The sequence below is a fragment of the Streptomyces polygonati genome, assembly GCF_042650325.1.
In the GTDB taxonomy this organism is placed as follows: Bacteria; Actinomycetota; Actinomycetes; order Streptomycetales; family Streptomycetaceae; genus Actinacidiphila; species Actinacidiphila polygonati.
Window position 1 is genome coordinate 1 of record NZ_JBHSBB010000016.1, and the last position, 57,671, is coordinate 57,671.

Sequence of the window (57,671 nt, forward strand, 5' to 3'; positions counted from 1 at the left end):
ATGGTCCGCTTGGCGCAGCCGGTGTCGGTCTGCCAGGTGGGCTTGGCGTCGTAGGCCGAGCAGCCCGAACCGGTGCCCTCGGTGCTGGAGGTGTGCCAGACCGACTCGGTCCAGCCGCGGGAGGTGCCGCTGGAGCGGGTCAGCGCGGTGCCGCCGACCGAGGTGACGTACTTGGAGGCCGCCGGGTACTCGGGACCGTAGCCCTCGTCGCCGGCGCTGACGGTGATGGCGACGCCCGGGTGGTTGAAGTACGAGGAGTCGGCGGAGGTGTCGCTGGAGTCCTCGTCGCCGCCGTAGCTGTTGGAGACGTACTTCGCGCCCAGGCTGACGGCCTCGTTCACCGCGGTGCCCAGGTCGTCCATGCTCGCGGAGGAGGCCTCGACGAGCAGGATGTGGCACTGCGGGCAGACCGCGCTGACCATGTCCAGGTCGAGCGAGATCTCACCGGCCCAGCCGGAGTCCGGGCTCGGCAGCGAGGTGGTCGAGCCGGTCTGGCTGACCTTCTTGAAGCAGCCGTTGGCCGTGGTGCAGGCCGGCAGTCCGTACTGGCTGCGGTACGTGGACAGGTCGGCCGCGGCGTTGGGGTCGTCCTGGGCGTCCACCAGGGCCACCGTGGCGCCCGCGCCGGCGCCGGACGGCAGCGCGTAGGCGCTCTGCAGGTCGGTGGGGCCGTAGCCGGACGGGGTGGCGTTCGGGCTGATCCCGAGGTGGTGCGCGACATCGGTGCGGGCGAGCGCCAGGCAGGACATGAAGCCCGGCTTGGCGGCGGCGCACAGGCGCTGGGTCGGTACCGCGGAAGCGGCGGGGGCGGCCGAACCACCGGCGGCGGTGGCCGCCTTCGTGGTGGTGTGGGCGGCGGCCTGCTGCGAGGCGTGGCCGGCCGCGGGCGCGGCGGCGACGGAAGGTGCCGCGGTGGCCACCAGGCCACCGGTCACCAGGGCGCCGGTCGCGACGATCGCGAGCATGGCGCGGCGGGCGGCCGTTCTGATCCGGCCGGGACTCATCGACTGCAAGGTAACTGCCCTCCATGGGGGGATCGGCTCCCGAGGGCGTCCGCACCGGCGGTCGAATATGTCAGGATCATGACAACCGATCAAGGTCGTATGACCCGTGACAACCGATCACGGTGGTACGGCATCGCCTGGGACTTCTCGTGGCGCACGTGCACTGGTGATCTGGCTGTCAACGACTGCCAACTGCTGCTAACTGCCACCCCGTTGAGTGGTGACCGGACTGAAGGTAGTGAGCCGCGGCCCATGGGACCACCGGGTCTTGGTAAAGGATTGCCCTTGGGTTGGCCATAGTTCTCCGCGCGTAGAGCCAACGGGCCTGTGGCGCGATCCACCGCTCACCGCGGCGCCTCGCCTTCCGCCGTTCGACGTCCGCCGTATACCTTGATGCGCCATGGAGACCGAGGAGGGCCCGGTCGGCGATCTCGTCGCACTGGGCCTGGCGCGTTACGAGGCACGGGTCTACCTCGCTCTGGTGCGCCGCGAGTCGTATACGGCGGCGGAAGTGGCCCGCGAGGCCGACGTCCCCCGGCAGCGGGTCTACGACGTGCTCGACGCGCTGGTCCGCCGCCGGCTCGCCACCGCTCACCCCGGCCGGGTCGCGACCTTCTCCGCGATCGCCCCGGAACTCGCGGTGGCCCGGCTGATGACCCTCCAGCGCGAGGAGCTGGAGCGCCTGGACCGGGTCTCGTCCGCGCTCACCGCCGCCCTGGTCCCGGTCTGGGCCGACGGCCGCACCCAGACCGTCCCGCTGGACTACGTGGAGATCCTGCGCGACCCGAAGTCCATCGCCGAGGCCTTCACCGACATCCAGGCGCAGGCCCGCAGCGAGCTGCTCAGTTTCTGCAAACCGCCCTTCGTCGCCGGGGCGCTGAACACCCCCGGCATCAAGGCGGTACGCCGGCTGCGCCGGGCCGGCGGCTCGGTCCGGGCGATCTACACCCATGAGGCGCTGGACGACCTCGACGTCCTGGAGAACGTGCGCAGATTCGGCGCCGCGGGGGAGGAGAGCCGCTTCGCCGCCCGGCTGCCGCTGAAACTGGTGGTCGCCGACGCGTCCCTGGTGCTGTGCGACATGCCCGACCCGGTGGCGGGCACCGGTGCCACCACCGCGCTCTACATCGAGCATCCGGCGCTCGCCGCCTGCCTGCGGCTGGCCTTCCTCACCGTGTGGGACAGCGCCGAGACGGTCCCGGCGGCCGGTCCCTGACGGCACCTCGGGAAGGCCGTGCCGCGCGGCGGGGCCGGCCCGGCCGGGACCGGGCGGCAATGTCCCGGACACACACGGGCGGTGTGCTTTGCGTCACCCGCACCCGCCTGGCCCACTCCCGCGAGGGCTGTTCCGACACCCGCAAGTAGTCGGCGGCGCGCGACATTACGCCTGCTGGACGGTGCTGGACGCTCCGCGCCGAACCACCCGGTCCGGACGAATCGGGCGTTACAGTGACCGCGTGGCCGTGTTCCTGCTCGCGGTGGGTGCCGCCTGCTGCCTCGGACTGGGATTCGTGCTGCAGCAGCGCGCGGCGGCCCGCGCGCCCATCTCCGACTTCCTGTCCTTCCGGCTGCTGCTGGACCTGGTCCGGATGCCGGACTGGCTGGTCGGCCTCTTCCTGATGATCTGCGGCCAGGCGCTGGGCGCGGTCGCGCTCGCCTACGGCGAGGTCACCCTGGTCGAGCCGCTGACCGCCACCAATCTGCTGTTCGCGATGGCCCTGTCCCGCTGGCTCACCCGGCAGCCGCTCAGCTGGAGCGGCTGGAGCGGGGTCGGGCTGCTGGCGCTCGGCGTGACCGCCTTCATCGTCGCGGGCCGGCCGCACAGCGGCCCCAACGAGGCCGGACCACTGCGGCACTGGCTGGTCTTCGGCATCGTCGCCGGGCTGGCCGTCCTGCTCACCCTCCAGGCCCGAAGACTCAGGCCGTCCGCGAAAGCGGCCCTGGTGGCACTGGCCGCCGGGCTGATCTACGGCCTCCAGGACGCGCTCACCCGGGTCTGCGGCGAGATCGTCCAGGACGAGGGCACGGCGAACCTCTTCACCCACTGGCAGCCCTACGGCGTCGGCGTCATCGGGCTGACCGGCATCCTGCTGGTGCAGAGCGCCTTCGAGATGGCCCCGCTGCGGATGTCGCTGCCCTCGCTCACCGCGGCCCAGCCGCTGGCCGGCATCGCCTGCGGCATCGGTTTCCTGGGCGACCGCATCCGGCTCACCACGGGCGCGCTGACCTGGCAGGCGCTCGGTCTGGCCGCCATCGTGTTCGGCGTCGTCCTGCTCGGCCGCCATCCGGCGATGCCGGCCGGGGTGCCGGTGTCGGAGACGGTGGGGGCGTCGGAGGCCGACTGACAGCGCCGGGCAGCCGGGGCCCGTGCGGGAGCTGTCGTACGGTCCGGACCCCCGGCGCTGTCAGCCGGCCCCGGGCGACCAGGTGAAACGCGGCTCCCGGCGCTCCAGGAACGCCGCGGTGCCCTCGGCGGTGTCGCCGCTGCTCCCGGCCTGCGCCGCCCAGTAGGCCAGCCGGGCCGCGTCCGGCGGTCCGGCGGCGAACTCCTTGGCGGCGGCCTGGGTGAGCTGCGAGCGGGCCGCGAGCAGGGCGGTGTAGTCGCGGACCCGCCGCTCCAGCGCGTCGGGCGCCAGCAGCTCGTCCACCAGGCCGGTGCGCAGCGCCCGCTCGTCGTCGATCAGCTCGGCCGAGAACAGCAGGTGCTTGGCGGTCGAAGGACCGGTCAGCCCGGTCAGCCGGCGGGTGGCGGCCGCCGGGTAGACGATGCCCAGCCGGGCCGGCGTCACCCCGAAGCGCGCGCCCCGCGCCGCGAACCGCAGATCGCAGGCGACCGCGAGCTGGCAGCCGCCGCCCACACAGAAGCCGCGCACCACCGCCAGGGTCGGCTTCGGGAAGGCGGCCAGCGCCTCTTCGGCCGCGGCCGCCGCTTCCTGGGTGTCCCGGGCGCCCCGCGGCGCCGCCAGGTCGTTGATGTCGGCGCCCGCGCAGAAGGTCTCTCCCGCGCCGGTCAGCACCAGCGTCCGTACCCGCGGATCGGCGGCCAGCGGCGCCAGCAGCCGGGGCAGCGCTGCCCACATGCCCAGCGTCATGGCGTTGCGCCGGGCGGGATTGCTGATGGTGACGGTCGCGGTGCCGTCCTGGACGGCGACCAGCAGCCCGGGGCCGGCATCAGAGCCGGGATCGGGGTCTGGCGGGGGCATGGTGACTCCTTGGGCCGCTGTGCCGTCCCGCCCCACGGGTCCGGCCCCCGGGGACGGGTCGGGCCGTGATCCTATCCGGACCGCGCGGCGCCGGAATCGGTCACCACGGCGGCGGAAACGGTCGGCGGCGGTCGAATCTCGCGGAAAGGTGCGGACTTACGGTTTCCCGCACGTGCACCCGCGGCGGACGCAGACACTCCTACCCGTGAGGCGGAAGCTGCCGGACTGCCGGCAGGGGACGCGGGGAAACAGCGAGGTGAAAGCGATGGTGGGTGCGGTCATGGAGGTCCGCGGGAGCGTTCCGCCAGATCAGGCTCCGGCTGCGAGACCGTACGAGGGGGTGTTCCGGTTCACGGCCCCGGCGATCGACGCGTCCGTACCTCAGATCCGGCACTCCGTACGCGAACTCATCGCCGATCTGGGTGTGCCCTTGGACGCGGATCTGCGGTACGGACTGCTGCTGATCGTCTCCGAACTCGTCACCAACGCCGTCAAGCACGCCGCGGTCCTGTCACCGCGGATCTCGGTGGAGCTCACGGTCGGCGAGCGCTGGATCAGGGTCGCCGTCGAGGACAACCACCCTTACCGGCCCAAGGCGCTGGCGGCGGACCACGCCCGTACCGGCGGACGCGGGCTGCTGCTGGTCAAGAGCGTCACCGACGAGGCCGGCGGCTCCTGCGACAGCACGCCGACCGCGAGCGGCGGCAAGGTGATCTGGGCGACCCTGCCGCTGCGCGCGGCCGAAGCGGACTGACCGCCGCAGCGGACCGTCCGGCGGGGCGGCCTCACCAGCCGCCCGTACCGCCGGTCACCTCGCGCACCGTGGGCAGCGCCGCGTCCAGCACGGTCTGGAACCAGGCCGAGAACGGACCGTCCGAGCGCAGCCGGGCCAGTGCCTGCGGGCCGACCAGGGCCGTCTCGTCGATCTCCGCCGGGTCCGGCCGCAGCTCGCCGCGCACCAGACCGACGAAGAGGTGGTTGTACTCCTGCTCCACGAGCCCGGACGCCGGGTCCGGGTGGTTGTAGCGGACCGTGCCCGCCTCGCGCATCAGCGCCGGGGCGATGCCGAGTTCCTCGGCGGTGCGGCGGGCCGCGGCCACGAAGGGCTGCTCACCGGGGTACGGGTGCCCGCAGCAGGTGTTGGACCACACACCGGGGGAGTGGTATTTGCCCAGCGCCCTGCGCTGGAGCAGCAGCCGGCCCTCGTCGTCGAACAGGAAGACCGAGAACGCGCGGTGCAGCCGGCCGGGCGCCAGATGCGCCGACAGCTTCTCCGCCGTGCCGATGGTCACGCCGTTCTCGTCGACGAGTTCCAGCATGATCGGTTCCGCTACCCCGTTCGGGGACGGCGGCACGGAGACAGCGCCGGGTCGGCCGGTGGCAGGAGTGGTGGGCATGTCCATCCTTCGCGTTCGACGACAAGACCTTAGTCTGCCTCACCCCGGGGGCTGCTCCCGCGCCCGCACCGCCCGGCCCCTCGGCGCTCGGGGGCACGGCGGGTGCGGTGGGGGTGCGGTGCGGAGCGCGGCCCGCCGGGCGGCGCTCCACCAGCGGCCCGGCTCAGTGGCAGAGCCGGGCCTCGTGCTCCGCGTGGCCGACCGGCTCCAGCTGGAAGGTGCAGTGTTCGACGTCGAAGTGGGTGCCGAGGCAGCCCTGAAGATCATGCAGTATTTTCTCGTAGCCCACCGCCTCCAGTACGTCCTGGCTGACCACGACATGCGCCGACAGCACCGGCAGCCCCGAGGTGATCGTCCAGACATGCAGGTCGTGCAGGCCCTCCACCCCTTTGAGCTCCTCGATGTGCCGGCGTACCTGGCCCATGTCGACGCCCTTGGGCGCCGCCTCCAGCAGGATGTCCACCGCCTCGCGCAGCAGCCGCCAGGTGCGCGGCACGATCAGCGCCCCGATGAGCAGCGACGCCACCGCGTCCGCCTGCCGCCACCCGGTGGTCAGGAAGATCACCGCGGCCACCACCACCGCGAGCGAGCCGAAGGCGTCCGCCATCACCTCCAGGAAGGCGGCGCGGACGTTCAGGCTCTCCCGCTGGCCGCGCAGCAGGATGACCAGGGACACCGAATTGGCCACCAGGCCGATCAGGCCGAAGACGACGGTGGCCTGGCCGTGGATCGTGTGCGGGGTGATCAGCCGCCGCACGCCCTCGTAGAAGATGAACCCCCCGACGCCGAAGAGCAGCACCGCGTTCCCCACCGCGGCCAGGATCTCGGCGCGGGCGTAGCCGAAGGTGCGGCGTTCGCTCGGCGGCCGGGCGGCGAAGTGGATGGCGACCAGGGCCATGGCCAGGCCGGCCGCGTCGGTGGCGATGTGGCCGGCGTCCGCGAGCAGCGCCAGCGAGCCGGTCACCAGGCTTCCGGCCACCTCGGTGGCCAGCACCAGCAGGGTGATGGCGAGCGCGATCCGCAGCCTGCCGCGGTACGCCGCTCCCGCCGTCCCGGCCGGGTGTGTGGCGCCGGCCGGTCCGTGGCCGTGGCTGTGCCCTGCCCCCATGGACGCGGTCTCCTTCCGCTCGGTCCGCCCCGGTCCCGGCGTCCCGGTCCGTAGTCCTTCTGTCCGGCCGGCTCGTCCGTACCGCTCCGGCCGGGTCCGTCCTGTCCCGGGCCCGGCCGCTCGTTTCCGGCCACGACCGGCCCGACCCGACCCCGACTCGGCTCCGGCCCGACCGTGCCCCGACCCGCCCCGATCTGCTGCGGTCCGCCCTGTCGGGTACGTTCCCGCCGCCGCGGCCCCATTTCGGTGGGTCCGGCCTCGGTGTCTCCGGCTCCCGTGCGGCCGGTCGCCGCGGCGGCCAGTCAACACCGGTCACGCATCGTGGGCAAGCCGGTACTGGAGACCGTTGTCATGTGCGGTGACCTGCGGTGATAAGGCACGCCGAGGGGGTAGTCGGGCGGTGTGGGCCTCACCCGTACGAGGGAGCGGGCGAGGCGGGCTGCGGTCTGTCGCGTCCTGTCGACGATCAGACGATCGCATCGGATGTGCGACGTCCCGGCGAACGCGCGATGAACTGGGGTCATCGGGTATCCGATAGCCTCGCGATCGTGCCTGGCCCGGCGGCGCCGCCGGACCGTCCAGGCTACGCCTCCGCACGCCTCGAGGGAGTGGGTTCCGCTGCCGACCGCAATCCTGACCGGCCCCGCCACCGGGGCGCCGTCGCCGTTGGCGGACGACCTGCGGGCGCTCGGGTTCCAGGTGGTCGAGGCGGCGACCGCGACGCAGGCCGCCGCGCGGCTCGCCGCCGTACCCGCCGCCGACCGGGTGGCCGTGGTGGACCCGCGCTTCCTCGGCCACCGGCACGCGCTGCGCCTGGCGCTGACCGACCCCCGCTTCGACGCCGCCGCTATCCCGGGCGCGCTGTCCGTCCAGCCGCCGGCCCGCCCCGCGCTGGCCGACGCCCTGGAGTCGGCCGCGCGCCACCCGGCCGGGCGGACGTCGCTTTCCGGCCATGAGCCGCCGGCCGCGACGGCCGCCCCGAAGCGGGAAAGCGCCCTCCCGAACGGCACCGTCGCCGGCGCCCTGCTCTCGCACACCGGCCCCGGCGCCGCGCCCGCACTCGCCGCCGACACCCTCCCCGACCGGCTCGCCGCCGCCCTGGACACCGGCGCCGCCGCCCCGCACCGCCCCGAGCTGGGCGTCCTCGTCGCCGCCGTACCCGCGGACGAGGCAGGACGGGCGGCGGTCGTCGCGGCGATCGGCGCGGTGGACGAGGAGGCCGTCCGGCTGCGCAGCGCGGTGAAGTCCCGGGACGGCTTCTTCACCACCCACTTCATCAGCCCGTACTCGCGCTATCTGGCCCGCTGGTGCGCCCGCCGCGGCCTGACGCCCAATCAGGTGACCACCGCCTCACTGGTGGTGGCGCTGATCGCCGCCGCGAGCGCGGCCACCGGCACCCGCGCCGGCTACATCGCGGCCGGTGCGCTGCTGCTCGCCTCCTTCGTACTGGACTGCGCCGACGGGCAGTTGGCCCGCTACGCGCTCAAGTACTCCACCCTCGGCGCCTGGCTGGACGCCACCTTCGACCGGGTCAAGGAGTACGCCTTCTACGCCGGGCTCGCGCTCGGCGCCTCCCGCCACGGCGACGACGTATGGGCGCTGGCGCTGGGCGCGATGACGCTGCAGACCTGCCGCCATGTGGTGGACTTCGCCTTCAACGAGGCCAACCACGACGCCGAGGCCAACACCAGCCCCACCGCGGCCCTTTCCGGGCGGCTGGACAGCGTGGGCTGGACGGTGTGGGTGCGCCGGATGATCGTGCTGCCGATCGGCGAACGCTGGGCGCTGATCGCGGTGCTCACCGCGGCCGGCACACCGCGGACCACCTTCGTCGTCCTGCTCGTCGGCTGCGGGCTGGCCGCCTGCTACACCACCGCCGGCCGGGTGCTGCGGTCCCTGACCAGGAAGGCGCGCCGCACCGACCGCGCCGCGCTGGCGCTGGCCGACCTGGCGGACAGCGGCTTCCTGGCGGAAGCGGTGGCCCGCGCCGCCGCCCCCGCGGCCCGGCGGCTGCCCGCCTTCGCGCCGCCCGCGCTCGCCCTGGCCGGCGCCGCCGCGGTGACCGCCACCGCCGCGCTCGCCCCGGACGGCAGCGGCTGGCCGGTGCTCGCCGCCGCCTGCTACGTCGTCACCTCGGGGCTCGCGGTGGCCCGTCCGCTCAAGGGCGCCCTGGACTGGCTGGTGCCGCCGGCCTTCCGGGCGGCCGAATACGGAACGGTCCTCGCGCTCGCGGCCGCAAACATGAACGGATCATTGCCGTTCGCTTACGGGCTGGTGGCAGCGGTCGCCTACCATCATTACGACACGGTGTACCGCATCCGCGGCGGCGCCGGGACCCCGCCGCGGGCCTTGGTGCGCGCCGCGGGCGGGCACGAGGGCCGGGTGCTGCTGGTGACGGTCCTCGCGGCCGCCCTCGGGCACCGCTCGGGTTTCCAGGTCGCGCTGACGGTGCTCGCCGCCGTGCTGGCGCTGCTGGTCCTCAGCGAGAGCATCCGCTTCTGGGTGTCCTCCGGGGCTCCCGCCGTACACGACGAAACAGGAGAACCCGCATGATCGGCCTCGTGCTGGCGGCCGGCGCCGGACGGCGTCTGCGCCCCTACACCGACACCCTGCCCAAGGCACTGGTGCCGGTCGGCCCGGAGGGCGCCGAGGACAGCCTCACCGTGCTGGACCTGACCCTGGGGAACTTCGCCGCGATCGGACTGACCGAGGTCGCGGTCGTCGTCGGATACCGCAAGGAGGCCGTCTACGAGCGGAAGGCCGCGCTGGAGGCCAGGTACGGCATCACCCTCACCCTGATCGACAACCCCAAGGCGGAGGAGTGGAACAACGCCTACTCCCTGTGGTGCGCCCGCGAGGTGATCCGGCAGGGGGCGATCCTGGCCAACGGCGACACCGTGCACCCGGTCTCCGTCGAGCGCACCCTGCTGGCCGCCCGCGGTCAGGGGCGCCGGATCATCCTGGCCCTCGACACGGTGAAGAAGCTCGCCGACGAGGAGATGAAGGTCGTCACCGCGCCCGGCGAGGGTGTGCGGCGGATCACCAAACTGATGGACCCGGCCGAGGCGGCCGGCGAGTACATCGGCGTCACCCTCATCGAGGCCGAGGCCGCCACCGCGCTCGCCGACGCGCTGCGGACGACCTACGAGCGCGACCCCCAGCTCTACTACGAGGACGGCTACCAGGAGCTGATCGACCGCGGCTTCACCATCGACGCGGTCCCGATCGGCGAGGTCCCCTGGGTCGAGATCGACAACCAGGCCGATCTCGCCAAGGGCCGGGAGATCGCGTGCCAGTACTGACCCGGCTGATTCCCTCGCCGGTCGTCGTCGACATCAAGGGCGGGGCGCTCGCCGATCTGTCGAAGGTGCTGGCGGACCGGCGGATCTCCGCCTCGGGCAAGCTGGCCATCGCGGTCAGCGAGGGCTCCGGCGCCAGGCTGCGCGAGCGGCTGGCCCCCGAGCTGCCGGGCGCCGACTGGTATCCGGTGCCCGGCGGCACCATCGACGCGGCCGTCGAGCTGGCCGACGCGATGCGCGGCAAGCGCTACGACGCGGTGGTCGGCCTGGGCGGCGGCAAGATCATCGACGTCACCAAGTACGCCGCCGCGCGGGTCGGCCTGCCGATGATCGCGGTGGCCACCAATCTGTCGCACGACGGCATCTGCTCGCCGGTGTCCACCCTCGACAACGACAACGGCCGGGGCTCGTACGGCGTCCCCACCCCGCTGGCGCTGGTCATCGACCTCGATGTGATCCGGGAGGCACCGGCCCGCTACGTCCGGGCCGGCATCGGCGACGCCGTCTCCAATCTGTCGGCCATCGCCGACTGGGAGCTGTCCCGCCGCGAGACCGGCGAGCCGGTCGACGGGCTGGCCGCCGCCATGGCGCGCAGCGCCGGCGAGTCGGTGCTGCGCCACCCCGGCGGCATCGGTGACGACGACTTCCTGGTCACCTTGTCCGAAGGCCTGGTGCTGTCGGGCATCGCCATGTCGATCAGCGGCGACACCCGCCCCTCCTCCGGCGCCTGCCACGAGATCAGCCACGCGCTGGACCTGCTCTTCCCGCGGCGCGCCGCGGCGCACGGCGAGCAGGTCGGGCTCGGCGCCGCCTTCGCGATGCACCTGCGGGGCGCCGGGGAGGAGTCCGGGCTGATCGCCGACACGCTGCGCCGCCACGGGCTGCCCGTACTGCCGGCCGAGATCGGCTTCACCGAGACGGAGTTCGTCGAGGCGGTGGTCTACGCGCCGCAGACCCGCCCCGGGCGCTACACGATTCTGGAACACCTGGACCTGCCCGCCACCGACATCAGGGACGCATACGCCGACTATGCCAAAGCCATCAGTAGCTGAACTGCGCCCGGTCGTGCACCCCGGTGGCATCAAGGACCGGAAGAACGGCGAGCACTGGGCCGGGCGCCTGTACATGCGGGAGATCTCGCTGCGCTGCACCCGGGCGCTGATCGACTCGCCGCTGAGCCCCAACCAGTACACGTATCTGATGATCGTGGCCGGCATGGCGGCCGGCGCCGCGCTGCTGATCCCGGGGCTGGCCGGCGGCATCCTCGGTGCCCTGCTGATCCAGCTCTATCTGCTGCTGGACTGCGTGGACGGCGAGCTGGCCCGCTGGCGGAAGCAGACCTCCACCGTGGGGGTCTATCTGGACCGGGTCGGGCACTACCTGTCCGAGGCGACTCTGCTGGTCGGCTTCGGCGTCCGGGCCGCCGACGTGTTCCACCACGACAGCGCGTCCATCCGCTGGCAGTGGGCGTTCCTGGGCACGCTGGCCGCGCTGGGCGCGATCCTGATCAAGGCCGAGACGGACCTGGTGGACGTGGCCAGGACCCGCCGCGGGCTGCCCGCCGCCGAGGAGAGCGCGAATGTGCCGCGCTCGTCCGGGGTGGCGCTGGCCCGCCGGGCCGCGTCCGCGCTGAAGTTCCACCGGCTGGTCGGCGGCGTCGAGGCGTCGCTGCTGATCCTGGCGGCCGCGGTCGCCGACTACTACCACGGCGATCTGCTGTTCAGCAGGATCGCGGTGGCGGTGCTGGCCGGCGTCGCCGTCGTGCAGACGGTGCTGCATCTGGTCAGCATCCTGGCGTCGAGCAGACTGAAATGAGGGCCGGGGTGAACGTACCGCTGAAACTCGGCGCGGTGATCATCACCATGGGCACCCGGCCCGCCGAGCTCCAGGATCTGCTGGACTCGGTGGCCAAGCAGCAGGGCCCCGATGTCGAGGTCGCGGTGGTGGGCAACGGCTCGCCGCTGCCGCCGCTGTCCGGGGACGTCCGCACCGTGGAGCTGCCGGAGAACCTCGGCATCCCCGGCGGCCGCAATGTCGGCGTCGGACTGTTCGGTCCTGGCGGCTCCCAGGTGGAGGCGGTGATGTTCCTGGACGACGACGGCCTGCTGCCCTCGGAGGAGACCGCTGAGCACGTCAGGGCCGCCTTCGAGGCCGACCCGAGGCTCGGCATCATCAGCTTCCGGATCGTCGACCCCGCGACCGGGACCACCCAGCGCCGCCACGTGCCGCGGCTGGGCGATTCCGACCCGCTGCGCAGCTCGCGGGTCACCTCCTTCCTCGGCGGCGCCTGCGCGGTGCGTACCAGGGTCTTCCGGCAGGTGGGCCCGCTGCCGGACGCGTTCTTCTACGCGCATGAGGAGACGGATCTGGCCTGGCGGGCTCTTGACGCCGGCTGGCACATCGAGTATCGGGCCGACCTCGTACTGCACCATCCGGCCACGTCACCGGCCCGGCACGCCGTCTACCACCGCCTGGTGGCCCGTAACCGGGTGTGGCTGGCCCGTCGCAATCTGCCATGGCTCCTTGTTCCGGTCTATCTCGGCGTATGGTTCGCACTTACGCTGGTGCGCCGGCCGTCCGGCAAGGCGCTGCGCGCCTGGCTCGGCGGATTCTGGGAGGGCCTGACGACTCCCTGCGGGAAACGTCACCCGATGCGCTGGCGTACCGTCTGGCGGTTGACCCGGCTGGGCCGACCCCCGATCATCTGAAAAGCTCGGACCTGAGAGCATCAGGCGCAGCCGGGGAATCCCCCTACCCGGCGCGCACCTTGAGGACGAAAGTGTCAACTGTGAGCGAGACAACGCACAATGGTGCGGTCGCCGTCGGTGCCCCACCAGCACCCTCGGCCGATGACGGCCTCAGCCCCGCCGAACTTGCGGCCAAGTACGGCCTTTCCGTCAGTGGCGCCCGTCCTGGGCTGGCGGAGTACACGCGGCAGTTGTGGGGCCGCCGACATTTCATCAATGAGTTCGCCAAGGCGCGGACCGCCGCCCAGTACACCCAGGCACGGCTGGGCCAGCTGTGGCAGGTGATGACCCCGCTGCTCAACGCGGCCGTCTACTACCTGATCTTCGGTCTGCTGATCGGCACCAGCAAGGGCATCGACAACTTCATCGCCTTCCTGGTCACCGGCGTTTTCATCTTCACCTTCACCCAGTCCTCGGTGATGAGCGGGGTGCGGGCGATCGCGGGCAACCTGGGCCTGATCCGGGCGCTGCACTTCCCGCGCGCCTCGATGCCGATCGCTTTGACGCTGATGCAGCTCCAGCAGCTGCTGATGTCGATGTTCGTGCTGTTCACGATCGTGCTGATGACCGGTGAGACGCCGGACATGTCGTGGTTCCTGGTCATCCCCGCGCTGCTCACCCAGTGGGTGTTCAACACCGGCCTGGCGCTGATCGTGGCCCGGCTCGGCAGCAAGATGACCGACCTGGCCCAGCTGATGCCGTTCCTGCTGCGCACCTGGATGTACATGTCCGGCGTGATGTACAGCATCGACAAGCTCACCGCGAGCGCGCCGGGCTATGTGCGGATACTGCTCGACATCAATCCGGCCGCGGTCTACATCGACCTGATGCGCTTCGCGCTGATCGACAGCGTCACCAGCTCGCAGATGCCGCCGCACGTATGGGCGAGTGCGGTGGGCTGGGCGCTGGTGGTCGGTGTCGGCGGCTACATCTACTTCTGGAAGGCTGAAGAGCAGTATGGCCGTGGCTGAGCAGCAGACCCTGGTAAGCACACCGGCCTCCGGGTCCCGGGTGCCCACTGTGATCGTGGACGACGTCCACATCGTCTACACGGTGTACGGCGCGGGCACCGGCCGGGGCACCGCGACCGCCGCGCTGTACCGGCTGCTGTCCCGCAAGGGCTCGCCCAACGTCCGCCGGGTGCACGCGGTGCGCGGTGTCAGCTTCACCGCCTACCGCGGCGAGGCGATCGGCATCATCGGCTCCAACGGTTCGGGCAAGTCCACCATCCTGCGGGCGATCGCCGGGCTGCTGCCGACGGAGAGCGGCAAGATCTACACCGACGGCCAGCCGTCGCTGCTGGGCGTGAACGCGGCGCTGATGAACGACCTGACCGGTGCCACCAACGTGCTGCTCGGCGGTCTCGCCATGGGCATGTCGCAGGAGGAGGTGCGCCACCGCTTCAAGGGCATCGTGGACTTCTCCGGGATCAACGAGAAGGGCGACTTCATCTCGCTGCCGATGCGGACCTACTCCTCCGGTATGGCGGCCCGGCTGCGCTTCTCCATCGCGGCGGCCAAGAACCACGACGTGCTGATGATCGACGAGGCACTGGCCACCGGCGACCGCGCCTTCCAGCGGCGGTCGGAGGAGCGCATCCGCGAGCTGCGCAAGGAGGCCGGCACGGTCTTCCTGGTCAGCCACAACAACAACTCCATCCGGGACACCTGCGACCGGGCGATCTGGCTGGAGAAGGGCGAGCTGCTGATGGACGGCCCGGCCGACGACGTGATCAAGGCCTACGAGGCGCACAGCGGCAAGTGACCGAACTGCAACAATTCCAGGGCATGATGGGCGACCCCCGCCGGATGATCCGGCGGGGGTCGTGTGTTGTGCGTTGTCGTGACCGGTCCGACCGGTCCGACCGGTCACGGACCTGTCCTACCGGTCACGCCCCCCGCGTACGCCGGGGGATGGCCCGACGTAAGCTGTACCGGTGCTGGGAGCCTGCTGATGATCGATACCGGGTGTGCGGGATGCCTGGTGCGGCGTGTCCGAAATGGGAAGATTCGACGGGGCGGTGTAGAACGGGGTATGTGGCGGCCATGATGATCGGGACCATCCTGCTCCGGGGCACGTTCGCCGCCTGTGTGCCGGGAACCCCGCGGTGACCGGGGACGACTCGTCCCGGGCCGTCCTGGACAAGGCGGCGCGCGAGAATTTCCCGGTGGCACCGGCGTTCCTGCCGCGCGCCTGGCGACGCGACCTGATGGCCGTCTACGGCTTCGCCCGGCTGGTCGACGACATCGGTGACGGCGACCTCGCGGGCGGCGGCCGCTACGACGCGCTGCGGCTGGGGCTCGACCCGGCCGTGGCCGGCGACCGGCTCGCCATGCTCGACGCTTTCGAGACCGATCTGGGGCGGGTCTTCGACGGCGCCCCCAGTCACCCGCTGCTGGCCGCGCTCCAGCCCACGGTGCGGCGCCACGGCCTCACGCCCGAGCCCTTCCTCGGCCTGATCGCGGCCAACCGCCAGGACCAGCGGATCCGCCGCTACGGCACCTACGACGACCTGCTCGCGTACTGCGAACTGTCCGCCAATCCGGTGGGCCGGCTCGTGCTGTCCATCACCGGCACCTCGACGCCGGAGCGGGTCCGCCTCTCGGACGCGGTGTGCACCGCGCTGCAGATCGTCGAGCACCTCCAGGACGTGGCCGAGGATCTCGGCCGGGACCGGGTCTACCTGCCGGCGGAGGACATGAAACGCTTCGCGGTGGACGAGGACGATCTCGCCGCACCCAGCGCCGGCCCGCAGGTCCGCGAGCTGATCGCGTTCGAGGCCGAACGCGCTCGTGAGCTGCTGGCCGAGGGCACTCCCCTGGTGGGCAGCGTTCATGGCAGGCTTCGGCTGCTGCTCGCCGGCTTCGTCGGTGGCGGTCGCGCCGCGCTGAAGGCGGTGCAGAACGCCGGCTACGACGTGCTGGCGGTATCGCCCAAGGCCACCAAGCCCGGCCTGCTCCGCGAGGTGGGTTCGACATTGCGAAGAGAGGGGTGAGCCGGACCGTGAACGGTTCCGCCCAGACGTCCGGACAGGTACTTGCGGCATACAGGTACTGTGAGACCGTGACCGGCCACGAGGCTCGTAACTTCGCCTATGGAATCCGACTGCTGCCCACCGCCAAGCGGCAGGCCATGTCGGCTCTCTACGCGTTCTCCCGGCGGGTCGACGACATCGGCGACGGCGACCTCGACCCCGCGGAGAAGGTCAGCCGGCTCGACACCACCCGCGCCACCCTCGCCCGGGTCCGCGAGGGCGCGGTGGCCGAGGACGACATCGACCCGGTGGCGGTCGCCCTCGCCGACGCCGCGCGCAGATTCCCGCTTCCGCTCGCAGGTCTGGACGAACTCATCGACGGAGTTCAGATGGACGTTCGGGGGGAGACATACGAAACGTGGGATGATCTGGCCATTTACTGCCGCTGTGTGGCCGGTGCCATCGGAAGGCTCTCGCTGGGCGTTTTCGGCACCGTGGATGGGCACGATCCTGCACGTGCCGCCGAATACGCCGACACTCTCGGCCTCGCCCTGCAACTCACCAATATCCTCCGCGACGTCCGCGAGGACGCCGCCAACGGGCGGACATACCTGCCCGCACGGGACCTCGCCAAGTTCGGGTGCGCGGAAGGCTTCCATACCGACACGCCGCCGTCCGGCTCGGACTTCACCGGACTGGTGGAGTTCGAAGTACGCCGTGCCCGGGCGCTGTTCGCCACCGGCTACCGGCTGCTGCCGATGCTGGACCGGCGCAGCGGTGCCTGCGTCGCCGCCATGGCCGGCATCTACCGCCGGCTGCTGGAGCGGATCGCCGCCGACCCCGAGGCCGTACTGCGCGGCCGGGTCTCGCTGCCCGGACGCGAGAAGGCGTACGTCGCCATGCGCGGTCTCAGCGGACTCGACGCCCGGCGTACCGCACGCCTGCCGCGGAGGGACGCGTGAGATCCACCCGCGAGGAGGCGGGCCCAGCCGCATCCAGCGCACACCACCAGGCAACCCCGGCTCCCCGCACGGCGTCACCTTCGGTGCCGGTTCACCGCGCCCATCGCGGTACCGCGCTGGGGGAGGGCGCATGAGCAGCACACACACCGGCGACGGCACGCGCACCGCGGCCGGCTCCGACACGGGCCCCGGCCCACGGACCGCGGTGGTCGTCGGCGGCGGGCTGGCCGGCACCACCGCCGCGCTCGCGCTGGCCGACGCCGGCGTCCGCGTCACCCTCACCGAGGCCCGGCCCCGGCTCGGCGGGCTCGCCTTCTCCTTCCAGCGGGGCGAACTCACCGTCGACAACGGCCAGCACGTCTTCCTGCGCTGCTGCACCGCCTACCAGTGGTTCGTCGACCGCATCGCCGCCCGCGACCTGATCACCCTGCAGGACCGGCTCGACGTACCCGTGCGCGACGCGGACACCGGACGGCTCGGCCGGATCAGCCGGGCCGGACTGCCGGTGCCGCTGCACCTGGCCGCGAGCCTGGCCCGCTACCCGCACCTCTCGCTGCGCGAACGCGCCTCGGTCGGGAGGGCCGCGCTCGCCCTGCGCGGCCTGGACCTGGCCGATCCGGCGCTGGACCGCACCGACTTCGGCAGCTGGCTGGCCGCGCACGGCCAGTCGCCGCGGACCGTCGAGGCCCTGTGGGACCTGGTCGGTGTCGCCACCCTCAACGCGACCGCGGGGGAGTCCTCGCTCGGGCTGGCCGCCAAGGTCTTCAAGACCGGGCTGCTGTCCGAGCCGGGCGCCGCCGACATCGGCTGGGCCGCGGCCCCGCTGGGCGAGCTGCACGACGGGCGGGCCCGTACCGCGCTGGACGCGGCCGGTGTGCGCACCCTGACGCGCACCCGCGCCACCGCGCTGGAGCCGGTACCGGGCGACCGCTGGCAGGTCCTGGTGGAGACCGGACCCGGCCGCGGCGAGCAACTCGAAGCCGACACCGTGGTGTTGGCGGTCCCGCAGCGTGAGACCCATGGGCTGCTGCCGGCCGGCGCGCTGGAAGATCCGGAAAAGCTGTTGCGCATCGGCACCGCGCCGATCCTCAATGTCCATGTGGTCTACGACAGAAGGGTGCTGGAGCAGCCGTTCCTCGCGGCTCTCGGCAGCCCGGTCCAGTGGGTCTTCGACCGCACCGAGACCTCCGGACTCGCCGGCGGCGGCCAGTATCTGGCGCTGTCCCAGTCCGCGGCGCAGGACGAGATCGACCTGCCGGTCGCCGAGCTGCGCGACCGCTACCTGCCCGAGCTGGAAAGACTGCTGCCCGCCGCCCACGGCGCCGGCGTCCGCGACTTCTTCGTCACCCGGGAGCGCACCGCGACCTTCGCACCGGCGCCCGGGGTGGGCGCCCTGCGCCCCGGTCCCGCCACCCGCGCCCCCGGTCTGTTCCTGGCCGGGGCATGGACCGCCACCGGCTGGCCCGCGACCATGGAGAGCGCGGTACGCAGCGGCCTGTACGCCTCCCGAGAAGCTTTGTCCGCCCTCGGGCTGCCATTCGACAACGGCGTCCTGGAGGCGGCATGAGTGCTATTGGTGCAACAAGAGGAGAGAACGTGACCGCTGACAGCGTCATCGGGCTGCTGGAGAACGGCCGCATCCTGACCACTCCGGTGCTCCGCGCGGCCGTGGCACGCCTCGCCCCCCCGATGGACACCGTCGCCTCGTACCACTTCGGCTGGATCGACAGCACCGGCCGGCCCGCGGACGGCGACGGCGGCAAGGCCGTACGCCCCGCGCTGGCCCTGCTGTCGGCGCAGGCGGCCGGCGCGCCCGCGGAGACCGGGGTCCCCGGCGCCGTCGCGGTGGAACTCGTGCACAACTTCTCACTGCTGCACGACGACCTGATGGACGGCGACGAGCAGCGCCGGCACCGCGACACGGTGTGGAAGGTGCACGGCCCGGCCCAGGCGATCCTGGTCGGCGACGCGCTGTTCGCGCTGGCGAACGAGGTGCTGCTGGAGCAGGGCACCGCCGACGCCGGCCGGGCCACCCGTCGGCTGACCACCGCCACCCGCAAACTGATCGACGGTCAGGCCCAGGACATCTCCTTCGAGCACCGCGAGCGGGTCACCGTCGAGGAGTGCCTGGAGATGGAGGGCAACAAGACCGGCGCCCTGCTGGCCTGCGCCTCCTCCATCGGCGCGGTGCTGGGCGGCGCGTCCGAGGCGGACGCCGACGCGCTGGAGGAGTACGGCTACCATCTGGGCCTCGCCTTCCAGGCGATCGACGATCTGCTCGGCATCTGGGGCGATCCGGCGACCACCGGAAAGCAGACCTGGAGCGATCTGAGGCAGCGTAAGAAGTCCCTTCCGGTGGTGGCCGCGCTCGCCGCCGGCGGCCCCGCGTCGGAGCGGCTGGGTGAACTCCTGGCAGCCGACGCAAAAAATCCGGAAAACGATGCCTTCAGCGAGGAAGAGTTCGCCCTGCGCGCAGCGTTGATCGAAGAGTCCGGTGGCCGGGAATGGACCTCGCAAGAGGCCAGAAGGCAGTACGCGACCGCGATCGCAGCACTTGACAAGATGGACATGCCCGAACAAATCCAACACAAGCTCGTGGGACTGGCGGATTTTGTGGTGGTTCGCGAAAAATAAAGAGCAATCAGTGGAGCGTTTGACGTCGCCAGTCCCTTTCATGTGACGGCCGACGGCCGCCCCCAACACCGCAGACGTCTCAACTGCAAAGGGGAAGCCATGACAGCGACGACCGATGGCAGTCCAGGTTCGCCAACCCACCGGACACCCTCGGCCAGCAGCACCTCGGAACCGGACCCTGTTCCACCCGGTGCCACCGAGGCGGCGGCCCGGCGTGCCGTCGGGCACGCCACCGACCACCTTCTGGCCCGGCAGCACGCCGACGGATGGTGGAAGGGCGACCTCGAGACCAACGTGACCATGGACGCCGAGGACTTGCTGCTGCGGGAGTTCCTCGGCATCCGTGACGACAAGATCCTCGCGGCGTCCGCGCGCTGGATCCGCTCGCAGCAGCGCGAGGACGGCGCCTGGGCCACCTTCCACGGCGGCCCCGGCGATCTGTCGGCCACCGTCGAGGCGTATGTCGCGCTGCGGCTGGCCGGCGACGACCCGGACGAGGCGCACATGTCGCTGGCCGCCAAATGGTCCAGGGGCGAGGGCGGAGTGGCCGGCAGCCGGGTCTTCACCCGGATCTGGCTGGCCCTGTTCGGCTGGTGGAGCTGGGACGACCTCCCGGAACTGCCGCCCGAGCTGATCTACCTGCCCAAGTGGATGCCGCTGAACATCTACTCGTTCGGCTGCTGGGCCCGGCAGACCATCGTGCCGCTGACCGTCGTCGGCGCGCACCGACCGGTCCGCCCGGCGCCCTTCGGCATCGACGAGCTGCACATCAACCCCGAGCAGCCGTCCCCCAAACGGCGCAAGGCGCCCATCACCAGCTGGGACGGCGTCTTCCAGCGCCTGGACCAGGTGCTGCACGTCTACCGGCGCGTCACCCCACGCTCGGTGCGCCGCTCGGCGATGAACGCCTGCGCCCGCTGGATCATCGAGCGCCAGGAGGCCGACGGCTGCTGGGGCGGCATCCAGCCGCCCGCGGTCTACTCGGTGATCGCCCTGCATCTGCTCGGCTACGATCTGGACCACCCGGTGGTCAGGGCCGGCCTGGACTCGCTGGATCGTTTCGCCGTCTGGCCCGAGGAAGGGGTCCGGATGATCGAGGCGTGCCAGTCCCCGGTGTGGGACACCTGTCTGGCGGCCATCGCGCTCGCCGACGCCGGGCTGCCCGCCGACCACCCGGCGCTGCTGAAGTCGGCCGACTGGATGCTCGGCGAACAGATCAACCGGCCCGGCGACTGGTCCGTGAAGCGCCCGCAACTGGCCCCGGGGGGCTGGGCCTTCGAGTTCCACAACGACAACTACCCGGACATCGACGACACCGCCGAGGTGGTCCTCGCGCTGCGCCGCGTCGCCCACCCCGACCAGCCCCGGCTGGACGCCGCGGTGGAACGCGCGGTGCGCTGGAACGTCGGCATGCAGTCCAGGAACGGCGCCTGGGGCGCCTTCGACGCCGACAACACCAGCCCCTTCCCCAACAAGCTTCCCTTCTGCGACTTCGGCGAGGTCATCGACCCGCCGTCCGCGGACGTCACGGCCCATGTGGTGGAGATGATGGCCGCGCTCGGCCTGGAGCACGACCCGCACGCCCGGCGCGGCATCGAGTGGCTGCTCGCCGAACAGGAGGACAACGGCGCCTGGTTCGGCCGCTGGGGGGTCAACTACATCTACGGCACCGGGTCCGCGGTGCCCGCGCTGGCCGCCGCCGGGCTGCCCGCCTCGCACCCGGCGATCCGCCGCGCCGTCAGCTGGCTGCGCTCGGTGCAGAACGCCGACGGCGGCTGGGGCGAGGACCTGCGCTCCTACTCCGACCAGGAGTGGGCGGGCCGAGGCCACTCCACCCCGTCCCAGACCGCCTGGGCGCTGCTGGCGCTGCTCGCGGCCGGCGAACGCGACAGCGCGGCCGTCGAACGCGGGGTGCGCTGGCTCACCGACACCCAGCTGGAGGACGGCTCCTGGGACGAGCCGTACTTCACCGGGACCGGCTTCCCCCGGGACTTCTCCATCAACTACCACCTGTACCGGATGGTCTTCCCGCTGACCGCGCTCGGCCGCTATGTGCGCGACGAGCCGTTCGGCGCCGGCCACCCCGGATCCGCCGCGGTCGCCGCGGCCGGCGGCAGCACCGGAAAGGGGGCCTAGTTCGTGGGCCGTACCCAGCCGCCCCTGCTGGTGGTGTGCGCTCTGCGCATCGAGAAGTTCGCGCTGCGCAGGGGCACGGCCAAGGTCGCCGACCCGGTCACCGTGCTCCGTACCGGCATGGGACCCAAAGCCGCGGACCGGGCCGTACGGCAGGCGCTGCACGACCCGGCCCTGCGCGACGCGGCCGTACTGACCACCGGCTTCTGCGCGGGGCTCGCCCCGGGCATGCGGCCGGGCGATGTGGTCGTCTCCGACGACGGGCACGAGAGCGCGGCGCTCGCCGCCGCGCTCAAGTCCGCGGGCCACACCGTGCACAGCGGCACCCTGGCGGAATCCGACCATGTCGTGCGGGGCGCCGAGCGCACCGCACTGGCGGCGAGTGGTGCCATCGCCGTGGACATGGAGTCGGCGGCCATGCGGCGCGCCGCCCTCGCCGAGGGCGTGCACCGCATCGCGGCGGCCCGCGTCGTCGTTGACACACCCGAGTTCGAACTCGTCCGTGTCGGTACGCTGCGCACCGGATTCATCGCCTTCCGGGTGCTGAGAGATCTTGTTCCTGCCTTTCATGATTGGCACCGCACTACCGCGCTCCCCTGGAGGTGAGCTAGATGGCTATGCCGCTCCGTCAGTCCGTCCGTGTCGCGTCGTACCTCTTCGAACAGAAAATGGTCAGGCGACGCGAAAAGTTCCCGTTGATCGTCGAACTCGAACCGCTCTTCGCCTGCAACCTCAAATGCGAGGGCTGCGGCAAGATCCAGCACCCGGCCGGGGTGCTCAAGCAGCGCATGCCGGTGGCACAGGCCGTCGGCGCGGTGCTGGAGTCGGGTGCGCCGATGGTCTCCATCGCGGGCGGCGAGCCGCTGATGCACCCCCAGATCGATGAGATCGTGCGCCAGCTCGTCAAGCGCAAGAAGTATGTCTTCCTGTGCACCAACGCCCTGCTCATGCGCAAGAAGATGGACAAATTCACCCCGTCTCCGTATTTCGCGTTCACCGTGCATATCGACGGGATGCGGGAGCGGCACGATGAATCGGTGGCGAAGGAGGGCACCTTCGACGAGGCGGTCGAGGCGATCAAGGAAGCCAAGCGCCGCGGATTCCGGGTGACCACCAACTCCACCTTCTTCAACACCGACACTCCGCAGACGATCATTGAGGTGATGAACTACCTCAATGACGAGCTGCAGGTCGACGAGATGATGCTGTCGCCCGCCTACGCCTATGAGAAGGCGCCCGACCAGGACCACTTCCTGGGCGTGACGCAGACCCGTGAGCTGTTCAAGAAGGCGTTCGGCGGCGGCAACCGGGCCAAGTGGCGGCTCAACCACACCCCGCTCTTCCTGGACTTCCTGGAGGGCAAGGCCGACTTCCAGTGCACGGCCTGGGCGATCCCCAACTACTCGCTGTTCGGCTGGCAGCGCCCGTGCTATCTGATGGCCGACGGGTACGTGCCGACGTACGACGAGCTGATCGAGAAGACCGAGTGGGACAAGTACGGCCGCGGCAAGGACGAGCGGTGCGACAACTGCATGGCGCACTGCGGCTACGAGCCCACCGCCGTGCTGGCCACCATGACCTCGCTGAAGGAGTCCATCCGCGCCGTCCGGGAGACCGTCGCGTCCAACCGCGCCAAGTGACCTTCCGCTGAGATACGAGGAGTGATCACGGACGAGTGATCGCGGTCGAGCCACCGGTGCGGCGTACGCGCCGCCGCCGGTGGCTCGTCGGCGTACCGTGGCCGGCCGGGGACAGGCGGTCGGCGATAGAAAGCAATCCCGGCAGGGGAACGAGGTCCATAGATGTCGTTGCTGGAGAACATCACAAGCCCACGCGATCTGAAGGCGCTGCCCGACGGCCGGCTCGACGAACTGGCCGCCGACATCCGCGGCTTCCTGATCCAGGCCGTGGCCAGGACCGGCGGGCACCTGGGACCGAACCTGGGCGTGGTGGAGCTGACGATCGCCCTCCACCGGGTCTTCGACTCGCCAGCCGACCGGATCCTGTGGGACACCGGCCACCAGTCCTACGTCCACAAGCTGCTCACCGGCCGGCAGGACTTCTCCGGGCTCCGCAGCAAGGGCGGTCTGTCCGGCTACCCCTCGCGGGCCGAGTCCGAGCACGACGTGATCGAGAACAGCCACGCCTCCACCGTGCTGGGCTGGGCCGACGGCCTGGCCAAGGCCAATGAGGTGCTCGGCCGCGACGACCACGTGGTGGCCGTGATCGGCGACGGCGCGCTCACCGGCGGCATGGCCTGGGAGGCGCTGAACAACATCGCCGCCGGGGACCGCCCGCTGATCATCGTCGTCAACGACAACGAACGCTCCTACGGCCCCACCATCGGGGGCATGGCCAACCACCTGGCCACCCTGCGCACCACCGACGGCTACGAACGCTTCCTGTCCTGGGGCAAGCAGGTCCTCCAGCAGACCCCGGTCATCGGCCAGCCGCTCTACGAGTCCCTGCACGGCGCCAAGAAGGGCTTCAAGGACGCCTTCGCGCCGCAGGGCATGTTCGAGGACCTGGGCCTGAAATACCTCGGCCCGATCGACGGCCACGACATCGCCGCGGTGGAGTCCGCGCTGCGCCGCGCCCGCCGCTTCAGCGGCCCGGTCCTGGTGCACTGCCTGACCGAGAAGGGCCGCGGTTTCGCCGCCGCCGAGCAGGACGAAGCCGACCGCTTCCACACGGTGGGCGCCATGGACCCGCTGACCTGCCTCCCGCTGGCCCCCGCCCAGGGCCCCTCCTGGACGTCGGTCTTCGGCCAGGAGATGGTACGGATCGGCGACGAGCGGCCCGACGTGGTGGCGATCACCGCCGCCATGCTCCAGCCCGTCGGCCTGGAAGGCTTCGCCAAGGCCTATCCGCACCGGGTCTTCGACGTCGGTATCGCCGAGCAGCACGCCGCCACCTCGGCGGCGGGCCTGGCCACCGGTGGTCTGCACCCGGTGGTGGCGGTCTACGCGACCTTCCTCAACCGGGCCTTCGACCAGGTGCTGATGGATGTCGCCCTGCACAAGTGCGGCGTCACCTTCGTACTGGACCGGGCCGGGGTGACCGGTGTGGACGGCGCCTCGCACAACGGCATGTGGGACATGTCGGTGCTCCAGGTCGTCCCCGGGCTGCGGATCGCGGCCCCGCGCGACGCCGATCAGCTGCGGGCCCAGCTGCGCGAAGCACTCGACGTGTCCGACGCGCCCACCGTCGTCCGCTTCCCGAAGGAGACCGCGGGCGAGCCGCTGCCCGCGCTGGACCGGATCGGCGGTATGGACCTGCTGCGGCGGCCCGCCGACGGCGCCGCCCAGGACGTCCTGCTGGTCTCGGTCGGCGCGCTGGGCGCCGTCTGCCTGGCGGCGGCCGATCTGCTGGCCGGCCGCGGCATCGGCGTCACCGTGGTCGACCCGCGCTGGGTCAAGCCGGTGGACCCCGCGCTGCCCGAACTCGCCGCCGGCCACCGGCTGGTGGCCGTCGTGGAGGACAACGGCCGCTCGGGCGGCGTCGGTTCGGCTGTCGCCCAGGCGCTGCGGGACGCCGAAGTGGACGTGCCGCTGCGCGACTTCGGGATCCCGCAGCGGTTCCTGGCCCACGCCAAGCGGGGCGAGATCCTCGCCGAGATCGGACTGACCCCGGAGGCGGTCGCCGACCGGATCGGCGCGACGCTGGCGCGCGGCGCGGCCGTCGCCGTACCCACCGCCGCCGTACCCACCGCCGTGTCCGTCCCCCCGCCCGGCGCTCCCGCCCCGGCGGCCCCCGGCGGCCCGGCGCCGGCCCCCGCGCATACTTCGGTACGGATCCAGCCACGCAAGGAGCAGGTGAGCGATGACATCGTCTGACGCGACGCCCGAGGGCGGCGCCGCCTCGGTACCCGGCGAGCAGCCCAAGGGCTTCGATCTGGCGACGCTGCTCGCCGAACGGAGCGGTGAGCGCTACGACCTGCACACCAAGTACCTGAACCACCAACTGCCGCGGATGCTGCACACCATAGGGTTCGACAAGTACTACGAGCGGGCCGAGGGCGCCCACTTCTGGGACGCCGACGGCAACGACTACCTCGACATGCTGGCCGGATTCGGCGTGATGGGGCTGGGCCGGCACCACCCGGTGGTCCGCAAGGCGCTGCACGACGTCCTGGACGCCGGGCTGCCCGACCTCACCCGCTTCGACTGCCAGCCGCTGCCCGGACTGCTCGCCGAGAAGCTGCTGGCGTACACCCCCCACCTGGACCGGGTGTTCTTCGGCAACAGCGGCACCGAAGCGGTCGAGACCGCGCTGAAGTTCGCCCGTTACGCCACCGGCAAGCCCCGGGTGCTGTACTGCACGCACGCCTTCCACGGCCTGACCACCGGCTCGCTGTCGGTCAACGGCGAGGGCGGCTTCCGCGACGGCTTCGCCCCGCTGCTGCCCGACACCGCGGTCGAGATGGGTGATCTGGACGCGCTGGCCCGGGAGTTGAAGCGCGGCGACGTGGCGGCGCTGATCGTGGAGCCGATCCAGGGCAAGGGCGTCTACATCGCCCCGCCCGGCTATCTGCGCGCCGCCCAGGAGTTGCTGCGCAAGCACAAGGCGCTGCTGATCGCCGACGAGGTGCAGACCGGCCTCGGCCGTACCGGCGACTTCTTCGCCTACCAGCACGACGAGGGCGTCGAACCCGACCTGGTGTGCGTCGCCAAGGCGCTGTCCGGCGGTTATGTACCGGTCGGCGCCACCCTCGGCAAGGACTGGATCTTCAAGAAGGTCTACTCCTCGATGGACCGGGTGCTGGTGCACTCCGCCAGCTTCGGCACCAACGCGCAGGCGATGGCGGCGGGTCTGGCCACCCTCTCGGTGATGGAGGACGAGAAGGTGGTGGAGAACGCCCGGCGCAACGGCGACCTGCTGCGCGAGCGGCTGGCCGCCCTCACCGACCGCTATGAACTCCTCAAGGAGGTGCGCGGCCGGGGCCTGATGATCGGCATTGAGTTCGGCCGCCCCAAGTCCCTGGGCCTGCGCAGCCGCTGGACGATGCTGCAGACGGCCCGCAAGGGCCTGTTCGCCCAGATGGTGGTGGTCCCGCTGCTCCAGCGGCACCACATCCTCGCGCAGGTCTCCGGGGACCACCTGGAGGTCATCAAGCTGATCCCGCCGCTGATCATCGACGAGGCGGACGTGGACCGCTTCGTCACCGCCTTCACCGAGGTAATGGACGACGCGCACGGCGGGGGCGGCCTGATGTGGGACTTCGGGCGCACCCTGGTCAAGCAGGCGCTCGCCAACAAATAGCGGGACAAGAGGTGCCGGGAGCGGCGCGCCGCCCGGGATCGGCTCAGTCGGTGAGCAGCCGCTCCTTGAGCCGTGCGTGCCGCTCCGGGGTGAGCCCGAGACCCTCGGCCAAGTAGCGGTCCACCGAGCCCCATCGCTCCTCGATGGTGGCGAAGGCGGCCCGCAGGTACTCCACCCGGGCCTCGAACAGCGAGCGGAGCAGTTCGCGGATGGCCGGGTCGATGGCGGCGCCGGTGCTGCCGTCGCCGCGCACCACCTTGTAGCGGTGGTTGCGGGCGTTGCTCCTCAGGTAGTCGGCCTCGATGGCCGGCCGCGGCACGCCCAGCGCCAGCAGGATGATCGCGATCGAGGTGCCGGCCCGGTCCTTGCCCGCCGCGCAGTGCAGCAGCGCCGGGATCGCCGGGTTCTCGGGGTCGGTGAGCAGCGCCAGCATCCTGGAGTGCTCGCCGGTGCGCTCCAGGACGATCTTGCGGTAGGCCTCGGCCATCCGGGCCTCGCCCTTGCCGCCGCCCAGCAGTTCGCGCAGCGCCGCCAGATCGCCGTCGCGGACGACCCGCCAGAAGCCGGCCCCCTCGGCCGGGTCGCTCAGCGGCATGTTGAGGTTGCGGGTGCCGGCCAGCACGGTGTCCGGCCCCTCCAGCGCGATGTCGTCGCCGCTGCGGAAGTCGAAAACGGTGTGCAGGCCGAGGCCGGTGAGGAAGGCGGCGTCCTCGGCGGTGGCGTGCGCGAGATGGCCGCTGCGGAAGAGCACGCCGCGGCGCACCCGCCGCCCGTCGCTCGTGGGCAGGCCGCCGACGTCACGGAAATTGCGTACGCCGGCGAGCTCGCTCCCGGTTTCCGGCTCTGATCCGTCCGGGGCGGACTCGCGCGTGTCCTGCGTCACCGGCGCTCCTCATTCGTCGCTGGGGGCTGGGGCCTGCCCCGGTGCCGGGGCACTGGCGACGATACGGCAGCACGGTGACGACGTACCGACTGGTATGTGGGTGTCGGCGGCGCGGGGAGGGCCGGCCGGGAAAGTCAGCGGGGCGCGTGGTGCGCGGCCAGTTCGGCCCACACCACGCGCCCCGTGCCGCCGTCTGCCGGGTCCGATCCCCAGGCCAGCGAAAGGACGCTCACAAGGAGCAGTCCCCGCCCGCCTTCCTCGTCGGCATCGGCGGCGCAAGGCTCGGGGACCCCGGTTCCCCTGCCCTGGTCGGTGACTTCCAGCCGGACGAACGCACCCGAGTCCTGCAGTACGCAGGTGATCTTCTCGCTGTCGGTGTGCCGTACGGCGTTGGTGAAGAGTTCCGTGATCACCAGACTGGCGTCGTCGCACAACTCCAGGTCCGCGCCCCACTCGCTGAGGCGCATACGGACCCGCCCACGGGCGTCCGCCACGGACGCGTTCATCGCGGGCAGCCGGAACACGTCTCGGCGGCGGTAGTCGCCGACGCCGACACGGCTCGCGTGCCGTACGGCATCAAGTGAAGGAACCACTCCGCAACTATGGGGCTCGTGACGGACACATGGCAAGCTTCCTATCTGTAATTTACAGAATCGCCTGAACACGCTGTCGCGGGGCGCTGACGACATGACACACTGCTTGGCAGTCAAACAAGTTGGAGGATGAGTCGTGATGGACCCGCGGCCGGGTGGTGCTCCGACCGTCCTGCGCATGGTGCTCGGGAAACGCCTCCAGGACCTTCGGGAACAGGCCGGGCTCAGCTATGAGGAAGCCGGACGCACTCTCGATGTGACGCACGCCACCATCCGCCGGATGGAAAAGGCGGAAGTCGGGCTGAAGCTCCCTTATGTCGAAAAACTCCTCACCACCTACGGCATAACCTCCCCCGAGGAGATCGGCGGCTTCCTCGCGCTGGCCCGCGAGGCCAACCGCCCCGGCTGGTGGCACAGTTTCCGCGACGTCCTGCCCGACTGGTTCAGCGCCTTCGTCAGCCTCGAAGGCGAAGCCGCCGTCATCCGCGCCTACGAGCCGCACTACGTCCCCGGCCTGCTCCAGACCCCCGACTACGCCCGCGCCGTGCTGCGGGCCGGGCTGCCGCACGCCGCGACGGACGAGATCGACCGGCTGGTCACCCTGCGCACCGAGCGCCAGGCGCTGCTGCTGCGCCGTGACGCGCCGCCGCTGCTGTGGGTCGTGATGGACGAGACCGTGCTGCGCCGCCCGATCGGCGGCCGCACGGTCATGCGCGACCAGATAGGCGCCCTGATGGACGCCACCGAACAGGCCAACGTACGGCTGCAGGTGATCCCGTTCACCGCGGGCCCGCACCCGGCGATGTACGGGCCGTTCCACATCTTCCGGTTCCAGCTCCAGGAGATCCCCGACATCGCGTACGCCGAAAGCCTGGTCGGCGGCGTCTATTTCGATGAACGGGACGATGTTTCCACGTTCCTGGAAGCACTCGACCGGATGTGCGCGCAGGCAGCGCCGGCACAGAGCACCAAAGCCATCCTCGATGGCATGCGCAAGGAGATCTGAACCATGGATCGCACCACCAACGACCGCGTGGACGCAGCCATATACAACGGTGTGTACGCGTACGAAGACTTGTACGAAGCAGTTTACGACGGTGTCTACAACGGGATGCCCGCCACCGAACTCGGGGTGGACGGCTGGCGGAAGCCGTGGAGCGGCGGGAACGGCGGTTCCTGTGTCGAGGCCAAGCGGCTCAACGACGGACGGGTGGCGCTGCGGCAGTCCACCGACCCGCACGGCCCGGCGCTGATCTACACCAACCACGAGATCGCCATGTTCATCCTCGGCGCCAAGGCCGGCGAGGCGGACTTCCTCCTGTCATGACGGCCGAACCCGTGCCGTTCGAGCACGACACGCACCACGGCGGCGGGCGGCGCCACCAGCGCCCCCGGCCCGGCCGGCAGCACCCGTGGGACCAGCACCACATATCGATGAAGCGGAGGACGGCGTGACCGACCAGGGATTCCCCGTCGAGGAGATAGACACCAGCAGGCCGCACCCGGCCCGCATGTACGACTACTTCCTCGGGGGCCGGGACAACTACGAGGTCGACCGGGAGGCCGCCCACCGCGTCCTCGATGTCGCCCCCGAGGTGCCCGCGAGCGCCCGGGCCAACCGCGACTTCCTGGGCCGCGCGGTCCGCCACCTCGCGCGCAGCGGCATCCGGCAGATCATCGACATCGGCACCGGTATCCCCACCTCGCCCAACACCCACGAACTCGCGCACTCGGTGTCGCCGGACGTACGGGTCGCCTACATCGACAACGACCCGATCGTGGCCACCCACGCCGGCGCCCGGCTGCTCGGGACCGGCAACACCGGCTTCTTCCTCGGCGACATGCGCGAGCCGGCCACCATCCTGGACCACCCCACCATCGGCAAGCTGATCGACTTCGACCAGCCGGTGGCCCTGATGCTGGTCTCGGTCCTGCACTTCGTCAAGGACGACGAGGACCCGGCGGGCATGATCGCCGCCTACCGCGACGCGCTGCCGTCCGGCAGCCTGCTGGTGCTCTCGCACGCCACCGGGGATTTCCACCTCGACCACGTGGACGAGGTGCTGGAGGTCTACAAGAAGGCCTCCGCCAGCCTCACCGCCCGCACCCACGCCGAGGTGCTGGCGCTCTTCGACGGCTTCGAACTCATCGAACCCGGCCTGGTCCAGGTGCCGTTGTGGCGGCCCGACGGTCCCGAGCCGGACCCCGACGAACTGCGCGGCATCTCGGTCTACGGCGGCGTCGGCCGCAAGGCCTGATCCCGGCCGGCCGTAACCCTCCGCACCGCCGGTGCCACCCGTGGCACCGGTACGACCTGTGGCATCCGTACGACCTGTACCGACCGGACATGATCGGCTTCCCCCGGCCCGCCCGGGGGAAGCCCACCCACCACCGAACGACCGCGGACCGAAGCGGCGAGAGCGAGGACGGCGTGACCGACCAGGGGTTCCCCCTCGAGGAGATAGACACCAGCAGGCCGCACCCGGCCCGCATGTACGACTACTACCTCGGTGGCCGGGACAACTACGAGGTCGACCGCGAAGCCGCCCAGCGGGTCGTCGATCTGTTACCGGACATCATCCCGGCGGCCCGCGCCAACCGGAACTTCCTGCACCGCGCGGTGCGCTTCCTGGCCGGCAGCGGCATCGAGCAGTTCATCGACATCGGCACCGGCATCCCCACCTCGCCGAACACCCACGAGATCGCCCAGTCGGTGTCGCCGGACATACGGGTCGCCTACATCGACAACGACCCGATCGTGGCCACTCACGCCGGAGCCCGGCTCACCGGGGCCGGCAACACCGGCTTCTTCCTCGGCGACGTACGCGACCCGGCGAGCATCCTGGACCACCCCACCATCGGCAAGCTGATCGACTTCGGCCAGCCGGTCGCGCTGATGCTGGTGGCCGTCCTGCACTTCATCAAGGACGAGGAGAACCCGGCCGGCATCGTGGCGGAACTGCGCGACGCGCTCCCCGCCGGAAGCCACCTGGTGCTCTCGCACGCCACCGCGGACTTCCACGCCGACAGCATGTCCGAGGTCTTCAAGATCTACACCAAGGCCACCGCGACCTTGAACACCCGGCCGCGCGACGAGATCGTGGGCTACTTCGACGGCTTCGACCTGCTCGAACCCGGCCTGGTCCAGGTGCCGTTGTGGCGCCCGGAGCAGCCGCAGTCGGCCAAGGACGTGGCCCGGGTCGGCTTCTACGGCGGGGTGGCCCGCAAGGGCTGAGCCGGGGCCGGGCCGCCGCCGCGCGCGATGCGGCTCCGGCGTTCCCGGCGGCGGCCCGGACCCGCCGCCGGTCCGGTCAGCGCAGGGCCGCGACCGTCACCGTCACCCCGTCGAGGGTGCCGGCGAAGTCCGCGCCCAGGGCGCGCGAGGGCGTCTGGAAGCCGGCCGGCAGCTCCGGCAGCCGGGTGACGATCCGCAGCACCGCGTCGGCGGTCATGCGGTACGGGCTCGGCCCGGTCAGCGTCGCGGTCACCGTGTTGCCCGCGGCGTCCCTGGCCCGCCCCCACACCTCGCTCCGGGAGGCTCCCAGCGCCCGCTCTCCCGGGCCGCGCACCACCTGCCCCACCGCCCCTGACACCACCCGCCGCAGCGGGCCCAGCCGGAGTGCCCGGACCACCGACAGGGCCGGGCCAGCCAGCACGGTGTACGTGGTGATGTCCGGGATGCCCGTCGAGTGGTAGGCGGTGCTGACGTCGCCCCACGGCACCGACACCACCGTGCGCGCCCCGGACGGGAAGGCGGCCCGCACCTGGCGGGAGCCGAACGGCACGCTGCGGATCTCGCCGCCGGCCCTGACCTTGCCGCCGTCGGCCGCGCCTTCCAGCGCGGTGCGCGCGGTGCCGGGGCTGGCGCCGCCGCCGGTCCGGATGGCCAGGTCGAGCTGGGTCGCGTCCGGCAGCCGCGCGGCGAGCAGCGCCGCCACGCAGTCGGTGGGCACCACGTCGAAGCCGGCCCCCGGCAGCAGGGTGATACCGGCCGCCGCGGCCCGGGGGCCCAGCGCGTGCAGCGACTCGAAGACGTCGATCTCACCGGTTATGTCCAGATAAGGGGTTCCGGTGTCGATACAGGCGGACGCCATCGGCAGCGCGGTGCGCACGAACGGGCCCGCGCAGTGCGCCACGCTGTCCACGCCGTCCAGCCCGCGGCGGACCGCACCCGGCTCGCCCAGTCCGAACACCCGGTGCTCCAGGCCGAGTTCGGCGGCGAGCGGGACCAGCTTGGCGGCGTTGCGCCCGGCCAGCACGGGCCGCTGCCCCTGCGCGACGGCGCGGCGGGCGATGAGGCGGCCGGTATAGCCGGTGGCGCCGTACAACAGCCAGGTCATGGGTCTGTTCCTCCTCGGAGGTGGTGACCGGAACCGTACACGCGCGGTCCCGCGAGTCGATATCGGGTGGGCGGTCGGCTCCCGGCATGCGACGCTGGTGTCATGACCGACCCAGAGCACGAAGCCACCCCGGCCGCTGACGCAGAACCCCAGGACGCCGCCGCGGCCGACGACCCCGAGACGGCGCCCCAGCCGCCGGACCCGGACGAGGACGAGGTGAAGCGGAAGTTCCGCGAGGCGCTGAACCGCAAGCAGGGCGCCCGCCAGGCCGGCACCGGCGGCGTGGGCCCCGACCAGTCCAAGGTCCACGGCGCCCACGGCCGTGCCGGCGGCCCCCGCGAGTTCCGCCGCAAGAGCGGCGGCTGACACCGCGGGCCGCGTCCGACACCTCCCCCCTCCCACCCGGAGGAACCCGCCCGCCCGGCGCACCCCGCCGGGCGGGCCGCTTTCCCGGCGTGCCGCGCCGCCCCCGGCGTAGGGTCGAACGGTGACGACGAATCCCCTCCTCCACCGCAGCGAGCTGCCCTATGAGCTGCCGCCGTTCGCCGAGATCCGGGACGAGCACTATCTGCCCGCCTTCGACCGCGCGCTGGCCGAGCACCTGGCGGAAGTCGAGGCGATCGCCACCGACCCCGAGCCGGCCACCTTCGACAACACCCTGGTGGCGCTTGAGCGTTCGGGTGAACTCCTGGACCGGGTCCGCGCCGTCTTCGAGAACCAGGCGTCGTCGCATGTCACCCCCGCCCTCCGTACGATCGAGCCGCGGGTCAGCGCGATGCTCGCCGAACACGCCGACGCCGTCCACCTCGACCCGGCGCTCTTCGCCCGCATCTCGGCCCTGTACGAGGCCCGCGACACCCTCGGCCTCGATCCGGAGTCGCTGCGCCTGCTGGAGCGCTACCACACCGGTTTCCGCCGGGCTGGCGCCGAGCTGTCCGAGGAGGGCCGGCGGCGGCTGCGGGAACTCAACGCCGAGATCGCCGCCGCCTCCACCGCCTTCGGCCAGAACGTGCTGGCGGCCAACACCGCCGACGCGCTGATCCTGGACGACCCCGCCCAGCTGTCCGGCCTGTCGCCCGCCGAGATCGCCGCCGCCGCCGAGAACGGCCGCGAGCTGGGCCACGAGGGCCGCTGGGTGATCAGCCTGAAGAACTTCTCCAACCAGTCCGAGCTGGCCGCGCTGGACGACCGCGAGGTCCGCCGGCGGCTGCTCGACGCCTCCCTGAACCGCGCCCGGGACACCAACGGCCCGCTCGCCGCCACCCTGGCCACCCTGCGCGCCGAACGCGCCGCCCTGCTCGGCTACGACAGCCACGCCGCCTATGTGGTGGCCGACCGCACGGCCGGCAGCACCCAGGCCGTCACCGACCTGCTGGCGCGGCTGGTCCCGCCCGCCGTCGCCAACGCCGAACGCGAGGCCGAGGCACTGGCCCGGCTGGCCGGCGGACCGGTCGAGGCATGGGACTGGGCCTACTGGTCCAGCCGGCTGCGCAAGCAGCGCTACGACATCGACGAGGCCGAGCTGCGGCCGTACTTCGCCCTCGACAAGGTGCTGCGGGACGGCGTCCTGCACGCCGCCCACGAGCTCTACGGCCTCACCTTCACCGAACGGCCCGACCTGCCCGGCTACCACCCCGAGGTACGGGTCTTCGAGGTCTTCGAAGCCGACGGCAGCGGCCTGGGCCTCATCCTCTTCGACTTCTTCGCCCGCGAGTCCAAGCGCGGCGGCGCCTGGATGAACGCCCTGGTCAACCAGTCCACCCTGCTGGGCAGGCGACCGGTCGTCGTCAACAACCACAACATCCCCAAACCGGCGCCCGGCGAGCCCGCGCTGCTCACCTTCACCCAGGTGATCATCCTCTTCCACGAGTTCGGACACGCCCTGCACGGGCTCTTCTCGGCCGTGCGCTACCCGTACTTCGCCGGCACCGGCGTGCCCAGCGACTTCGTCGAGTACCCGTCCCAGGTCAATGAGATGTGGGGGCTGTGGCCCGAGATCTTCGCCCACTACGCCACCCACCACGAGACCGGTGAGCCGATGCCGGAGCGCACGGTGGCCCGGATGCGGGAGGCGGCCCGCTTCGGCCAGGGCTTCGCCACCGTCGAGTACCTCGCCGCCACCCTTCTCGACTGGGCCTGGCACACGCTGCCGGCCGGCGCCGACCCCGGCGATCCGGCCGGCTTCGAGGCCAAGGCCCTCCAGGACGCCGGCCTGGCCCTCCCGGCGATCCCGCCGCGCTACCGCACCGCCTACTTCACCCACATCTTCAACAGCCAGTACAGCGCGGGCTATTACTCCTACATCTGGAGCGAGGTGCTGGACGCCGACACGGTCGACTGGTTCCGCGCCCATGGCGGCCTGCGCCGCGCCAACGGGGACACCTTCCGCCGCGAACTCCTCTCCCGGGGCGGGAGCGTGGACCCGATGACGGCGTTCGCCGCGCTGCGGGGCCGCGCGCCGAGGGTGGAGCCGCTGCTGGAGCGGCGGGGGCTGGCGGGGTAAGCGGGGCCGGCACTGCGAGTGGGGCTGTCGGGCCAAGCGGGGCCGGCGGGGCAGGCAGGGTTGGCCGGGCAAGCAGGGTTGGCGGGATACGGCGAGCGGCAGGGGGTCCGCCACCCCGTGTCCCTCCGGCGGGGGCGGCGGCGACGCGGGGTCCCCGGCCGTCGCCGGAAGGGGCTCCTACCGCTCCACCCGTACCGCCGTCGGTGCCTCCACCTGCGCTCTTACGGCGGCCGGTCCCGGCCCGGGCCGAGAAGCGCTGCGGGACACCTGACGCTGAGCGACGCCCGGGCCCGCCACCGAGGCCCCGTCCGTCGCATAATGGGACCGGCGAAAACCCGCCGACCAACGATCCCGCCTGGAGGTCCCGTGACCGGAACCGGCCGACCGCCCTCCCGCCTCGTGAGGCTGCGCCCCGCACCCTTCGGCGCGGACCCCGCCGGCGCCCGGCTGGAGCGCATCCTCCGCTCGCCGAACTGGGCGAACGGCGCCTTTGTGAACCCGGTCGGAGCCCGCAGCGTCCCCAGCGGCGGCCTGATCAAGTCGCTGCCGGCCAACCTCCGCAAGGAGGCCCGGCTGCCGCGCAAACCGGCCCGCCCGATCCCGATCCACCCCACCACCCTCACCGACCTCGCCGTACCGCCCGCCTCCGGGCTGCGGCTGACCTGGATGGGCCACTCCACCGTGCTCGCCGAGATCGGCGGCCGGCGGGTGCTCTTCGACCCGGTGTGGGGCGAGCGCTGTTCCCCCTTCTCCTTCGTCGGCCCCCGGCGCATCCACCCCACCCCGGTCCCGCTGGCCTCGCTGACCGGCCTGGACGTCGTGGTGATCTCGCACGACCACTACGACCACCTCGACATGCCCACGATCACCGCGCTGGTCCGGAGCGACGTGGTGTTCGCGGTGCCGCTGGGCGTCGGCTCCCACCTGGAGCACTGGGGCGTACCGCCGGAGCGCCTGCGCGAACTGGACTGGAACGAGTCCACCGAGGTCGCGGGCCTCACCCTGACCGCCACCCCGGCCCGGCACTTCTGCGGCCGCGGGCTGCGGGGCCGCCAGCAGACCCTGTGGGCCTCCTGGGCGGTCACCGACGGCACCCACCGCATCTACCACAGCGGCGACACCGGCTATTTCCCGGGCTTCGCCGACATCGGCGCCCAGCACGGCCCGTTCGACGCCACGATGATCCAGATCGGCGCGTACAGCGAATTCTGGCCGGACATCCACATGACCCCGGCCGAGGGCATCAGGGCCCATGCCGATCTGTCCGGCGGCGCGCCCGCCGGGGTGATGATGCCCATCCACTGGGCCACCTTCAACCTCGCCCAGCACCCGTGGGCCGAACCGGGGGAGGGCACGGTGGCCGCCGCCCGCGAGGCCGGCGCGAAGATCGCCACCCCCCGGGTCGGCGCGCCCTTCGAGCCCGCCGACCCGCAGCCGGACGACTGGTGGTGGCGCGAGGTCGCGGTCCGGCCGGCGGGCGGCTGGCCGGCCCAGCCGACCGCGACGATCGCCGGGGGAGGGGACATCGGCGAAGCCGGCCGCGCCACGGGCAGCGGTGAAGCCGGCGGCGGCGCGGCCGGCGCGGTGGAGGAAGGCAGCGGCGGCGAAGGCGAGCGCGAGGACGGTTACGAGGTGGCCCGCCCCAAGTAGGTCAGCGCTCCCGCGTCCGGCAGCTCGATCTCGTGGAAGCCGAGCCGGTCGTAGAAGGCGCGGGCACGGGTGTTGATGGTGAGCATCCCCAAGTGCACAGCCGGCACCCCTCGTTCGGCCAGTGCGTCGAGGAAGCTCTTCATCAACGCCCGCCCGTACCCGCTCCGCTGGAAGCCGGGCAGCACATCGATGTGCAAGTGGGCCGGGTAATCGGCCAGTTCGGGCCGCACCAGCCGCTCCGGGGTGTGCAGCAGCCAGGCCATCATCTCGCTCGGCGTGACCGGTTCACGGTCCGGCGCGGGCCAGCGCTTCTCCACCGTCGGCAGCCACTCCTTCCGGAACCGCCGTACGAACTCCTCGGTGTCGGCCGTCCCGAGGACATAACCCACGGTCCGACCGTGCCCGTCGTCGAGCACGAAGGTCGACTCCGGCTCCAGCACCGCGTACGGCGCGGCGAAGATCGCCCCGAGCAAGTCCCGGTCCCGATCCGGGTAGGCGCCACTGGCGTCCTCACCCGCGTCACCGGTCCCCACACAGATGTCGTAGAGCGCGGGCAGGTCCGCGGGGCGGTAGGGGCGTATCACGGCATTCATGAGATCTCCCGGTCCGAAGCGTTCTGATCGTCCGACCCGCCGTGTGCGGTGGTCGGTTCGGGCGCGGGCAGCGGTTCGGCCACTTCCGCCGGATCGGCCTGGCCGTCCGCGGCCCCCAGTGTGCTGAAAGTGAAGGAGAAGGAGGCCGGCGCCGCCCTCAGCCGGAAGGCGGGCAGCACCTCGGGCCCGCAGGCGTGGCTGCCCACGCCGTGCAGGGCGTGGTCCAGGTGCACCCACAGCGTGTCCTCCCGCCGCAGTTCATGGGTGTGCCGGGCCGCGTCCAGCGCCCGCGTGCTCCACGGCCGTACCGTCAGCCAGAAGGCGGGCGCGCCCTCCACCCGTACGCCCGAGCCGTCCGCCCGGCGCAGCTCCGCCCAGCGCACATCGGCCCGCGCGCCGTTCTCCTGCGGGCGCACGTACGGCGTCTGCAACGCGTCCACGCCGGAGGTGTAGCGGCCGATCCTGGAGGCCGCCCGCGTGTCGGGATACGCCTCACCGGGCCCGCCGCCGTACCAGGTGGCCGTGTCCAGCGTCGGGCACAGCCCCAGGCGCACCCCGAGCCGGGGCAGCGGCAGCGGCCAGTCGCCCTCCGGCGCCACCAGCACGTCCAGCCGCAGCCGGCCGCCGGTGGCCGCCCACGAGTAGACGGCACGCAGCGCGATGTCGGAAGCGGCCGGCGCCACCCTGGTCACGACGGTGAGGGTCTCGTCGCCGAGCGAGACCCGCTCCGCGCGGTGCCGCATCCGGTGCAGTCCCGACTCGCGCCACAAACGCTCCAGCTGGCCGTCCGGATGGCGCGGGGTCCCCCGGTCGTTGTCGACCGGCGCCCGCCACACGTCCAACTCGGGGCCCTGCACCGGGCTGCCGTCCAGATACCTCAGCACACCGGTGGCCGCGTCGAAGGTGCCGGGCCCGAGCACGATCAGGCCGCCCTCGGCGAGCCGCGGCGCGTGTCGCCTGCCCCGGTGCGCCACCGCCCGTCCGCCCCACTCCAGCACCGACGCGAACTGGGTCCAGGCCACCTCGTGCCCGGCCGGCGCCCACGCGGTGTCCTCGGCGAGCACCGCCCGCACCGTCCACCACGCCTCCACGGCGGTCGTGGTGCGCGGCAACCGGGGCAGCTCCACCTCGGCGCTCTCGCCCGGCCCGAGCGGCGGCACCACCAACTGCCCGCCGTCGCCGGCCGTACCCCCCTCCTCGTACGACCAGCGGAAGGTGAGTCCCGAAAGGTCGGCGAAGTCGAAGCAGTTGGTGACGGTCACGATGCCGCGCCCGCTGTCGCCCACCAAGCGCACCGGCTCGATCACCTTCTTGTACTCGACCAGGCCGGGCGAAGCGGTCCGGTCGGGGAAGACCAGGCCGTCGCAGACGAAGTTCCCGTCGTGCAACTCCTCACCGAAGTCGCCGCCGTAGGCGTAGTAGGGCGTCCCGTCCTCGGCGGTTCGCCGCAGTCCGTGGTCGATCCACTCCCAGACGAAGCCGCCCTGGCAGCGCTCGTAGGTCTCGAAGATCCGCTGGTACTCCGACAGGCCGCCCGGCCCGTTGCCCATGGCGTGCGCGTACTCGCACAGCACGAACGGCATGTCGCGCCGCCGCCGGTCCGACTCCGCGTCCGCCAGCGGCGGTTCGCTCCGACGGCCGATCAACTCGGTCTCGGCGTGGTCGGCGTACATCCGCGAGTAGACGTCGACATCGGCGCACGAGCGATCCCCCTCGTAGTGGATCGGCCGGGCCGCGTCCCGCCGCCGTATCCACGCCGCCATCGCGGACAGCCCGCGCCCGGTGCCGCATTCGTTGCCCAGCGACCACATCACCACCGAGGGATGGTTCTTGTCGCGCTCCACCATCCGCGCCGCCCGGTCCAGCAGCGCCGGCGTCCACCGCTCGTCGTCCACCGGATTGCCGCGCCAGCCCACCACTTCGAAGCCGTGCGTCTCCAGATCGCACTCGTCGACCACCCACAGCCCGATCTCGTCGCACAGCTCCAGGAAAGCGGGATGCGGCGGATAGTGGCTGGTGCGGACCGCGTTGATGTTGTGCCGCTTCATCAGCAGCAGATCGCGCCGCATCGTCTCCATGTCCGCCACCCGGCCGTGGTCGGGGTCGAACTCGTGCCGGTTCACCCCGCGGAACAGGATCCGCCGGCCGTTGACCTTCAGCACCCCGTCCTCGACGGCGACGGTACGGAATCCGATCCGCAGCGGAATCCGCTCGCCCTCGGTGGCCAACTCCGCGTCGTACAGCCGCGGCAGCTCGGCCGACCACGGCTCCACCGGCACGATCACCGGCTCGCCGGTCGGGATGTCCAGCCCCAACTCCGGTACGGTCACGGTGCCCTGGGGCTCGCAGTCCACCCGCAGCGTGCCGGTCCCGGTGGTGTGGTCGTAGCCGCAGTGCACGAAGAAGTCCGTCACCGCGCCCTCGGGCCGCTCGATCAGCGTGACGTCCCGGAAGATGCCGGGCAGCCACCACATGTCCTGGTCCTCCAGATAGCTGCCCGACGACCACTGGTGCACCCGCACCGCCAGTACGTTGCCGCGCGGGCTGAGCAGCTCCCCGACCTCGAACTCCACCGGCAGCCGGCTGCCCTTGAAGGTCCCCAGCTCCGCGCCGTTCAGCCAGACCCGGGCGCAGGAGTCCACCCCGTCGAAGCGCAGCAGCGCCGCCCCGCCCGGCCAGTCGTCCGGCAGGTCGAACATCCGCAGGTGGTCGCCGGTCGGATTCTCCGTCGGCACGCGCGGCGGATCGACCGGGAAGGGATAGCGCACATTGGTGTACGCCGGACTCCCGTGCCCGTGCAGCGGCCAGTGCGACGGCACCGGCAGTACATCCCAGCCTGACGCGTCGTACCCGGGCCGGGCGAACGCGTCGTCCTCGGCCGCCGCGCTCCCCGACAGCCGGAACCGCCAGGCCCCGCCCAGATTCACCCGCCGCGCGTCGGACACCGCCCACCAGGCCCGCGGCGGAAGCGCTCCCGTGCTCGGCGAGACGTCCTCGTAGTACGGGAGGGTCCCGGACGGGGGCGGGTGGTGCATGGGGCTGCTCCTCGGGTGGGCGGGTACGGTGGGGCGACAGCGATCGGATGGGCCGGAGCGTGCCTGGGGGTGCGGCTGTGACGGTCCGGGTCTCTCGGCGGTTCCCGGCCGGTTTCGATGATCCGATTCTGCTGAGGAGGTAGGCGTCACGCTAGGGCGTGGATCACGGATTCCGGCTGGTTTTACGTACACCCTTCCGTGCATCCCGCGGTGCTCGCGCGGCCGCGCGGCGCCCGGAAAAACCAAGGGGCCTGCCCTGCAGCGCACTTGACCCACCGCCCGACCGCTGGGACCATGCCCGCCCCGGAATTCCCGGCGGAACCCAGAAATGGCGCAAACCCTCGTCCTGACCGCCCCCCGGGGCACGCTCCGGCGGGCCGATTTCCGGCCTCTCGCTCTGATCGTGGTCGTGGCGGGGGGCGGTGGCGGCGGTGGCCGCCGTCGCGGTGGCACGGCTGATCCGCGGCGTACAGCCGTCCGGCGGAGCAGCGCGACGGCGGGCGCGAAGCCGACCGTGGCCAGGATGAGGACCACCGAGACGCCGCGGGCCGGACCGCGCGCACCAGACGGCTCCATCAGATCCCAGGCCCCCGTCGCCCCCGAGGCCCCCGGAAAGCCGCCCGCGCCCCGCCTCCTCCCCCGGCCCGGAGGCCGAGCGGCCGCAGAGAGTCGGGCGACCCGCGGCAAGGGGGGCGTCACCGACTGTTAGAGGGACGGCGGCGGTGGAGCCGCTGGAAGGGCGCGGGGGAGGCTTGCCGCGCCTTGGTCTCCCGGAGCGCGGCGTCGGGCGAGACGGCCTCTCCCGGGGCGCGCGCGTGGACGGGCCGGCATCTCGGTGGGAACGGTCACTGGACAGGTCGCGCGAAGCGGGCGCCCCTCGCCTCCCGGCGACGGACGCCCGCTTCCCACCGGCCCCCGCCCCGGCTATATCCCGTCCACCTTGAACGGATCATGCTCCGTGAGCAGCTTGTCCAGCCGAGCCTGATCCACCCGGCTCACCATCTGCCCGACCTCCTGCCGGTCCCGCACCACCTTCGCCAGCGTGAACGCCGCCGTCACCACATACAGCAGCCCCACCCCCAGGAACGCCCGCTCCCATCCCCCCACCGGCAGGTAGGCCACCCCCACCACCATCGCCCCTAGCGCCAGGGCGAACGAAATCGCCGCCTGCGCGGCATAGGCCGCCGTCGTCTGCTGAGTCATCACCTTCGCCATCCCCCCACGATCCCCCACCGTGACCCACCCCACATGAGTACCCGTACTCATCCCGCCCCGGCCGCCGCCCCCGCCGCCCCCACCTTCACCGCCCGAGCCCCGGCTGCTGGAGCCCCCGCCCTCGTGCCCGCGCCCACCCGGCCCCTCACCCCCACCCGCGCCGCCGCGAGCAACCACCCCTCGAGGTGCGCTATTCTTCTCATGCACGGTCACCCGGACCCACCACCCCGGGCCGACCAAGCACCGGGACGTGGCGCAGCTTGGTAGCGCACTTGACTGGGGGTCAAGGGGTCGCAGGTTCAAATCCTGTCGTCCCGACGGTGCACGAAGGGCCCGTTGGACTGGCATCTTGCCAGGTCAGCGGGCCCTTCGGCTTGTCGGCAGCGGTTTTCATGTGACGGGGCGTCAGGTTTCTGGGGACCACCTGGGGACCACGGTCGCGGAAAACCCGCAGGTCAGGGCAGTTTCGTCAGGAGCCGGGACCGTCTCCACTGTGAGCAGGGTTGTCCGGTTCCTACAACCTCCGGAGGGTCGCGGACATGCCGGGGGCGGGCGGCGGGAGGCCGGGGGTAGTGGTCAGGTGGTTGCTGAGGGTGCGGCCTGCGTGGACCACGGACTGCAGGTCGGGGTGGAGGTAGCGCTGGGTGGTGTGCAGGGAACCGTGGCCGGCGATGAGGCGCAGGACGTGCAGGGGTACTCCGGCATCCGCCAGCCATGTGAGGCCGGTGTGGCGCAGGTCGTGGCGGCGCAGGTGTTCGTAGCCGAGGGACTGGACGGCGTCGTCCCAGTGGGTTGCGTCGCGCAGGACGGCGGTGGTGATGCGGCCGCCGCGTGGTCCGGTGAACAGGCGTGCGTCAGGTCTGTTGCCGAGGGCGAGCACGCGCTGGGCGACCATGGGGCGCACCTCGTCGATGAGGGGGACACGGCGGGCGGTTTTGCCTTTGGTGTTCTTGTCGGCGAGGCCGCCGGGGGAGGGGGTGGTCTGGCGTCGCAGGGTCCAGATCCAGTTGGTGGTGTCGATGTCCTTGACCCGCACGCCGGAGACCTCGCCGATGCGGGCGGCGGTGCAGGCGGCGAAGGTCACCACATCGCCCCAGCCGGGGTACCGGTCGTGGGAGCGGGCGACCAGGGCGTCGGCGAGGTCCTGCAGGGCGTTCCAATTGGGCAGGGCGAGGGAGCGGGGGTTATCGAGTTCGTCCTCGGCCAGCTGGTACTGGCGCTGCCAGCCCTTGATCCGGGCGGGGTTGGCGGTGATGAGGCCGTCGCGGACGGCCTGTTCCATGACCCGCACGAGGACGGCGAGAGTGTTCTTGACCGTGGAGCGGCCCTCTCCGTCGGCGATCCAGGCGTAGACGGTGCGGTCGACGTCACCGTTGGCGATCATGGTGATGGGCAGGTGCCCGAGCGCGGGCACGACCCGCAGCCGCCACCCTGCCAGGTAGGGGTCGGTGGTCTTGGGTTCCAGTCCGCGCAGCGCGAGTTGCATGTGGGCGTTGCCGTATTCGGCCAGGGTCTGGGTGGCGGCCGACGGGTCGATCCCGCGGCCTGCCGAGGCCAGGAGGGCGTCGATCCACTCCTGCGCGTCATCGTCGGTGGCGTGCATCTGGGCGACGGAGCGGCGCTGTTTGGTGGAGGGGTCGGTCCAGCGAACGCGTGCCTTGTAGGGGAGCTTGCGGCCGGGGCGGTGCTCGATGTCGTGCGACAGCGGGACGGCGGTGGGGAGTTGGTGGCGGTAGGGCAATCAGGCCGCCCTTCGCCGGGTGACGGGTATGGTGCGCCGGTCGGCCAGCCAGGTGTGAAGGTCGCCGGTGTCGTAGAGGACGACCCGGTCGGACAGGCGGATGAACGGAGGTCCCTGCGGCGGCTGTTCGGCCCGCCACCGTCGCACCGAGGACGGATCGACCCGCAGCAGGCGGGCCACCTCCTCGGTGGTCAGCAGCGGTGACGCCCGCAGCCTTGCCGGGGCGACTTCGACGGGGTGCGGGGGCGCGCCCGTGTCAGTTGTTGGTATGGCGGAGTCCTGCGGCAATGCACTTCCTTGATGTCGGCTTCAGGAACAAGACCCAACGATGGGCGGAAGCCCTTCCAAGTCCAGCCAGGCGGTGGCTGTTGTCCACAGGAGAACAGCCACCAGCTGAACCGGGGTCTCGTTTCCATCTTCATCAGGAAATGCGTTTTGCCTGACGGCATTTTCCGTGTTATCAGCCCGTCGGAAGGCTGTTGCCAGTCGGCCGGGCACTCCCAGCGTGGCACCAGCGGGGCACGTAGCGGACGGAACTGGTAAGCGCGCACGTGACGCCAAGAAGGGGCAGTTGGTGCCTCGGTGCGATGAGTGGGCGCGGCGTCGAGGAGAGAGTGACAAGCCACCTCAGTCGAGAGCGAAGGCCCGCACGCCGAGGAAGCTCGGCGGGGCAAAAAAGAGCAACGGCTCCGGAGGCCGGAGCTCTTTCCGTAATTTCCGCAGGTCAGAGCGTTATCTGACTTCTTGTCATGCGCTCTGCGTCACAAATACGCCACTCGCTCCGAGCTGAAATCTGAGACACCGTCAGGTGTCCCCGTGTCGATCGGTCACCCGGTATTCGTACCCTTCCCGGTGCGCTGGCATCCCTGGCCGAGACCAGCGTTGGGGGGCGTGAAGGAGTGCGATCGGGCACACATGCTTTCCGGTTGCGCTGGGTGACCTTGGTTTCGCTGGCAGAACGCGGTCATCCTCGGATCGAGGCTGGGCCGTTCGGGGGGTGGTGCGGATGGCGGTTGGGAGTGGTGGGCAGTTCTGCCTCCTCGACGTGAGGGGAGTGGGCATGGTGCAGCAGTTGGTGCAGGGCGGGTTGGCCGGGGCGGGTGGCGGGTTGGTGATCGGCTGCCAGCGAGGGCGGGAGTTCCGGCACGATGCCCCGGCGGAGCGCGCCCGGGGTCTGGCCGCGGTGGCGGGGGAGTTGGGTGCGGAGCTGGCGCGGGCGCTCCGGGTGGGGCTGGCTCAGTCCGGTCCGCGCCTTACGGGTCTCGGGGTCCGTCGGAGCTGACCTGGTACGCGTTCGCTGTCGTCTATGCGCGGGATCATTGGGTGGGGCGGGCGGCGACGACGCGCAACGAGACGAGTGAGGCTCTGGCTCTGGTCACGAGGGCGTTGCTGTGGGACGTGCCGGGCCGGCCTGGTGAGGATGTGCTGCACCGGGCGCTGCGCTCGTGGGCGTTCCTGGGGCCGGGCGCGAGCGAGCACGACATCCCCGCTCGGGACCGGCTGGTCCTGGCGTGGGTGGCGAAGGCGTCCAGGCCGCTGGTCGACCTGCACGACCCGGTCGTGGCCCGCAGTGTTCTGGAGGCGCTGCGCCTCAGGCGCGACGGGAGCGCGGCGGCGCTGGAGACGGTGCGGCGCAAGCGCAAAGTCCTGGTGAACGCCCTGTACTACGCGATGGAGCAAGGAGAGTTGGGCAGTCATCCGCTGAACCGGATCCGCTGGCGGGTTCCGAAGCAGGCCAGGTCGGTCGACCCGCGGTCGGTGATCAACTCCCACCAGGCCCGCGACCTCCTGGCCGCCCGCTCCTACGTCGGCAGTTACAGACTGGCCAAAGAGCGCAGGCTCGTGGGCTTGTTCGCGGGCATGTACTATGCCGGTCTCCGTCCCGAGGAGGCCGTCGCGGTGACCCTGCCGGACTGCACCCTGCCAGAAACCGGGTGGGGCCGGCTGGTCCTGCACCGCACCCGCCCCCAGGCAGGCAAGAAATGGACCGACAGCGGCGAGGTCCACGACGAACGCGGGCTGAAGAACCGGCCGCCCGGCGAGGTCCGCATCGTGCCCTCCCACCATCCCTGGTCGCGATCTGGCGCGACAGCGTCCAAACCCACGGGACCGCACAGGACGGGCGACTGTTCTTCACCGAACACGGCAACATCGTCGGCTACACCATCGTCCACCGCGCCTGGAACGAAGCCCGCGCCCTCGCCCTGCCTCCCGAACTCGCCGCCACCCCGCTCGGCAAACGCCCCTACGACCTGCGCCACTCCGCCCTGTCCACCTGGCTCGCAGCCGGCGCCGCCCCCGCCGAAGTCGCCCAACGCGCCGGCAACAGCGTCGAAGTCCTCCTCACCCGCTACGCCAAATGCCTCTACGACCCCCAATCCATCAGCAACCAGCGCATCGAACACCTCCTATCCGCCTGCGACACGCAGTCTGAGTCGGACCGAGGACGGTAGGAGACAGGGCAACGACGGCCCATCCAGGATCGGAGTGAGCGGTCGAGCGTCCGGTTCTAGGCTGCCCGGGCCGCCTTCGAGTGGTCCGCCCCGGCCACCGAAGGCAGCGCATGCTCAGTAATTGATTCGAATGCGGTCCATGCCAGCCAGGGCTGCGTCGCGGCGGCGTGTCGGGGTGTGCGAGGGCAGAGAAGTCAAAGCAGTGGCGGTTTACCTCCTCTCGCGCGGAGACCGGGTGACGACGCGGTGCAGCATCGCCACCGAATCCGGTTCACCTCCGCTCGCGCGGACACCGGTCGGCCAGCTTCAGCGCCGTCTCCCGGTACATCGGTTCACCTCTGCTCGCGCGGAGACCGGAGGGAGGTAGGAATTCCCCACCAGGCCATTGTCGGTTGGCCCCTGGGCGAGGTGGTCACGCGGCCCCGGACCCGGCCGCCCAGACCGGCCCTGATCCGGGTTTGGCGGGCGCGGGCGCGCGGTAGCGTGCCAAGGGGGAGAGGGACCGGGGGAGGGGGGCTGCCATGGCGGCCGGGGACCATCTGGTGGTGACCAGACCCGACGGGTGGATCGCCGCGGGGCGGCGGCACCACGGAATCGATCTGGGCGACGGCACCGTCGCCCACCTGACCGGCTTCACCAGCCGGAGCGCCTTCGCGATGCGGACGAACCTGCGGGTGTTCGCGCAGAGCGGGCGGCCGCAGGCCGTCGACTATGACTGGGTCACCCGCAATCCGCCGCATTTCGTGGCCGGCCGCAAACGCCGGCGCGGCGACCCCGAGATCCGTGCGCTGCCCGCCTCGGAGGTCGTGGAACGGGCGCTCTTCGGCCTGGACATGGCCGGGTACAACGCGGCCGGCCGCAACTGCGAGCACTGGGCGAGCTTGATGAAGACCGGCGCCTCCTTCAGCTACGAGGTCGAGGAGCGCGCCTACCAGCCGCTGGTGGAGTTCGTCACCGGGCTGGTGTGGGAGCTGCTGCGCGGCGCCAACCCGCGTGATACGCCGGGCGGTTACCTGGGCAGCGTCTACACCCACGGCGGCGTCCGCTACCAGGAGCGGTACGCGGCGCCCGGACAGATCCCGCCGGTGTGGTCCCGCTCCACGGACGGCGGTGCCTCCTGGAGTCCGGTGCCCCAGCGGGAGGTTCCCCACCCGCTCACCGAGACGCAGGTGCTCGGCCGGTGAGCGTGGAGAGCACGGTCGCGGTCCTGGCGCTGATGGTGGCGGTCGCCGGCCTGTGGTTCCAGTTCAGCTCGCTGCGGGCCCAGTTGACCGTGCAGAACTTCTCGCAGTACAACCAGCGTTACCAGCAGGTGGTCGCCGCCTTCCCACCGGAGGTGCTGGACGAGGACTTCGACCTCGCGGCGCTGCCGGCGCAAGAAGTGCTCGTGCTGGGCCGGACGTTCTGGAGCTACTTCGACCTGTGCCTGGAGGAATACCACCTGCACAGCCAGCAGTTGATCAGCCCCGCGGTGTGGCGGATGTGGGAGTCCGGGATCCGGGCGGCGATGAGCCGCCCGGCCTTCCGGCAGGGCTGGGCCCTGGTGAACACGGTGACCTCGTACGCCGACACCCCGCGGTTCGTCGCGATGATGGAGGGCTTCCTCGCGGCGGACGATGGCCCGCCGGCTCACACCTGAAGCAGCCTGACGGCCTCCTGCAGTTCCTCGGCCCGCGCCCGCGCCGCGGCCACCGCCGGGTCGAGCAGCGGGTCCTCGGTCAGCAGGCCGCGCAGCCGGGCGACGGCGTACCGCCAGGTGCCCTCGGCGGGGGCGTGCGGATCGCCGAGGACGGAGTCGGTGTACTCGGCGGTCAGGGCGGTGACCTTCGCCTTGTCCCGGGCCCGCCGCTCCCGGTCGGCGGTCGCGGCCCGCTTCTCCGCCAGCAGCCCGCCGAGGAATCCGCCCAGCGAGAGCGCGACGGGGACGAACTCGGCGACGACGTCCAGGTTGCCGAGCCAGCGCTTGGCCCGGTCGACGTCCTTGAAGGTCTTGAAGTACCCGGCGTCGGCGAGGGCCTTGGCGAGCCCCTCCTCCCGTTCGCTCTCCAGCAGGTCCACCGCGCCCTTGTGGACGTACCGGACGAAGTCGTCGTCGGATGCGTCGAGGCCGGCGAACGGGGTCTGCCCGCGCAGCCGTTCCCAGCCCTGCCGGAAGCTCTCCTTGACGTTCTCGCGCGCGCTCGCCGCCGACTTCGCCGCGGCGAGCGTGGTCTCCATGTCGGCGTCCGGCGAAAGCCACAGCTTCACGCCGCCGCGCACCGCCGACTTCAGGCCGCCGGCCACCCCGCTGAGCTTCTCGGCCGACGGCGGTGCGAACCGCCCGGCGGACTGCGCTGCGTCGCCGGAGCCGCCGGCGTCGGCGAGCAGCCCGTCGGCCCACGCGTCGAAGGCGACCGAGGACGGCCGGACGCTCTCGGCCACCAGATCCTCCGCGACCTCCCCGGCCAGTTCCGACAGCCGCCCGTTCCACGTGCCGTCCCAGGCGGTGAGCGCGGCCTTGAGCCGGGTCTCCGCGGTGCTCCGTACCTCGCCGGCGTCCATGCCGGAGGCCAGGCCCACCACGGCGTCCAGTTCACGGCCGATGGCGGTGTGCAGCGCCTGCGCGGCCGCCGCGTCCAGTTTGTCGAGGCGTGGGCGGACCAGCGCCGCCTGCTTCTTGCGCAGTTCGGCCTCGGAGATGATCTTCTCGGCCGTGGCGATCTCGTCGGCCGCGTGGACCCGGGCCCGCTCCAGCAGCGCCAGCCGGGCCCGGCCGGCGGCCTCCTTGCGCAGCTCCGCGAGCCGACCGGGCAGCGCATTCAGCCGCCGGCGCAGCTCCGCCACGCCGTCCCAGGACCGGTAGGGGTCGTAGGCGGCCGGGCCGGGTACGCCGGAGTCGGCCGTGACGCCGAACGGGTCCGCGGCGACCGGGAGGATGCCAGCCTCGGCCAGCGGCCCGGGCAGCAGGCCGCGCAGGACGGCCGTGCGGTCGGCGAGGGCCGCGCGGAATTCCGCGGGGGCCAGCTCCGGGTCGCCGACGCTGTCGCACCGCGCCATCACCACGAGCACCGTGCGGGAGGTGAAGCCCAGGTCCACCAGGGTGCTCAGCTGGGTGCGGTCCTCGGCGGTGCGCTGCGGGCCCAGGAAGAGCAGCACCATGTCGGCCGCGGCCAGCGCGGCCCGGGCGGTCTCGTCGTGCCAGGCCGAACCGGCGGCCGTGCCGGGGGTGTCCACCAGGATCAGGCCGTCCGAGACGACCGCGTTCTCCTCGAAGGTCTCGGGCTGCGCCCCCACCGTGAGCCAGGACGGCACCTTGGTGCCGTCCTCGGTCAGCAGCCGACGGATCGCGGAACTCTTGCCGCTGTCATAGGAGCCGAAGAACACGACCCGGGGCCGGGGCCCGGCGGACGGCTCGGGCGCGGCCGCGTCCTCGCCGAGGATGGTCGTGACGGCCTCGTCCTGCTCGTTCATGTCGTCTCCCGCGAATTCGTGCCGCCTGATGTGCCGCCTGATGGGCTGTCCGGTGGGCCGTCCGGTGTGTCATATGCTGCGCCGTACGCGGTGCCTTGTGGCGGGCCGCCCGGTGCCGGGTCCGCGGGGGAGTCCGGCCCTGCGGGGGCGCCGAGCAGCGCGGTGGCCCGGTCGATGAGGGCGCCGCACGCCACGGCCCGCGCGGCGAGCGTCCGCTCCTCCGTCTCCCGCGCGTGCGCCTCTGTCTCCCCAGCGCCCTCCTGTGCCGCCAGTGTCTTGTACAGCGCGTGCAGCCGCCGCAGCGCCGGGTCCTGGTCCAGGGCGGCGGTGGCCCAGGCGTCGCCCAGAGCGTGCAGGCGGCGCACCGCCTTTTGGCGGGCCTCCTCGTCCTGGGACGCATCCATCAGCTCTGTGACCAGGAGATAGCTCGACAGCACGCCGCCGAGGACGGAGAGCGTGGGCGCCGCGTTCTTCAGCAGTTTCGCGCCTTTGCCGCCGCCGCTGACGAACCGTTCCACCTTCGAGGCGACCGCCCCCGCCTTGCCCGCCCAGCCGACCGCTTGCCCGGCCACCGAGGCGTCCTCCGCGCCGAGCGTGCGGGCGTCGGAGAGCGGGCCGAGCGTGGGGAAGTCCGCCCGGCCGCCCGGCTGCCCGGCAGCCAGGTCCGTACGGTGGGCGCACACCGCCTCAAACTCGGCGGTCCGCTCGTCCGTCAGGCGGCCCCACTCCGCGGTGATCCGGCGGAACTGCGGGTCCTCGCCAAGCCGTTCCAGCCGCCGCGCCAGGCTGTCGCGGCGGTCCTTCGACGCGGTGGTCAGCGTCTGGGAGACGGCCTCGTCGATCAGCCGGCCCACCCGGTGGCGCAGGTCCTCCCGGCGTTCCCCGTACAGCACTTCGGCCTCGGCCCGCAGCCGCTGGTCCTCCTCGTGCGCCGAACGGGCCATCAGGGCCTGGTGATGTGCGTGGTCCCGCTCGCGGACCAGTTCCGCCAGCCGCTCGCCGAGCAAAATGCGACCGCCGCTCAGCACCGCGATATCGGCGGCGTCGCGGGCCAGCCGCCGTCTGAGGGCGGTCAGTTCGGCGGCGAACTCCCGCACGCCGTCCCAGGGCCTGGCCTGCTCGGTGCCGAACGGGGCGGCGGCCAGGGCCACTCCGTGCCGCAGCCCCGGAACGGCCTTGCGCACCTGCGCGAGTTTCCGCTCCCGTAGCGTCGCGAAGCCCTCGGGGTCCAACTCGGGGTCGGTGCCGAAGCCGTCGGCCCGGTTGACGACGAACAGGCACCGGTCCAGCCGGCCGGGCAGGTGCGCTGCCGGGTCGCCGTACAGGACCCGGCGCAGGTCGGTCGGGTCGCAGGTGGCGAGCCCCGGGGTGAAGACCATCACCACCAGCGCCGCCGTGACGATCTCCCGCATGGTGGTGTCGTCCGCGCGGGCCGCGGTGGCCTGGAATCCGGGGGTGTCCACCAGGGTCAGCCCGCTGTGGTGGGGGTGCCGGCCGACCCGGTCCGTCTCGGGCTCCGGGCCCGTCGCGATGTCCGCCGAGCCGCCGAGCAGCCGCCGGACCAGGGACGACTTGCCGCTGTCGTAGTCGCCGCAGAACACCACGGCCGGGCCCGGCCGGGCGGCCAGCGCGCGCAGTTGGCGCAGCGTGCTGACCTCGCCCAGGGCCGCGTCGACCTCCTTGATCCAGGCCCGGGCGGTGCCTTTGGGGAGCGGCTCGGGCAGGTCCGCCGCGAACTCCCGTATCGCCAAGCGCACATCGGCCCGGTCCGGCCGGCCCTGCCGCCGCAGGCGGGCGGTCAGGCCGCGCTGTGGCCTGGCCCCGGCGCCGAGCCACAGCGCGTCCCGCTCCGCGCTGGCCCCGACCCCCTGCCGCCGCTCGCAGGCGTCCAGGGCCCGGTCGACCAGCTGCTGCGGCCGGGCGTACGCGCCGGCGCCGTCCGGTTCCGGGGCGGGCAGCACCGCCAGTACCCCCAGGCAGGACGACCGCATTCCACGGTGGTGCAGCGCCGTCCTGACGCCGTCGGTCGCGTCCTGGGCGACGGCGGCGCGCCTCATGCCGGCCAGCTCCTGCTCCACCAGCCGGGCGAGCCGGGCGAAGAGCGCGGAGATCGCCGACTCGGCCTCGGCCAGCGACTCGGTCCGCCCCTGCTCCCGGGCGGCGGCGGCCCGTTTACGGCCCTGGGCGCCGGCGACCTCCAGCACGGTGCCGCCCAGCGCGACCGCGCCGGCGACGCCCCAGCCGACCGGTCCGGCCAGCACGAAGAACGCGCCGCTGCCGGCGATGCCAGCCACCGAACCGCCCACCGAGGTGCGCTGCAGCCATTTGCCGCGGCCGCCCGCGACTGCCACCGGGTCCGCCTGCACCGCGCGGAACTCCTCGTAGAGCCGGTGCACGACCACTTCGTGGCTGCGCCGCAGGAACCGCGCGTAGTCCTCGAACACGCGGCGGGCGGCGTCCTCCATCAGGTCATGGGCGTAGACCGCCTCCTCGAACGCCTCCGCGGGGGCCTGCTTGCGCTCCGCGATCCGCTCGTCGATGTACTCCCTGGCCCAGGCGAGGGTGTCACGTTCGAGGGGGCTGAACCTGCTGACGGCCAGGTCCCGCCCGTAGGCGGCGGCGCGCGGGACGGCGGGCACGGCGAAGGCGGCGCCGCGCACGGCCTCCAGCCGGCGCAGGTCGGCCCTGAAGGTGCCGTATCCGGGACCGGCGGTCGGCCCGGCGTCGGAGCCGGTCGTGGGGTCGGCGGCGGGGCCGGGAGGGGTCGGCGGCGGCAGGCCGAGCACCTTCAGCACCTCGGCGACGGTCCGTTCGGCCGGCTCGGCAGCGTCGGCCGCCTCTTGCGCGGCGGTGCGGAACCGGTCCCTGGCCCGGTCGAGCGCCGCTTCGGCGAAGCGGGTCACCGATCCGAGCCGGAGCTCGGCGCCGCCCGCCCGGACCAGTTCGGTGAGCAGGTCCTCCAGCGCGGGCAGGTTCGACAGCTCCTCCAGGCCGGGTGCGCCGAACTTCTTCAGCAACACCTCCCTGGCCGCCGGCGCCGGCCCCTTGTAGACGGGTCCCGTGCGGGCGAACATGGCGTTCTGCGCGTGCACCGCGACCACGGGCGTACGGCTCAGGCCGACCCCCGCCAGCGCCTCGCGCACCCGCCGGGCGTGGCCGGCCACAGCGGCGTCGAGCCCGCCGAACCCGTCCCAACGCCAGCGCGGGTTCTTGACGTTGAGGACCGCGACGGCGACCTTGCCGTGGTCGCCGATCCAGCGGGCGACCGTCGCGAACTCCTCGAACCGCTGGCCGGAGTCGTCGAAGCACAGCACCACCACGTCAGCGGCGGCGGCCGCCCGGCGGGCCTTCTCCAACTCCGCGTGCATGGCGGCCTGTTCCATCCCGGCGAAGCCCGGTGAGTCGTAGACCTTCAGCGGCCCCCACACCCGGCCGCAGATCTTGCGGGTGTGGTCGGGCCTGCCGTCGGGCGAGGCCAGCCGCCCGGTTCCCCTGGTGATCGCCTCGATCAGGCTGCTCTTGCCGGCGCCGGTCCGGCCGAACAGCACGACGTTGAAAGTGTCGAGCCCGGCGAACTGCTCCTGCTCGACCTTCTCCAGCTCACCGCGGACCTCGGCGGCCAAAGGCGCGAACGCCTCCCCCTCGGCCGCCGCGAACACCTCCGTCGCCGAGATCGCCAGCCGCAGCCGCGACCTGAGCGCCTCCGTGCGGGCCGCGGTCTCCTCCATGGCCTCGCGGCAGGCGCGGCGAAACGCGGATTCCTCCATGACGTACCCCCCCGTCCATGGTTATGACCACATTTCCGCCCATCCAATCGTTGTCGCCCCGCCCGCTTTTCCACCCTCCCGCCGGGCGGTCCGGCGCCGTGTGCCGGCCGTACGCCGACGGCCGCCCGGACCGCTTCCCGGGCCCCGGGCCGGGCTCCCGCGCGCGAGTGTCGGACCTACTGGCCAGCGTGGGAAATGGGGAAAAAGAGGGAGAACCAGGTAAATGGTAGGAATCGGGAGAAAGCGAGGGAACGGGAGGGGTTCGCGGGAGCGCAGGGAATCGCAGGACACAGCTCGATGAGGACGGAGTCGGATCATGACCGAATACGCGGAAGGAACATCTAACTGGGCGGACGCGACGTTTTCGGGGGTTGAGACTGGTAGGAGTCTTTGAAGTTTCCCCATGATCTCGGACACTCGTTCTTATGCGGCGATGGTGTGCCGCTGTCGGGTCTCGTGCGGGGTCAGGTAGCCCCAGGTGGGGTGTTTGCGTAGTCGGCGCCGGTTGTAGAAGGTCTCGATGAAGGAGAAGACCTCGGTGCGGGCGGTTGCCCGGTCGGGCCAGGTCCGGCTGCCGATCTCGGCTTTGAGAACCGCCCAGAAGCTCTCGGCTGCGGCGTTGTCGTAACACGAGCCGGTGCGTCCGGTGCTTGCCCTCATGCCCAACCTGGTTACCTCGCTGCGGAATTGAGCCGAGGTGTATTCGCTTCCGCGGTCGCTGTGCGCGATGCAGTCCGGTTCCAGGCGACCGCGTCCGTGAGCCATGTGCAGGGCGTCGACGACCAAGTCGGCGCGGTGATGGTCGGTCCTGCTTGACCCAGCTCCGCAGCCCCTCGGGGCTCACTCCCAGGTCTCGGGCCACCTCGGTGACCGTTTTGCTGGAGGACCGGGCCAGCGCGACGGCATCACGCTTGAACTCCACCGAGTACCGCTTGCCCTGCGGCACCGGCCGTGTACGCGTGACGGCGCCGGGGGCGGGAGTCAGTCCGCAGCGGGCGTCGGTCTACCGTCTGGTTCGAGGCCCGACGGCCAGCGGGCCGTCAGCAGCCCCATCCATACGGCCTCACCGGCGTCGGCGACCTGCCGGTAGAGCTCCTCGGCCTCGTCCGTCCGCCCGTCCCGCTCCCGCTCACGGGCCCGCGCGACCAGGTCGGCGCCGCACGCGTCCTCATCCTTCGGCGTCCATAGGCCGAACCAGCCCTCCTCCCCCCGGAGCCGGGACCGGAAGAGAAGGCTTCGGTTCCGCGTGTCGGCGACCCGCGCGGTGACGAGCGACATCCCGTAGGAGTCCCCCGAGCGTTCCCCCAGTCGGGAGAGGTCGACCAGGGACAGGAGGTCGCCCTGGTCGGCGGCGAACCCGTAGCAGCGCTCCGCGCCCTCTTCGTCGCCCGCTTTCTCCCTGAGACCGGCCAGATTGATCAAGGCGTTCAGGGAGACGTCGGGGTCTACGATCCGCCGGGCCAGTGCCTCCGCACCGTCGTGATCGCCTTCACGGTGCTTCTTACGCACCGTGAAGGCGAGGTCGTACATGAATTCCAGGTAGTCGTACTTTCGGTTCTCCGCTTCCTGGTCGCCCGCCTCCGCAGCGGCCCAGAAGAAGTGGGCCGCATCGTCCGGGGCCCCGGCCTTCTCCAACAGATCGGCAAGAGCGGTCACCGCCGCCGCATAGCCGTCCGCAACGGCGCGTCGGGCGAGGTCGTCCGTACCCTCCCGGTCACCCGCTTCGTGCCGTACGAACGCGATGGTGGCCAGGGGCATGACGTTCCCACCGTCGGCGGCCCGCCACGCGAGCGCCTCAGCTCCCGTCCGGTCGCACCGCTTCTCCCGCTCCCTCGCCAGATGCGTCAGGATCCTGCCCCGCCCAGCCTTCGCGGCCCTCCGCGCGTACTCCTCGGCTCCCGCCGGGTCGCCCGCCGCCTCCCGCCGCAGCGCCATCATGACCAGTGCTGTGTCGTTGCCGGCGTCGGCGGCACGCATGTACAAGTCGTCCGGCCCCCGCGGGCCGTCGAGGGTCTCCCGGAGGTAGGCCAGGGCCAGGAGCGCGTACGGGTCGCCGCGATCGGCGTCGGGTGCGTACAGCGCCGCCGCCCCCGCCAGGTCGCCCGACCGTTCCAGCGCGCGGGCCACCATGATCCGGGCCACACCGCTGCCCGCCTCGGCGGCCCGCGCGTACAGGGCGTTCGCCCAGCGGTGCCGGACGCGGATGTACGCGGCGTCCGCCAGCGCCAGCAGGTCGTCCGCCCGGCCCAGGTGCTGGTGGGCGGCGTGCCAGAAGGACGCCGGCGGGCACTGGTCCCGGCGGACGGTGAGCCCGTGCTGGTGCAGGTACTCCGCGATCCGGACTGCCGGCGGCGCCGACGGTCGGGCGGAGCCCGCGCCCGGGGGCTCGTACGCCGGACGGGGCGCCGACGGCCCCAGCGGTGCCCGCTTGCCATGGACCTCGACGGCCAACTCGGCGAAGGCCTCATCCTGCCAGTCGTCCGCGAGCCGGTCGTACTCGTCGTCCCCAAGGTAGCCGACGGCCGCTGCCGTCACGAAGTCCCGCGGCAGGCGCTCGCCGACGCCTAGGCGCCGGGCGTCCATGGCCGCTTCCAGCACGGCCCGGGCGTGCGGGGACGCCTGCTCGTAGCGCTGGAGCAGTGCTGGGGCGCCGGCGAGGTCCTGCGTCACTCTGCCGTCGCGGCTGGCGCGGGTGAGCGCCCCGGCCAGCAGCGCGTCGCTGTCGGCGAGCCGCCGGGCCTCGCGGAGGGCGACGTCGTCGAAGGTGCGTGGCACGTCCACCAGGCGTCCCGCCAGCAGTTCACGCACCCTGCTCTGCGGGTCAGGCCGGCCCGGCGCGGGCAGCGCGGTGAAGTTCTTGGCGTAGTCGGGCCACAGCGTGCCCAAGACGAGCACCGACGTGAACTGCGGCCCGTTGAGCACGTCGTGCAGGGCCGCCGCGATCCGTTCGCCCGTGTCCGGGCCCCCAAGGTAATGCTGGGTCTCGTTCAGCCAGACAACGGTGCGCGGCGCGACACGGTGAAGCCCTTCCAGCGCCGCTTCGGCCCGGCCCGGCGAGTAGGGATGCCACACGCGCCACCCGTCCTCCGCGAGCGGGCGCAGCGCCTCCCAGCACGCCCTCGTCTTGCCCGTCGACGAATCGCCGACCAGCACGACCATCCTGCGAGCGCCCGCCCTCACGGCGTCGACCGCTTCCGCCAGCAAGACGTCGTGCGCCCTGTTAACGTACGCCGGCAGGGGGATCCCACCGCCGGCGTACCGATGTTCGCCAGCGGGGTGCACTTCCAGGTCGTGCGGGTCGGACCAGCCAATCGGCAACCCGGGCCCCGTCACGCCGGGCGCGCCGCGGCCCGCGTTCACCCCGCCCCGCGCGGCGGTCAGCAGGGCCATCCACTCCCTGGTCGGCCGCGGTACGTACCCCGACCTGGCGGCCTGCTCGCCCAGCACGGTGACCAGCCGCAGGAACAACTTCTCATTGGCTTCACCGGGAACGCTCTTGCCCCTGAACCAGTCGCTAATGGTCGACGACTTCGGCATCACGATGCCTTCCCCCGGGCGCCGACGTCTGAGCAGGGCCGTCACCGCGCCCGGTGCGCCCGCCCCGGCAGCCGCCCGAAGCGCGCGCAACTCCTCGCCCAACCGCTCAGCGCCACGACCCATTCTCCCTCCCATAGGTGCCGCTGCCTCCCCGCAGCCCTCCGGACCGTCCGGAGCGCCCGGACGCCGGAATGCTCCGGACGCCGGAAACGCCTCTGAGGACAGGCTAGTTGAGCGTCCGGCGGCCAGGCGGCGGATGCCGGATACCCGCCCGGCGCGCTCTGATGGACGAGCCGCCGGCAGTCGTCCGGCGCCCCGACCCCGTTCCTGGAGGCATCCCGTGCGTCGTTCCGCGCCGACCGTCCTGCTGAGCGTCATCGGCACCGTCCTCGTGCTCGGGAGCATCGCGCTCCTACGGGCACGACCCGCTGACCTTCCCGCCGTCCTGAACGCCCTGGGCGTCCTCATCCGCGCGCTCAGCCCCCTGCCCTGACCCTCCGGGCCCGCGTCGTCCGACTGGTGCGGCACCCTGGCCCGGCGCAAGCAGTCGCCCGACGCCAGGCGGCCCCGTCACGTGGGGCTGCCAGCACGCACCGGGCCGCCACCCGGCCGAGAACCCCATCGACTCATCCCGCCCCCGGTCCTGGCCCCAGGTCGTTTCCTTCATCAAGGCCACCATCAAGGCCACCATCGAGGGCGGCGTGGGCAAGCTGGCCGAACGCCCGAAGAACGCCGGCTATCGGCCGGGGGAGCGCTGGACGGCGCCAGAGCGGCCGGCCTGGTCCCCTCACGCCCGCCAGCAGCTACCGGATTGGCCAGCACCGCAAGATGACGGCCTGGGCCCGGCACGGCCGCTTCCCGATCGCGGTGCTGTCGGACTGCGTGGCCAACCCGGCCGCCACCGGCGACGTCCGCGACCTGATTCCCCGCACCGAGAACGGCAAGCCGGTCGCCGGCGGGTTCCGCCCTCGGGGTGAGCCCCGGCATCGGCCATCTCATTTGGTGAGTCTGCGGTAGCAGATGAGAGGACAGGCGATGCTGGTGAAGGCGAGGAAATGGTCTGCCTTGCGTTCGTAGCGGCGGTGGAGTCGGCGGGTGGTTCCGCTGAGCCAGGCCATGGTCCTCTCCACAGTCCACCGGTGCTTGCCCAGGTGCGCCGAGGACTCAACGCCTCTGCGGGCGATGCGA

47 protein-coding genes, 1 tRNA gene and 2 pseudogenes (1 of these 50 running past the window's edge) are annotated in these 57,671 nt (G+C 72.0%); 32 read left to right on the forward strand and 18 right to left on the reverse strand.

What is annotated here, in order from left to right:
* The coding region (locus tag ACFO3J_RS24635; protein ID WP_386433200.1) for a S53 family peptidase at positions 1–1,004 on the reverse strand (1,004 nt) is incomplete at its 3' end.
* Positions 1,005–1,404: 400 nt separating this feature from the next.
* Here ACFO3J_RS24635 and ACFO3J_RS24640 point away from each other — a divergent pair.
* Both ACFO3J_RS24640 and ACFO3J_RS24645 read left to right on the forward strand, forming a co-directional pair.
* On the forward strand, positions 1,405–2,220 hold the full coding sequence (locus tag ACFO3J_RS24640) for a TrmB family transcriptional regulator (protein ID WP_386433203.1): 816 nt from the start codon (positions 1,405–1,407) through the stop codon (positions 2,218–2,220).
* A 241-nt stretch (positions 2,221–2,461) separates the two neighbouring features.
* Positions 2,462–3,349 (forward strand): DMT family transporter, encoded by an 888-nt coding sequence (locus tag ACFO3J_RS24645; RefSeq protein ID WP_386433205.1) that lies wholly within the window; start codon positions 2,462–2,464, stop codon positions 3,347–3,349.
* A 60-nt stretch (positions 3,350–3,409) separates the two neighbouring features.
* Here ACFO3J_RS24645 and ACFO3J_RS24650 read toward each other — a convergent pair whose 3' ends face one another.
* On the reverse strand, positions 3,410–4,207 hold the full coding sequence (locus ACFO3J_RS24650) for an enoyl-CoA hydratase-related protein (protein WP_386433208.1): 798 nt from the start codon (positions 4,205–4,207) through the stop codon (positions 3,410–3,412).
* Positions 4,208–4,487: 280 nt separating this feature from the next.
* Between ACFO3J_RS24650 and ACFO3J_RS24655 the strand changes: the two genes are divergently transcribed.
* Complete coding sequence (locus ACFO3J_RS24655) at positions 4,488–4,961, forward strand: ATP-binding protein (protein ID WP_386433423.1); 474 nt, start codon at positions 4,488–4,490, stop codon at positions 4,959–4,961.
* A gap of 31 nt (positions 4,962–4,992) precedes the next feature.
* Here the strand turns inward: ACFO3J_RS24655 and idi are convergent, their stop codons facing one another.
* Together idi and ACFO3J_RS24665 are read right to left on the reverse strand one after the other, a co-directional pair.
* Positions 4,993–5,604 (reverse strand): isopentenyl-diphosphate Delta-isomerase, encoded by a 612-nt coding sequence (gene idi / locus ACFO3J_RS24660; RefSeq protein WP_386433211.1) that lies wholly within the window; start codon positions 5,602–5,604, stop codon positions 4,993–4,995.
* 163 nt (positions 5,605–5,767) lie between these two features.
* Positions 5,768–6,712 (reverse strand): cation diffusion facilitator family transporter, encoded by a 945-nt coding sequence (locus ACFO3J_RS24665; protein WP_386433214.1) that lies wholly within the window; start codon positions 6,710–6,712, stop codon positions 5,768–5,770.
* Positions 6,713–7,378: 666 nt separating this feature from the next.
* Here ACFO3J_RS24665 and ACFO3J_RS24670 point away from each other — a divergent pair.
* The 16 genes from ACFO3J_RS24670 (at position 7,379) to ACFO3J_RS24745 (ending at position 26,723) form a co-directional block, all read left to right on the forward strand.
* Complete coding sequence (locus tag ACFO3J_RS24670) at positions 7,379–9,265, forward strand: DUF5941 domain-containing protein (RefSeq protein ID WP_449343652.1); 1,887 nt, start codon at positions 7,379–7,381, stop codon at positions 9,263–9,265.
* The gene (locus ACFO3J_RS24675) at positions 9,262–10,014 is read left to right on the forward strand and encodes a phosphocholine cytidylyltransferase family protein (protein WP_386433217.1); all 753 of its coding nucleotides are present in this window, start codon (positions 9,262–9,264) and stop codon (positions 10,012–10,014) included. The genes ACFO3J_RS24670 and ACFO3J_RS24675 overlap by 4 nt, the downstream gene beginning before the upstream one ends.
* Positions 10,002–11,063, forward strand: a complete 1,062-nt coding sequence (locus ACFO3J_RS24680) for an iron-containing alcohol dehydrogenase family protein (protein ID WP_386433220.1) — start codon at positions 10,002–10,004, stop codon at positions 11,061–11,063. Before ACFO3J_RS24675 ends, ACFO3J_RS24680 begins: the two co-directional genes overlap by 13 nt.
* On the forward strand, positions 11,041–11,826 hold the full coding sequence (locus ACFO3J_RS24685; protein ID WP_386433223.1) for a CDP-alcohol phosphatidyltransferase family protein: 786 nt from the start codon (positions 11,041–11,043) through the stop codon (positions 11,824–11,826). Before ACFO3J_RS24680 ends, ACFO3J_RS24685 begins: the two co-directional genes overlap by 23 nt.
* A 20-nt stretch (positions 11,827–11,846) precedes the next feature.
* Positions 11,847–12,719: a glycosyltransferase family 2 protein gene (locus ACFO3J_RS24690; RefSeq protein WP_386433429.1), complete on the forward strand. Its 873-nt coding sequence runs from the start codon at positions 11,847–11,849 to the stop codon at positions 12,717–12,719.
* 80 nt (positions 12,720–12,799) lie between these two features.
* Complete coding sequence (locus tag ACFO3J_RS24695; protein WP_386433226.1) at positions 12,800–13,729, forward strand: ABC transporter permease; 930 nt, start codon at positions 12,800–12,802, stop codon at positions 13,727–13,729.
* Positions 13,716–14,522, forward strand: a complete 807-nt coding sequence (locus ACFO3J_RS24700) for an ABC transporter ATP-binding protein (protein WP_386433229.1) — start codon at positions 13,716–13,718, stop codon at positions 14,520–14,522. Before ACFO3J_RS24695 ends, ACFO3J_RS24700 begins: the two co-directional genes overlap by 14 nt.
* A 343-nt stretch (positions 14,523–14,865) precedes the next feature.
* Complete coding sequence (gene hpnC / locus ACFO3J_RS24705; protein ID WP_386433232.1) at positions 14,866–15,753, forward strand: squalene synthase HpnC; 888 nt, start codon at positions 14,866–14,868, stop codon at positions 15,751–15,753.
* Positions 15,750–16,694 (forward strand): presqualene diphosphate synthase HpnD, encoded by a 945-nt coding sequence (gene hpnD, locus ACFO3J_RS24710; protein ID WP_386433235.1) that lies wholly within the window; start codon positions 15,750–15,752, stop codon positions 16,692–16,694. The genes hpnC and hpnD overlap by 4 nt, the downstream gene beginning before the upstream one ends.
* A gap of 130 nt (positions 16,695–16,824) precedes the next feature.
* On the forward strand, positions 16,825–18,261 hold the full coding sequence (hpnE, locus tag ACFO3J_RS24715) for a hydroxysqualene dehydroxylase HpnE (protein WP_386433238.1): 1,437 nt from the start codon (positions 16,825–16,827) through the stop codon (positions 18,259–18,261).
* Positions 18,258–19,328 carry a polyprenyl synthetase family protein gene (locus ACFO3J_RS24720; protein WP_386433240.1) on the forward strand — a complete coding sequence of 357 codons (1,071 nt, stop codon included), beginning with the start codon at positions 18,258–18,260 and terminating at the stop codon, positions 19,326–19,328. Before hpnE ends, ACFO3J_RS24720 begins: the two co-directional genes overlap by 4 nt.
* A 99-nt stretch (positions 19,329–19,427) precedes the next feature.
* Positions 19,428–21,464 (forward strand): squalene--hopene cyclase, encoded by a 2,037-nt coding sequence (gene shc, locus ACFO3J_RS24725; protein WP_386433242.1) that lies wholly within the window; start codon positions 19,428–19,430, stop codon positions 21,462–21,464.
* A 3-nt stretch (positions 21,465–21,467) separates the two neighbouring features.
* Positions 21,468–22,067 carry a phosphorylase family protein gene (locus tag ACFO3J_RS24730; protein ID WP_386433244.1) on the forward strand — a complete coding sequence of 200 codons (600 nt, stop codon included), beginning with the start codon at positions 21,468–21,470 and terminating at the stop codon, positions 22,065–22,067.
* Between the two features lie 5 nt (positions 22,068–22,072).
* Positions 22,073–23,101 carry an adenosyl-hopene transferase HpnH gene (gene hpnH, locus ACFO3J_RS24735; protein WP_386433247.1) on the forward strand — a complete coding sequence of 343 codons (1,029 nt, stop codon included), beginning with the start codon at positions 22,073–22,075 and terminating at the stop codon, positions 23,099–23,101.
* Positions 23,102–23,263: 162 nt separating this feature from the next.
* Positions 23,264–25,297 (forward strand): 1-deoxy-D-xylulose-5-phosphate synthase, encoded by a 2,034-nt coding sequence (dxs, locus tag ACFO3J_RS24740; RefSeq protein WP_386433250.1) that lies wholly within the window; start codon positions 23,264–23,266, stop codon positions 25,295–25,297.
* Complete coding sequence (locus ACFO3J_RS24745) at positions 25,284–26,723, forward strand: aspartate aminotransferase family protein (RefSeq protein ID WP_386433253.1); 1,440 nt, start codon at positions 25,284–25,286, stop codon at positions 26,721–26,723. The genes dxs and ACFO3J_RS24745 overlap by 14 nt, the downstream gene beginning before the upstream one ends.
* A gap of 43 nt (positions 26,724–26,766) precedes the next feature.
* Here the strand turns inward: ACFO3J_RS24745 and ACFO3J_RS24750 are convergent, their stop codons facing one another.
* The gene (locus ACFO3J_RS24750; protein ID WP_386433256.1) at positions 26,767–27,606 is read right to left on the reverse strand and encodes a tyrosine-protein phosphatase; all 840 of its coding nucleotides are present in this window, start codon (positions 27,604–27,606) and stop codon (positions 26,767–26,769) included.
* 134 nt (positions 27,607–27,740) lie between these two features.
* Entirely contained in the window at positions 27,741–28,199 is a 459-nt protein-coding gene (locus ACFO3J_RS24755) for an ATP-binding protein (protein WP_386433259.1), read from the reverse strand.
* Positions 28,200–28,377: 178 nt separating this feature from the next.
* Here ACFO3J_RS24755 and ACFO3J_RS24760 point away from each other — a divergent pair, with 178 nt between their 5' ends.
* The 5 genes from ACFO3J_RS24760 to ACFO3J_RS24780 all read left to right on the forward strand — a co-directional run bounded on the left by ACFO3J_RS24760 (position 28,378) and on the right by ACFO3J_RS24780 (position 31,434).
* Entirely contained in the window at positions 28,378–29,205 is an 828-nt protein-coding gene (locus tag ACFO3J_RS24760) for a helix-turn-helix domain-containing protein (protein WP_386433432.1), read from the forward strand.
* A 105-nt stretch (positions 29,206–29,310) separates the two neighbouring features.
* A complete protein-coding gene (locus ACFO3J_RS24765) occupies positions 29,311–29,526 on the forward strand; it encodes a DUF397 domain-containing protein (protein WP_386433435.1) in 216 nt (71 codons plus the stop codon).
* Positions 29,523–29,654, forward strand: coding sequence for a hypothetical protein (locus ACFO3J_RS24770; RefSeq protein WP_386433262.1), 132 nt, complete (start codon positions 29,523–29,525; stop codon positions 29,652–29,654). Before ACFO3J_RS24765 ends, ACFO3J_RS24770 begins: the two co-directional genes overlap by 4 nt.
* Positions 29,651–30,457: an SAM-dependent methyltransferase gene (locus ACFO3J_RS24775; protein ID WP_386433265.1), complete on the forward strand. Its 807-nt coding sequence runs from the start codon at positions 29,651–29,653 to the stop codon at positions 30,455–30,457. The genes ACFO3J_RS24770 and ACFO3J_RS24775 overlap by 4 nt, the downstream gene beginning before the upstream one ends.
* A gap of 173 nt (positions 30,458–30,630) precedes the next feature.
* Positions 30,631–31,434, forward strand: coding sequence for an SAM-dependent methyltransferase (locus ACFO3J_RS24780; protein WP_386433438.1), 804 nt, complete (start codon positions 30,631–30,633; stop codon positions 31,432–31,434).
* Positions 31,435–31,510: 76 nt separating this feature from the next.
* On the opposite strand, the gene ACFO3J_RS24785 is transcribed toward ACFO3J_RS24780, so the two are convergent.
* Positions 31,511–32,539, reverse strand: a complete 1,029-nt coding sequence (locus ACFO3J_RS24785) for a saccharopine dehydrogenase family protein (RefSeq protein WP_386433268.1) — start codon at positions 32,537–32,539, stop codon at positions 31,511–31,513.
* 102 nt (positions 32,540–32,641) lie between these two features.
* Here ACFO3J_RS24785 and ACFO3J_RS24790 point away from each other — a divergent pair, with 102 nt between their 5' ends.
* The 3 genes from ACFO3J_RS24790 (at position 32,642) to ACFO3J_RS24800 (ending at position 36,692) form a co-directional block, all read left to right on the forward strand.
* The gene (locus ACFO3J_RS24790; protein WP_386433270.1) at positions 32,642–32,905 is read left to right on the forward strand and encodes a DUF5302 domain-containing protein; all 264 of its coding nucleotides are present in this window, start codon (positions 32,642–32,644) and stop codon (positions 32,903–32,905) included.
* A 121-nt stretch (positions 32,906–33,026) separates the two neighbouring features.
* Positions 33,027–35,042, forward strand: a complete 2,016-nt coding sequence (locus ACFO3J_RS24795; protein ID WP_386433272.1) for a M3 family metallopeptidase — start codon at positions 33,027–33,029, stop codon at positions 35,040–35,042.
* A gap of 366 nt (positions 35,043–35,408) precedes the next feature.
* On the forward strand, positions 35,409–36,692 hold the full coding sequence (locus ACFO3J_RS24800; RefSeq protein WP_386433274.1) for an MBL fold metallo-hydrolase: 1,284 nt from the start codon (positions 35,409–35,411) through the stop codon (positions 36,690–36,692).
* Here ACFO3J_RS24800 and ACFO3J_RS24805 read toward each other — a convergent pair.
* From ACFO3J_RS24805 to ACFO3J_RS24815, 3 genes are all read right to left on the reverse strand, one after another.
* Complete coding sequence (locus tag ACFO3J_RS24805; RefSeq protein WP_386433277.1) at positions 36,668–37,285, reverse strand: GNAT family N-acetyltransferase; 618 nt, start codon at positions 37,283–37,285, stop codon at positions 36,668–36,670. The genes ACFO3J_RS24800 and ACFO3J_RS24805 overlap by 25 nt on opposite strands.
* On the reverse strand, positions 37,282–40,320 hold the full coding sequence (locus ACFO3J_RS24810; protein ID WP_386433280.1) for a glycoside hydrolase family 2 TIM barrel-domain containing protein: 3,039 nt from the start codon (positions 40,318–40,320) through the stop codon (positions 37,282–37,284). Before ACFO3J_RS24810 ends, ACFO3J_RS24805 begins: the two co-directional genes overlap by 4 nt.
* Before the next feature lie 924 nt (positions 40,321–41,244).
* Positions 41,245–41,535 (reverse strand): YiaA/YiaB family inner membrane protein, encoded by a 291-nt coding sequence (locus tag ACFO3J_RS24815; RefSeq protein WP_386433283.1) that lies wholly within the window; start codon positions 41,533–41,535, stop codon positions 41,245–41,247.
* Between the two features lie 244 nt (positions 41,536–41,779).
* Here ACFO3J_RS24815 and ACFO3J_RS24820 point away from each other — a divergent pair.
* Positions 41,780–41,853 (forward strand) — tRNA-Pro (locus tag ACFO3J_RS24820).
* Between the two features lie 196 nt (positions 41,854–42,049).
* On the opposite strand, the gene ACFO3J_RS24825 is transcribed toward ACFO3J_RS24820, so the two are convergent.
* Together ACFO3J_RS24825 and ACFO3J_RS24830 are read right to left on the reverse strand one after the other, a co-directional pair.
* Complete coding sequence (locus tag ACFO3J_RS24825) at positions 42,050–43,276, reverse strand: site-specific integrase (RefSeq protein ID WP_386433286.1); 1,227 nt, start codon at positions 43,274–43,276, stop codon at positions 42,050–42,052.
* Complete coding sequence (locus tag ACFO3J_RS24830; protein ID WP_386433289.1) at positions 43,277–43,564, reverse strand: helix-turn-helix transcriptional regulator; 288 nt, start codon at positions 43,562–43,564, stop codon at positions 43,277–43,279.
* Positions 43,565–45,258: 1,694 nt separating this feature from the next.
* Here ACFO3J_RS24830 and ACFO3J_RS24835 point away from each other — a divergent pair.
* From ACFO3J_RS24835 to ACFO3J_RS24845, 3 genes are all read left to right on the forward strand, one after another.
* Positions 45,259–45,729, forward strand: a complete 471-nt coding sequence (locus ACFO3J_RS24835; protein WP_386433292.1) for a hypothetical protein — start codon at positions 45,259–45,261, stop codon at positions 45,727–45,729.
* 521 nt (positions 45,730–46,250) lie between these two features.
* A complete protein-coding gene (locus ACFO3J_RS24840) occupies positions 46,251–46,913 on the forward strand; it encodes a lecithin retinol acyltransferase family protein (RefSeq protein ID WP_386433295.1) in 663 nt (220 codons plus the stop codon).
* Complete coding sequence (locus tag ACFO3J_RS24845) at positions 46,910–47,368, forward strand: hypothetical protein (RefSeq protein ID WP_386433298.1); 459 nt, start codon at positions 46,910–46,912, stop codon at positions 47,366–47,368. Before ACFO3J_RS24840 ends, ACFO3J_RS24845 begins: the two co-directional genes overlap by 4 nt.
* Here the strand turns inward: ACFO3J_RS24845 and ACFO3J_RS24850 are convergent.
* The 5 genes and pseudogenes from ACFO3J_RS24850 to ACFO3J_RS24870 form a co-directional block, all read right to left on the reverse strand.
* Positions 47,359–49,179, reverse strand: coding sequence for a GTPase domain-containing protein (locus tag ACFO3J_RS24850; RefSeq protein ID WP_386433301.1), 1,821 nt, complete (start codon positions 49,177–49,179; stop codon positions 47,359–47,361). The genes ACFO3J_RS24845 and ACFO3J_RS24850 overlap by 10 nt on opposite strands.
* Positions 49,176–52,946, reverse strand: coding sequence for a GTPase (locus ACFO3J_RS24855; protein WP_386433304.1), 3,771 nt, complete (start codon positions 52,944–52,946; stop codon positions 49,176–49,178). The genes ACFO3J_RS24850 and ACFO3J_RS24855 overlap by 4 nt, the downstream gene beginning before the upstream one ends.
* A gap of 423 nt (positions 52,947–53,369) precedes the next feature.
* Positions 53,370–53,606 carry an integrase core domain-containing protein gene (locus tag ACFO3J_RS24860; protein WP_386433307.1) on the reverse strand — a complete coding sequence of 79 codons (237 nt, stop codon included), beginning with the start codon at positions 53,604–53,606 and terminating at the stop codon, positions 53,370–53,372.
* Positions 53,607–53,760: 154 nt separating this feature from the next.
* Positions 53,761–53,892 (reverse strand): annotated as a pseudogene (locus ACFO3J_RS24865) (transposase); the annotation flags it as partial.
* A 35-nt stretch (positions 53,893–53,927) separates the two neighbouring features.
* Positions 53,928–56,483 (reverse strand): hypothetical protein, encoded by a 2,556-nt coding sequence (locus ACFO3J_RS24870; protein ID WP_386433310.1) that lies wholly within the window; start codon positions 56,481–56,483, stop codon positions 53,928–53,930.
* 340 nt (positions 56,484–56,823) lie between these two features.
* On the opposite strand from ACFO3J_RS24870, the gene ACFO3J_RS24875 reads away from it, so the two are divergent.
* The gene (locus ACFO3J_RS24875; protein WP_386433313.1) at positions 56,824–56,976 is read left to right on the forward strand and encodes a hypothetical protein; all 153 of its coding nucleotides are present in this window, start codon (positions 56,824–56,826) and stop codon (positions 56,974–56,976) included.
* 502 nt (positions 56,977–57,478) lie between these two features.
* Here the strand turns inward: ACFO3J_RS24875 and ACFO3J_RS24880 are convergent.
* Positions 57,479–57,671: pseudogene (locus ACFO3J_RS24880) on the reverse strand (IS5 family transposase); it runs 596 nt beyond the window's last position.

Excerpts from the sequence above, each read along its gene's own strand:
- ACFO3J_RS24640 (WP_386433203.1), top strand. The coding sequence starts at position 1,405 with ATGGAGACCGAGGAGGGCCCGGTCGGCGATCTCGTCGCACTGGGCCTG.
- ACFO3J_RS24650 (WP_386433208.1), bottom strand. The coding sequence starts at position 4,207 with ATGCCCCCGCCAGACCCCGATCCCGGCTCTGATGCCGGCCCCGGGCTG.
- ACFO3J_RS24655 (WP_386433423.1), top strand. The coding sequence starts at position 4,488 with ATGGAGGTCCGCGGGAGCGTTCCGCCAGATCAGGCTCCGGCTGCGAGA.
- idi (WP_386433211.1), bottom strand. The coding sequence starts at position 5,604 with ATGCCCACCACTCCTGCCACCGGCCGACCCGGCGCTGTCTCCGTGCCG.
- ACFO3J_RS24665 (WP_386433214.1), bottom strand. The coding sequence starts at position 6,712 with ATGGGGGCAGGGCACAGCCACGGCCACGGACCGGCCGGCGCCACACAC.
- ACFO3J_RS24675 (WP_386433217.1), top strand. The coding sequence starts at position 9,262 with ATGATCGGCCTCGTGCTGGCGGCCGGCGCCGGACGGCGTCTGCGCCCC.
- ACFO3J_RS24685 (WP_386433223.1), top strand. The coding sequence starts at position 11,041 with ATGCCAAAGCCATCAGTAGCTGAACTGCGCCCGGTCGTGCACCCCGGT.
- ACFO3J_RS24700 (WP_386433229.1), top strand. The coding sequence starts at position 13,716 with ATGGCCGTGGCTGAGCAGCAGACCCTGGTAAGCACACCGGCCTCCGGG.
- hpnE (WP_386433238.1), top strand. The coding sequence starts at position 16,825 with ATGAGCAGCACACACACCGGCGACGGCACGCGCACCGCGGCCGGCTCC.
- ACFO3J_RS24720 (WP_386433240.1), top strand. The coding sequence starts at position 18,258 with ATGAGTGCTATTGGTGCAACAAGAGGAGAGAACGTGACCGCTGACAGC.
- shc (WP_386433242.1), top strand. The coding sequence starts at position 19,428 with ATGACAGCGACGACCGATGGCAGTCCAGGTTCGCCAACCCACCGGACA.
- hpnH (WP_386433247.1), top strand. The coding sequence starts at position 22,073 with ATGGCTATGCCGCTCCGTCAGTCCGTCCGTGTCGCGTCGTACCTCTTC.
- dxs (WP_386433250.1), top strand. The coding sequence starts at position 23,264 with ATGTCGTTGCTGGAGAACATCACAAGCCCACGCGATCTGAAGGCGCTG.
- ACFO3J_RS24745 (WP_386433253.1), top strand. The coding sequence starts at position 25,284 with ATGACATCGTCTGACGCGACGCCCGAGGGCGGCGCCGCCTCGGTACCC.
- ACFO3J_RS24760 (WP_386433432.1), top strand. The coding sequence starts at position 28,378 with ATGGTGCTCGGGAAACGCCTCCAGGACCTTCGGGAACAGGCCGGGCTC.
- ACFO3J_RS24765 (WP_386433435.1), top strand. The coding sequence starts at position 29,311 with ATGCCCGCCACCGAACTCGGGGTGGACGGCTGGCGGAAGCCGTGGAGC.
- ACFO3J_RS24770 (WP_386433262.1), top strand. The coding sequence starts at position 29,523 with ATGACGGCCGAACCCGTGCCGTTCGAGCACGACACGCACCACGGCGGC.
- ACFO3J_RS24785 (WP_386433268.1), bottom strand. The coding sequence starts at position 32,539 with ATGACCTGGCTGTTGTACGGCGCCACCGGCTATACCGGCCGCCTCATC.
- ACFO3J_RS24790 (WP_386433270.1), top strand. The coding sequence starts at position 32,642 with ATGACCGACCCAGAGCACGAAGCCACCCCGGCCGCTGACGCAGAACCC.
- ACFO3J_RS24805 (WP_386433277.1), bottom strand. The coding sequence starts at position 37,285 with ATGAATGCCGTGATACGCCCCTACCGCCCCGCGGACCTGCCCGCGCTC.
- ACFO3J_RS24810 (WP_386433280.1), bottom strand. The coding sequence starts at position 40,320 with ATGCACCACCCGCCCCCGTCCGGGACCCTCCCGTACTACGAGGACGTC.
- ACFO3J_RS24815 (WP_386433283.1), bottom strand. The coding sequence starts at position 41,535 with ATGGCGAAGGTGATGACTCAGCAGACGACGGCGGCCTATGCCGCGCAG.
- ACFO3J_RS24835 (WP_386433292.1), top strand. The coding sequence starts at position 45,259 with ATGGACCGACAGCGGCGAGGTCCACGACGAACGCGGGCTGAAGAACCG.
- ACFO3J_RS24840 (WP_386433295.1), top strand. The coding sequence starts at position 46,251 with ATGGCGGCCGGGGACCATCTGGTGGTGACCAGACCCGACGGGTGGATC.
- ACFO3J_RS24850 (WP_386433301.1), bottom strand. The coding sequence starts at position 49,179 with ATGAACGAGCAGGACGAGGCCGTCACGACCATCCTCGGCGAGGACGCG.
- ACFO3J_RS24855 (WP_386433304.1), bottom strand. The coding sequence starts at position 52,946 with ATGGAGGAATCCGCGTTTCGCCGCGCCTGCCGCGAGGCCATGGAGGAG.
- ACFO3J_RS24860 (WP_386433307.1), bottom strand. The coding sequence starts at position 53,606 with ATGAGGGCAAGCACCGGACGCACCGGCTCGTGTTACGACAACGCCGCA.
- ACFO3J_RS24870 (WP_386433310.1), bottom strand. The coding sequence starts at position 56,483 with ATGCCGAAGTCGTCGACCATTAGCGACTGGTTCAGGGGCAAGAGCGTT.